51 protein-coding genes, 3 tRNA genes and 1 pseudogene (1 of these 55 running past the window's edge) are annotated in these 57,671 nt (G+C 57.0%); 28 read left to right on the top strand and 27 right to left on the bottom strand.

The features are described 5' to 3' along the window. From A4E33_RS03885 to A4E33_RS03870, 4 genes are all read left to right on the top strand, one after another. Positions 1-1,082 carry the 3' portion of an endonuclease Q family protein gene (locus A4E33_RS03885; protein WP_292346372.1) on the top strand. Its footprint begins 49 nt before the window's first position, so the window shows 1,082 of its 1,131 coding nt (coding positions 50-1,131); the start codon falls outside the window, past its left edge; it ends in the stop codon at positions 1,080-1,082. 121 nt (positions 1,083-1,203) lie between these two features. Further along, positions 1,204-3,216, top strand: a complete 2,013-nt coding sequence (locus tag A4E33_RS03880) for a cation:proton antiporter (protein WP_292346371.1) — start codon at positions 1,204-1,206, stop codon at positions 3,214-3,216. An 82-nt stretch (positions 3,217-3,298) separates the two neighbouring features. After that, positions 3,299-3,475, top strand: coding sequence for a 4Fe-4S binding protein (locus A4E33_RS03875; RefSeq protein WP_292346370.1), 177 nt, complete (start codon positions 3,299-3,301; stop codon positions 3,473-3,475). Further along, positions 3,465-4,661, top strand: a complete 1,197-nt coding sequence (locus A4E33_RS03870; RefSeq protein WP_292346369.1) for an NAD(P)/FAD-dependent oxidoreductase — start codon at positions 3,465-3,467, stop codon at positions 4,659-4,661. The genes A4E33_RS03875 and A4E33_RS03870 overlap by 11 nt, the downstream gene beginning before the upstream one ends. Here A4E33_RS03870 and A4E33_RS03865 read toward each other — a convergent pair. Then, complete coding sequence (locus A4E33_RS03865) at positions 4,650-5,318, bottom strand: TrkA family potassium uptake protein (protein WP_292346368.1); 669 nt, start codon at positions 5,316-5,318, stop codon at positions 4,650-4,652. The genes A4E33_RS03870 and A4E33_RS03865 overlap by 12 nt on opposite strands. A gap of 55 nt (positions 5,319-5,373) precedes the next feature. On the opposite strand from A4E33_RS03865, the gene rnhB reads away from it, so the two are divergent. Together rnhB and A4E33_RS03855 are read left to right on the top strand one after the other, a co-directional pair. Beyond that, the gene (rnhB, locus tag A4E33_RS03860) at positions 5,374-6,012 is read left to right on the top strand and encodes a ribonuclease HII (RefSeq protein ID WP_292346367.1); all 639 of its coding nucleotides are present in this window, start codon (positions 5,374-5,376) and stop codon (positions 6,010-6,012) included. 477 nt (positions 6,013-6,489) lie between these two features. Continuing rightward, a complete protein-coding gene (locus tag A4E33_RS03855) occupies positions 6,490-7,797 on the top strand; it encodes a site-2 protease family protein (RefSeq protein ID WP_292346366.1) in 1,308 nt (435 codons plus the stop codon). 17 nt (positions 7,798-7,814) lie between these two features. On the opposite strand, the gene A4E33_RS03850 is transcribed toward A4E33_RS03855, so the two are convergent. The 8 genes from A4E33_RS03850 to minD all read right to left on the bottom strand — a co-directional run bounded on the left by A4E33_RS03850 (position 7,815) and on the right by minD (position 14,356). Next, entirely contained in the window at positions 7,815-8,780 is a 966-nt protein-coding gene (locus A4E33_RS03850; RefSeq protein WP_292346365.1) for a phosphoribulokinase, read from the bottom strand. 78 nt (positions 8,781-8,858) lie between these two features. Further along, entirely contained in the window at positions 8,859-9,950 is a 1,092-nt protein-coding gene (locus A4E33_RS03845; RefSeq protein ID WP_292346364.1) for an SPFH domain-containing protein, read from the bottom strand. 1 nt (position 9,951) lies between these two features. Then, positions 9,952-10,410 carry an NfeD family protein gene (locus tag A4E33_RS03840; protein ID WP_292346363.1) on the bottom strand — a complete coding sequence of 153 codons (459 nt, stop codon included), beginning with the start codon at positions 10,408-10,410 and terminating at the stop codon, positions 9,952-9,954. A 242-nt stretch (positions 10,411-10,652) separates the two neighbouring features. Next, positions 10,653-11,507, bottom strand: a complete 855-nt coding sequence (locus tag A4E33_RS03835) for a DUF89 domain-containing protein (RefSeq protein WP_292346362.1) — start codon at positions 11,505-11,507, stop codon at positions 10,653-10,655. A gap of 117 nt (positions 11,508-11,624) precedes the next feature. Beyond that, positions 11,625-12,752, bottom strand: coding sequence for an acyltransferase (locus A4E33_RS03830; protein ID WP_292346361.1), 1,128 nt, complete (start codon positions 12,750-12,752; stop codon positions 11,625-11,627). 208 nt (positions 12,753-12,960) lie between these two features. Next, a tRNA-Pro gene (locus tag A4E33_RS03825) sits at positions 12,961-13,034 on the bottom strand. Between the two features lie 316 nt (positions 13,035-13,350). Beyond that, positions 13,351-13,548 carry a hypothetical protein gene (locus A4E33_RS03820; RefSeq protein WP_292346360.1) on the bottom strand — a complete coding sequence of 66 codons (198 nt, stop codon included), beginning with the start codon at positions 13,546-13,548 and terminating at the stop codon, positions 13,351-13,353. A 28-nt stretch (positions 13,549-13,576) separates the two neighbouring features. Then, entirely contained in the window at positions 13,577-14,356 is a 780-nt protein-coding gene (gene minD / locus A4E33_RS03815; RefSeq protein WP_292346359.1) for a cell division ATPase MinD, read from the bottom strand. 329 nt (positions 14,357-14,685) lie between these two features. Here minD and A4E33_RS03810 point away from each other — a divergent pair, with 329 nt between their 5' ends. From A4E33_RS03810 to A4E33_RS03755, 12 genes are all read left to right on the top strand, one after another. Then, positions 14,686-15,045 carry a roadblock/LC7 domain-containing protein gene (locus tag A4E33_RS03810; protein ID WP_292346358.1) on the top strand — a complete coding sequence of 120 codons (360 nt, stop codon included), beginning with the start codon at positions 14,686-14,688 and terminating at the stop codon, positions 15,043-15,045. After that, complete coding sequence (locus tag A4E33_RS03805; RefSeq protein ID WP_292346357.1) at positions 15,045-15,686, top strand: response regulator; 642 nt, start codon at positions 15,045-15,047, stop codon at positions 15,684-15,686. Before A4E33_RS03810 ends, A4E33_RS03805 begins: the two co-directional genes overlap by 1 nt. Before the next feature lie 122 nt (positions 15,687-15,808). Continuing rightward, positions 15,809-16,438, top strand: a complete 630-nt coding sequence (locus A4E33_RS03800) for a response regulator (protein ID WP_292346356.1) — start codon at positions 15,809-15,811, stop codon at positions 16,436-16,438. A 90-nt stretch (positions 16,439-16,528) separates the two neighbouring features. Beyond that, positions 16,529-16,602: transfer RNA gene (locus tag A4E33_RS03795), tRNA-Lys, on the top strand. Between the two features lie 76 nt (positions 16,603-16,678). Continuing rightward, entirely contained in the window at positions 16,679-16,930 is a 252-nt protein-coding gene (locus A4E33_RS03790) for a DNA-directed RNA polymerase subunit H (RefSeq protein WP_292346355.1), read from the top strand. Between the two features lie 17 nt (positions 16,931-16,947). Next, the gene (locus A4E33_RS03785) at positions 16,948-18,504 is read left to right on the top strand and encodes a DNA-directed RNA polymerase subunit B'' (RefSeq protein ID WP_292346382.1); all 1,557 of its coding nucleotides are present in this window, start codon (positions 16,948-16,950) and stop codon (positions 18,502-18,504) included. Continuing rightward, entirely contained in the window at positions 18,501-20,318 is a 1,818-nt protein-coding gene (rpoB, locus tag A4E33_RS03780) for a DNA-directed RNA polymerase subunit B (RefSeq protein WP_292346354.1), read from the top strand. The genes A4E33_RS03785 and rpoB overlap by 4 nt, the downstream gene beginning before the upstream one ends. 1 nt (position 20,319) lies before the next feature. Then, complete coding sequence (locus A4E33_RS03775) at positions 20,320-22,959, top strand: DNA-directed RNA polymerase subunit A' (protein WP_292346353.1); 2,640 nt, start codon at positions 20,320-20,322, stop codon at positions 22,957-22,959. Beyond that, complete coding sequence (gene rpoA2 / locus A4E33_RS03770) at positions 22,916-24,136, top strand: DNA-directed RNA polymerase subunit A'' (protein WP_394334365.1); 1,221 nt, start codon at positions 22,916-22,918, stop codon at positions 24,134-24,136. Before A4E33_RS03775 ends, rpoA2 begins: the two co-directional genes overlap by 44 nt. 29 nt (positions 24,137-24,165) lie before the next feature. Next, entirely contained in the window at positions 24,166-24,456 is a 291-nt protein-coding gene (locus A4E33_RS03765; protein WP_292346351.1) for a 50S ribosomal protein L30e, read from the top strand. 14 nt (positions 24,457-24,470) lie between these two features. Continuing rightward, a complete protein-coding gene (locus A4E33_RS03760) occupies positions 24,471-24,947 on the top strand; it encodes a NusA-like transcription termination signal-binding factor (protein ID WP_292346350.1) in 477 nt (158 codons plus the stop codon). Between the two features lie 47 nt (positions 24,948-24,994). Then, the gene (locus tag A4E33_RS03755) at positions 24,995-25,699 is read left to right on the top strand and encodes a metal-dependent hydrolase (protein ID WP_292346349.1); all 705 of its coding nucleotides are present in this window, start codon (positions 24,995-24,997) and stop codon (positions 25,697-25,699) included. 237 nt (positions 25,700-25,936) lie between these two features. Here the strand turns inward: A4E33_RS03755 and A4E33_RS03750 are convergent. The 4 genes from A4E33_RS03750 to A4E33_RS03735 form a co-directional block, all read right to left on the bottom strand. Beyond that, positions 25,937-26,011: transfer RNA gene (locus A4E33_RS03750), tRNA-Arg, on the bottom strand. 69 nt (positions 26,012-26,080) lie between these two features. Continuing rightward, the gene (locus A4E33_RS03745; RefSeq protein ID WP_292346348.1) at positions 26,081-26,377 is read right to left on the bottom strand and encodes a hypothetical protein; all 297 of its coding nucleotides are present in this window, start codon (positions 26,375-26,377) and stop codon (positions 26,081-26,083) included. Positions 26,378-26,443: 66 nt separating this feature from the next. Further along, positions 26,444-26,581 (bottom strand): hypothetical protein, encoded by a 138-nt coding sequence (locus A4E33_RS03740; protein WP_292346347.1) that lies wholly within the window; start codon positions 26,579-26,581, stop codon positions 26,444-26,446. A 29-nt stretch (positions 26,582-26,610) separates the two neighbouring features. Beyond that, positions 26,611-27,489 (bottom strand): hypothetical protein, encoded by an 879-nt coding sequence (locus A4E33_RS03735; protein ID WP_292346346.1) that lies wholly within the window; start codon positions 27,487-27,489, stop codon positions 26,611-26,613. A 291-nt stretch (positions 27,490-27,780) separates the two neighbouring features. On the opposite strand from A4E33_RS03735, the pseudogene A4E33_RS14700 reads away from it, so the two are divergent. From A4E33_RS14700 to A4E33_RS03720, 4 genes and pseudogenes are all read left to right on the top strand, one after another. Continuing rightward, a pseudogene (locus tag A4E33_RS14700) lies at positions 27,781-28,044 on the top strand (IPT/TIG domain-containing protein); the annotation flags it as partial. A 156-nt stretch (positions 28,045-28,200) separates the two neighbouring features. Beyond that, the gene (locus A4E33_RS03730) at positions 28,201-28,863 is read left to right on the top strand and encodes a PEGA domain-containing protein (protein WP_292346345.1); all 663 of its coding nucleotides are present in this window, start codon (positions 28,201-28,203) and stop codon (positions 28,861-28,863) included. A gap of 147 nt (positions 28,864-29,010) precedes the next feature. Next, positions 29,011-30,711: a PEGA domain-containing protein gene (locus A4E33_RS03725; RefSeq protein WP_292346344.1), complete on the top strand. Its 1,701-nt coding sequence runs from the start codon at positions 29,011-29,013 to the stop codon at positions 30,709-30,711. 297 nt (positions 30,712-31,008) lie between these two features. Further along, positions 31,009-31,884, top strand: a complete 876-nt coding sequence (locus A4E33_RS03720; RefSeq protein WP_292346343.1) for a PEGA domain-containing protein — start codon at positions 31,009-31,011, stop codon at positions 31,882-31,884. Positions 31,885-32,195: 311 nt separating this feature from the next. On the opposite strand, the gene A4E33_RS03715 is transcribed toward A4E33_RS03720, so the two are convergent. Together A4E33_RS03715 and A4E33_RS03710 are read right to left on the bottom strand one after the other, a co-directional pair. After that, positions 32,196-32,597 carry a DUF473 domain-containing protein gene (locus A4E33_RS03715; RefSeq protein WP_292346342.1) on the bottom strand — a complete coding sequence of 134 codons (402 nt, stop codon included), beginning with the start codon at positions 32,595-32,597 and terminating at the stop codon, positions 32,196-32,198. Positions 32,598-32,603: 6 nt separating this feature from the next. Next, on the bottom strand, positions 32,604-33,341 hold the full coding sequence (locus A4E33_RS03710; protein ID WP_292346341.1) for a proteasome assembly chaperone family protein: 738 nt from the start codon (positions 33,339-33,341) through the stop codon (positions 32,604-32,606). 34 nt (positions 33,342-33,375) lie between these two features. On the opposite strand from A4E33_RS03710, the gene A4E33_RS03705 reads away from it, so the two are divergent. The 4 genes from A4E33_RS03705 (at position 33,376) to A4E33_RS03690 (ending at position 36,255) form a co-directional block, all read left to right on the top strand. Further along, complete coding sequence (locus tag A4E33_RS03705) at positions 33,376-33,693, top strand: DUF5611 family protein (protein ID WP_292346340.1); 318 nt, start codon at positions 33,376-33,378, stop codon at positions 33,691-33,693. 9 nt (positions 33,694-33,702) lie between these two features. After that, the gene (locus A4E33_RS03700) at positions 33,703-34,395 is read left to right on the top strand and encodes a zinc ribbon domain-containing protein (RefSeq protein WP_292346339.1); all 693 of its coding nucleotides are present in this window, start codon (positions 33,703-33,705) and stop codon (positions 34,393-34,395) included. Positions 34,396-34,461: 66 nt separating this feature from the next. Then, a complete protein-coding gene (locus A4E33_RS03695) occupies positions 34,462-35,988 on the top strand; it encodes a zinc ribbon domain-containing protein (protein WP_292346338.1) in 1,527 nt (508 codons plus the stop codon). An 81-nt stretch (positions 35,989-36,069) separates the two neighbouring features. Beyond that, on the top strand, positions 36,070-36,255 hold the full coding sequence (locus tag A4E33_RS03690; RefSeq protein WP_292346337.1) for a hypothetical protein: 186 nt from the start codon (positions 36,070-36,072) through the stop codon (positions 36,253-36,255). A 53-nt stretch (positions 36,256-36,308) separates the two neighbouring features. On the opposite strand, the gene A4E33_RS03685 is transcribed toward A4E33_RS03690, so the two are convergent. The 12 genes from A4E33_RS03685 to A4E33_RS03630 form a co-directional block, all read right to left on the bottom strand. Next, on the bottom strand, positions 36,309-37,580 hold the full coding sequence (locus A4E33_RS03685; protein ID WP_292346336.1) for a WD40 repeat domain-containing protein: 1,272 nt from the start codon (positions 37,578-37,580) through the stop codon (positions 36,309-36,311). Positions 37,581-37,678: 98 nt separating this feature from the next. After that, positions 37,679-38,200 (bottom strand): PEGA domain-containing protein, encoded by a 522-nt coding sequence (locus A4E33_RS03680; protein ID WP_292346335.1) that lies wholly within the window; start codon positions 38,198-38,200, stop codon positions 37,679-37,681. An 81-nt stretch (positions 38,201-38,281) separates the two neighbouring features. After that, positions 38,282-39,145: a PEGA domain-containing protein gene (locus A4E33_RS03675; RefSeq protein ID WP_292346334.1), complete on the bottom strand. Its 864-nt coding sequence runs from the start codon at positions 39,143-39,145 to the stop codon at positions 38,282-38,284. Between the two features lie 97 nt (positions 39,146-39,242). Beyond that, on the bottom strand, positions 39,243-40,202 hold the full coding sequence (locus tag A4E33_RS03670) for a PEGA domain-containing protein (RefSeq protein WP_292346333.1): 960 nt from the start codon (positions 40,200-40,202) through the stop codon (positions 39,243-39,245). Between the two features lie 219 nt (positions 40,203-40,421). Then, positions 40,422-43,889, bottom strand: coding sequence for a PGF-pre-PGF domain-containing protein (locus tag A4E33_RS03665; RefSeq protein WP_292346332.1), 3,468 nt, complete (start codon positions 43,887-43,889; stop codon positions 40,422-40,424). A 184-nt stretch (positions 43,890-44,073) separates the two neighbouring features. Continuing rightward, positions 44,074-46,188: a 6-bladed beta-propeller gene (locus A4E33_RS03660; RefSeq protein ID WP_292346331.1), complete on the bottom strand. Its 2,115-nt coding sequence runs from the start codon at positions 46,186-46,188 to the stop codon at positions 44,074-44,076. Between the two features lie 349 nt (positions 46,189-46,537). Further along, complete coding sequence (locus A4E33_RS03655; protein ID WP_292346330.1) at positions 46,538-48,883, bottom strand: PGF-pre-PGF domain-containing protein; 2,346 nt, start codon at positions 48,881-48,883, stop codon at positions 46,538-46,540. A 267-nt stretch (positions 48,884-49,150) separates the two neighbouring features. Continuing rightward, on the bottom strand, positions 49,151-49,339 hold the full coding sequence (locus tag A4E33_RS03650) for a hypothetical protein (RefSeq protein WP_292346329.1): 189 nt from the start codon (positions 49,337-49,339) through the stop codon (positions 49,151-49,153). A 173-nt stretch (positions 49,340-49,512) separates the two neighbouring features. Then, entirely contained in the window at positions 49,513-49,686 is a 174-nt protein-coding gene (locus A4E33_RS03645; RefSeq protein WP_292346328.1) for a hypothetical protein, read from the bottom strand. A 91-nt stretch (positions 49,687-49,777) separates the two neighbouring features. Continuing rightward, positions 49,778-50,689, bottom strand: a complete 912-nt coding sequence (locus A4E33_RS03640) for a Fic family protein (RefSeq protein WP_292346327.1) — start codon at positions 50,687-50,689, stop codon at positions 49,778-49,780. 138 nt (positions 50,690-50,827) lie between these two features. Next, entirely contained in the window at positions 50,828-53,614 is a 2,787-nt protein-coding gene (gene leuS, locus A4E33_RS03635) for a leucine--tRNA ligase (RefSeq protein WP_292346326.1), read from the bottom strand. A 10-nt stretch (positions 53,615-53,624) separates the two neighbouring features. Further along, positions 53,625-55,565, bottom strand: coding sequence for a PINc/VapC family ATPase (locus tag A4E33_RS03630; RefSeq protein WP_292346325.1), 1,941 nt, complete (start codon positions 55,563-55,565; stop codon positions 53,625-53,627). Positions 55,566-56,063: 498 nt separating this feature from the next. Between A4E33_RS03630 and A4E33_RS03625 the strand changes: the two genes are divergently transcribed. Next, positions 56,064-57,125, top strand: a complete 1,062-nt coding sequence (locus tag A4E33_RS03625) for a hypothetical protein (RefSeq protein ID WP_292346324.1) — start codon at positions 56,064-56,066, stop codon at positions 57,123-57,125. 11 nt (positions 57,126-57,136) lie between these two features. Then, the gene (locus A4E33_RS03620; RefSeq protein ID WP_292346323.1) at positions 57,137-57,610 is read left to right on the top strand and encodes a helix-turn-helix domain-containing protein; all 474 of its coding nucleotides are present in this window, start codon (positions 57,137-57,139) and stop codon (positions 57,608-57,610) included. Positions 57,611-57,671: the final 61 nt, after the last annotated feature.

Raw genomic sequence — 57,671 nt, 5'->3', positions numbered from 1 at the left:
TCTCCCGCTTCATGCAGCCGGAGCAGCTTATCAAAGGGTGCGTAACCAAGGGGATCAATGTGCTCGGGACCGGCGATGCCCTCCAGCCGGACTGGCTTGCCGGGTGGACGCCTTTTTTTGAGAATGATACCGGCATCGTCATCGTCCCGCAGGGCGAGATCGAGGACAGGAACCGTGTCCACCATGTCCTCCTCGCAGAGGACCCCGCCCAGTTCGATCAGCTCCGTGACCTTCTCACAGGAACATGCAAGAGCTTCGTCACGGCCGGCAGGCCGCACGTCTACCTCACGGGTGAGCAGATCGCCAATGCAGCCCACGACGTCGGGATGCTCGTCGGCCCGGCGCATGCCTTCACGCCGTGGACCGCGATGTACGCGTACTTCGATTCTGTCCCGGCCTGCTATGGCAGAGCGACAATCGATTTTCTCGAGCTCGGCCTCTCGGCAGACAGCTCCTACGGTGCGGCCATCCCTGACCTGTATGACGTTCCGTTCCTGACCAACTCGGATGCCCACAGCCCGTACCCCGACAAGCTCGGGCGGGAGTTCAACCGTATCCGGATCGCGAATCCTTCGGCAAAGGCGGTCCTTGCCGCGATTAGAGAGAAGGCCATTGAGATGAACGCCGGCTTCTTTCCCGAGGAAGGGAAATACAACCGCACGGCCTGCACCCGCTGCTACACCCAGTATACGCTCGGGGACGCGATCCGGTATGAATGGCGGTGCCCGGCAGATGGCGGCATCATCAAGAAAGGCGTATCCGACCGGGCAAGGGAACTGTCGCACGGCAGCGATCCCCGTCCCCGCCCGCCGTACCTGAGGGTTATCCCGCTTGCCCAGATCATCCGGACCATGGAAGGCGCCTCGTCGCCGAACACAAAGAAGTGCAAAGCCATCTACGCGAAATTCATTGAAACATTCGGCAACGAGATCGCTGTTCTGATCGATGTTTCTGTTCCGGAGATCCAGGCCGTCCACACGGGTGTTGCCGACGCGGTTGAAGCGCTGCGGACAGAAACAGTTGTCCTGCACCCGGGCGGCGGCGGAAAGTACGGCACGTTCTCGCTCCGGCCGGGTGCGTGACTGACCCCCGGCCTGCTGGTGGTATGGAATGTCAGGTATCCTTCATGCCGAAAATGTATCCGCCGTAACACATATACCGTATCAGGCACAGGGAGATCATAGGTAACAGGAAGGAAATATCATGGCGTTCGGACTGCTCACCAACATCCTGATCGTATTTGCGATAGCACTTGCGGTCGGGATGCTCTTCGACCGGATCCGGGTGCCTCCGCTGGTTGCCTTCATCCTGACCGGTGTCATTGTCGGTCCGTACGGACTGTCCCTCATCCAGGAGCAGTCCGATGTTACGAACCTTGCGGAGCTTGGTATCATCCTCCTGCTTTTCACCATCGGCCTTGAGTTCTCGTTCAGGGATCTCTGGAAGATCCGGTCCATCGCCATTGTGGGCGGCGCCCTCCAGGTCGTCCTCTCGTTCGCGTTCTTCTGCGGCTTTGCGATCGTCATGGGGCTGCCGCCAAACCAGGCCATCCTCATGGGATTTCTGTTCTCCCTGTCGAGCACCGCCATCGTTCTCAAGATCCTGCACCAGCGGGGGGAGATCGATTCCCCTCATGGCAGCATAGCCCTTGGCATCCTTATCTTCCAGGACCTTGCCGCCATCCCCATGATCATGGCGATCCCGTTCCTCGCGAGCATCCCGCAGATCAGCGACACGCCGTTCCTCTCGATCGATTCCCTGATCAGTCTTGTCATCACCGATCTCGTCATCGTCCTTGTTCTCATTGCCCTGGCAAAATGGGTCGTCCCCCGGGTCATGCACGAGATTGCAAAGACCCGGAACCAGGAACTCTTCCTCCTTGTCGTCATCCTGACCTGCTTCGGGATCGCATGGATGGTCACTTTCACCGGCGTATCCCTTGCAATCGGTGCGCTGCTCGCAGGGCTGATCATCTCGGGATCGGAATACAGCCACCAGGCAACCAGCATCATCCTCCCGTTCCGCGACATCTTCACGAGTTTCTTCTTCATCTCGGTCGGCATGCTCGTCGACATCCGGTTCTTTGCCGGCCACTTCTGGTTCGTGGCCTTCCTCATCTGCATCGCCATCGTTGCAAAGGCACTGCTCGCGACAGCCGCCCCGCTCGCTCTCGGGTATCCCCTTCGCACGGCAGTCATCACCGGCCTTGCCCTTGCCCAGGTTGGGGAATTTTCATTCATCATAGCCCAGGGCGGGTTCAATACCGGTATTCTCCCGGCCGAGATATACCAGGTCTTCCTGATCGTAGCCCTGATGACGATGGCGGCAACCCCCTTTGTCATTGCGCTCGGCAACCCGGTCACCGGGCGGCTCTGCAGCATGCCTGCCATGTCCCGCATCGCACGAGGGACCTGCAGTATGGACGATGACCGGAAGTCCCCGCCAAAGAAGGATCACCTGGTTATCATCGGATACGGGGTCACCGGCAGGAACCTTGCACGGACCGCGGCGAATTCCGGTATCACGTACTCCATCATCGAGCTCAACCCCGATCTTGTCAGGGCGGCACGGGCGGAAGGCGAGTCTGTCATTTTCGGCGACGCAACGTCGGAAGGAGTACTTGCCCATGCCGGTATCAGCACGGCACGGATTGCCGTTGTCGCGATCGACGACCCGGTCGCCACCCGGAAGATCGTCGGGATCTGCCGGCGGCTCAACCCGGCGCTCTCCATCATCGTGCGGACACGGTACGTGAGCGAGGCACAGGATCTGCAGGCCATCGGGGCCGACGAGGTCATTGCCCAGGAGTTCGAGACCTCTGTCGAGATATTCACGGTGGTACTCAACAAGTACTTCGTTCCCCGCAGCCAGATCGAGTCGTTCATATCCGATATCCGGGCTGACGGGTATCAGATGCTCCGCAGCAGGAGTCCGCAACACGGGACCCTCCCGGATCTCATGCGGCATATCCCTCATGTCACCATTACCTCGATGGCCGTAGAACCGGGCTCGCCGCTCGATGGCGTCACGCTGGGGGAGGTCAGCCTGCGGAAGCAGACGAACCTCCTCGTCCTCGCGATCCGGCGGGGGAACGACATGATCACCGGCCTTTCCGGTGAGACCCGGCTCCTTGCCGGCGACATCGCCATCATCTATGCAACGCCGGAAGATATTGCACGGGGCGCCCGCCTCTTCTCACGAAAGGACGGGGCCTGACCGTATCACCCTGTTCTCCCGTGATTCTGCCCACCGTCCATCGTAACACTTAATGAAGGAAAAACGCCAACATGATCAGCGAATGCTGAACGTACGTCGGGATATCTGTGGATACTGCGGCTGCTGTGTCTCGGTCTGCCCGGAAGGCGCCCTTGAACTGATCGACGCGTACCTGGCCGTTGACGAGAAGTGCACGAGCTGCGGGATCTGTGCAAAAGTCTGCCCGCTGGGAGCCCTGGAGGTCACCCATGAAAAGTAAGTATGACGTCCTTGTTGTCGGTGGCGGGCCGGCCGGGGCGCTGGCCGGCAGGACCGCGGCGGAGAAAGGCCTGTCTGTCTTAATCGTCGAGAAACGCCCGGCCATCGGCGCACCCGTCCGCTGTGCGGAAGGGATCGGCAAGGAAGCCCTCCACGAGTTCATCGACCCGGACCCGCGCTGGATCTCGGCCGACATGACCGGCGCTGCAATCGTTGCTCCCGACGGCTTTGTCATGCGGCTCGATTCCGCCCTGGCAGGGGGCAAGGTCGGGTACGTTCTCGACCGGAAGATCTTCGACCGCGAGCTGGTCTGGAAAGCGTCCGAGGCCGGTGCCGATGTTGCTGTCAAGTCCCGTGCGGCAGCCCCGATCATGGAGAACGGCGCCGTGAAGGGTGCAAGGATCGAGTTTGCCGGTAAGACAACGGACGTCAAAGCTGACGTGGTCATCGCTGCCGATGGTGTGGAGTCCAAGTTCTCGAAATGGTGCGGCATCGATACCACTGTTCCCGTGCGCGAGATCATGAGTTCGGTCCAGTATGTCATGACCGACATCGATATCGACGAACACGCCACCATCTTCTATCTCGGGAACGATGTGGCGCCCGAGGGATACCTCTGGGTGTTCCCGAAGGGGAAGCGGTCGGCCAATGTCGGCATCGGTATCTCCGGCAAGAAGAGCGGCGACGGCCACCGGGCCAAGGATTACCTCGACAGGTTCGTGAAAAAGACCTTCCCTGATGGCAAGACCATCGAATATATCCCCGGCGGGGTCTCGGTCTGCCGCCCGCTTGACTGCACCGTTGCCGACGGCCTCATGATCACCGGCGACGCAGCCCGTGTGGTGGACCCCCTGACCGGCGGTGGCATCTACAACGCGATGTATACCGGCCGGCTTGCAGCGGAAGTGGCGGCGGAATGCATTGAGAAGGGTGACGTGTCGAAGAAAGCGCTCATGAAATACGACCGGGCATGGCGCGAATCAAAAATGGGCAAGAGCATTGAGCGCAACTACCATGTCAAGGAATACCTCATCAAACAGCCCGATGCCAAGCTCAACGACATCATCCACTCGGTCTCGAAGATCGATATGCAGGATTTCTCCACGATAACCCTGATCAAAGAAATTATCAAGGCCAACCCGAAACTGGTGCTCGAGCTTGGTGCGCTCGCGGCATCACTCCGCTGATTTTTTCAGCTGCTTGTTGAGGAGCCGGAGGCAGTCGTCCTCGGCCTCTTTTTTCGTAAAGACCGTGAAGATGTCCCCCGGCTGGATCTTCACGTTCCCGCTCGGGATGATCAGTTCGCCGCTCTTCCTGCGCAGGGCAATGAAGACAAAGTCCTTGACCTTGAGTTCGCGGATCTCGTGGTCCACGATCGGTGCGCCGGTCTCGGCAACGATCTCGAAGATGGTGCCGCCCGGGATCGAAGCCAGCTGCTGGAGCTGGGGGTTCTGCGTCCAGTAATAGAGGCGGGAGGCGACCAGCTCGTCCGGGTTCTCGCTGATCCGGACCCCGACCTCCTTGAAGAAGTCCGAGTGGGCCGGCTGGTTGACGATAGCGACCACGTTCGGGACACGGAACTTCTTCGCAAGCCAGCAGGTCATGAGGTTGACCGCATCGTCGCTCGTTGTCGCGATCAGGGAATCGGCACGGTCGGCTCCCGCCTCCTCGAGCACGCTCTTGTCGGTTGCGTTCCCCGTGACGGCAAGGACATCGTAGTGCTCCAGGAGTTCGCTGCACCGGGATTCTTCCTGGTCGATCACGACCACGGTATGGGTGTGCTCGACTGCCAGTTTTGCCAGGTTCTTCCCGATGCCGCCAAGCCCTACGATGATGATATACATACCTACCGGTTACCATCACCGGCATTGAAATATCTTGCGCATCAACCTCTCTGGAATGATCTGCGGCGTTGACGAGGCGGGAAAGGGTTCGGTGCTCGGCCCGCTGGTCGTGGCCGGTATCGGCATCTCATCGGAGGAACGGCTTGCCGACCTCGGGGTGAAAGACTCCAAGCAGCTCGTGCCAAAAGAACGCGAACGGCTGTACAGGGAGATACGCAAACGCTGTAAAGTCGCGACCGTCACTATCGACGCGCAGAAGATCGATGCCATCCGCGTTGAGATGACCATGAATGCCTGCGTTGCCCGGGCGCATGCACGGGTAATCACCATGCTCGCCCCGTCCTGCGCCTATGTCGATGCCTGCGATGTCAACTGCTTCCGGTATGCCGAGATGGTGAAAGTCCATCTCGAACCGCCCTGCGAGATCGTATCGGAACACCATGCCGACGAGAAGTTCGCGGTCGTCTCGGCGGCAAGCATCGTGGCAAAGGTTGTCCGCGACCGGGAGATAGCGAAGCTCGCGAAGATCTATGGTGAGATAGGGAGCGGGTACCCCTCGGATCCGGTCACCATCCGGTGGCTGAGCGGCTATATCGGGGAACACCCGCGGCCGCCGCCCATCGCCCGCCGGAGCTGGAAGACGGTCAGCGCCCTGCTGGCAAAGAAGAGCCAGAGTTCCCTGTACGATTTCTGAAACGTGCTCTGGAGAAAATCCCCTGTTCTGACACTTCGGGAGGCATCGAACCGTGCAAGTCGAGATGAGACGGAAGAAGAACGCGTGAGCGTTCTTCGATTTCAGTTTCGAAGAATTGCTCTGCAATTATTTTCCTTCTCCTGGTTCTGATGAATCTGAAACCTTCCTCAGAATGTTGAGGATGAACAGAGCCATCAGCTCTACGAACCTGTCGGAACCCGCCGCTAAAGTATCCCCGTCCGGATGGTGCCGCATTACCGTACCATGAAAAATATGACAGGATGATTCCAGGGAATGCTGCGGAATCCAAAGCGCCCCCGCCCTTAACGGGGGCAGGGCTGGCGCAAGGGGGTATCTCATATGGTGAGATTAATCTCAAAAGAGCACGGAAAAGGATCGAGTGCCGGGAAAAAACCGGGTTCCGGCGATGCTGCCCGGGAACATGGTTTTATCATTTCCGGGCTGCTATAATACATAATGGACTGGATACCCCTGATCATCCTCCTGGTGATCGCGTATGCCTTTGTCGCATACTATATCCACAAGAATAAACTCTGGCCGGAATACATCACGTTCTATGGCCCTTTCATGGCCATCAAAACCGAGAAGGTTGCTTTTTTTGATCGCGCAATACCCTACAGCACCTTCCTCCGGGCATATGGCACACTCGGAGTGGTAACGGTCGTCATCGTCTCGGTCCTCATGACCATCATGCTGTTCTACTCCGTCCAGTATATCGTGACCCAGCGCCCGCCCCTCACTGCGGCAAACGAGCTCAGGAACGTGCTCGCCATTCCCGGTGTCAACGATTTCATACCGTTCACCTTTGCGGTCTGGTTCGGCCTCATCGCAACCATGGCCGTCCATGAGTTCGGCCATGCGGTGCTCTGCCGGGTCGAGGGCATCCGGGTAAAGTCTACGGGGATCCTCCTTGCTGTCATCCCCATCGGCGCATTCGTCGAGCCGGACGAAGAGGACCAGGAGAAGACCAAGGGACTTGCCAAGATGCGGATGTTCGGTGCCGGCATCACCAACAATATCCTGCTTGGCATGATCTGTTTTGCCCTTGTTGTCTTCATGCTCGGGTTTGCAGTGCCGGTGCAGACACCGTTCATCAACTCCGTGTACCTGGACGCTCCCGCGCATGCTGCCGGTGTCGAACCCTTCTCTGTGGTAAAAGAGGTGAACGGCGTTCCGGTCTCCACACGGGACGATGTATCTGCACTCCTGAACTCCTCAAAACCCGGTGACCAGATCACCCTCCTCGTGGACCACCGCGGGACAACCTCGCTCCACACGCTGACGCTCACGGCATGGCCAAAAGAGCTCGGTGAGCGCACGAACGGATTTATGGGGGTCACGTATTACGATGCCGTGATCGCAAAGCAGCAGTTCGAACTTTTCAGGGAGCCTGTCGGGCTTATCATCCTGCTTGCCATCCCGATCTACACCATCACGGAGCCGGCATCGTTCAGCCAGTTCAGCCTTCTCATCATCGACAGCGCTGAAGCGGTTACCTGGCAGGTCCCCTTCCCCGAGTACTGGACGGTGGTCCAGGTTCTGTTCTGGTGCGGCTGGTTCAACCTTGTTGTCGGGACCTTCAATGCCCTCCCGCTCGTGCCGCTCGACGGGGGCTATATCCTCAGGGAAGGTGTCGATCGCATCATGGACCGGCAGGGGTTGCTGAAATATGCCGCATACGTCTCCGGTGCGGTCAGTTCCCTGATGCTTGCGGTTCTTGTTGCAGTTGTCGTCCTGCCGCTGGTGCTGAACGCGCCGAAGTAACCCGCCATTGTCCTTTTTTATCCCTGCTGTTCCACGAAGATCCGCCGGTGGATAATGCGCCAGCAGAGAATCAGTTTTGCCAGATCGGCAGCGGTGACATACTGCCGGTGCCGGAAGATCGAGATCGGGCGGACTCCTGTCTGCTCTTCAATGCTCCTCTCCAGCCTGTTCACGACATGCGCACTCAGTTCGCCGTCGATCACCAGTTCGCCCATCCGGTCCCCGCCTTTCCCGCAGGTCTGGAACTCCAGGGCAAAGTTCCGCTCGGAAAGGGAGAGGATCGAGTAGAGATCAAGGGAAAGGTCGATGTTCTCAATCGTATGCTTCATCCGGTGCTGGGAGAGGGTGACCCGGTACACGTCCCGTTCGTTTCCGAGCGCCCTGCCATACTCCGAGTAATCGATCCCGATGACCGCATCGGCAAACTCTTTCTGCGGGGCAATGTATCTCTCGTACTCCGGTTCGCGCTTCACGATCTCCCCGAGCACGGCTTCCTTCGAATATCCCCGTTTTGCCATATCCCTTTTCAGTTTCCAGTCGTACTTCACCCCGCGGACAGGGTCGACAAAGAGCGTGAAGTCAAGGTACCTGCGCAATACAGGAGTGAGGAGGGTGTGCAGCCCCTCGAGGATCAGGATCTTTGTGGGGCGGAAGATGACCGGCGGATCGAATGTCCCGGTAGTGTGGTTGTAGACCGGCTTCTCGATCGGCACTCCGCGCCGGAGCATGACAAGATGCTGTTCGAGAAGTTCGATCCGGTTGGCTGCCGGGTTGAGGGCTGTCAGGCCTTCGCGTGCCCGACCTTCCCGGTCGAGGCGATGGTAATCGTCAAGGGTGATTGTGGAGACAAGATCGCTGCCGAAGATGTCGCGGATGCCCTGCGTGAACGTGGTCTTTCCCGATCCGCTGTCGCCCGCTACGCCGATGGTGAAGATGTAGGGCGAGGCAGCGATGGTGTTCTTGAAGTTCGGGTGCAGGTGCATGCCTGATTCCGTTGTTGAACGGGATCAGGTAAAAACCATCGCGAACGGGAACAGGAGAAAAAAGTTAAGAGAAGTGGATTATTCTGCCTTTGACGTGTCGTCGAGTTTCTCTCCAGTGACTTTACGCTTGCTGGTGTCCTTGAGTTCTTCCTCGGAGACCTGCGGGACCGCGTCCTGGATCTCCTTGAGGATTGCGTCGACCTCCTCGCGCTGCGGGATGTTTCCGAGGATGGAGTCGTCCATGACCGGCCGTCCGGCAATGTCCTTGGCCGTTTCTTCGGTTGCGCCGAGGAACTTCGCACCCTGGCGTATGAGCTGGGAGACCTCGAAGGGGAAGATGATCTTGGTTGCCTGCCCTGCTGCCATGGTCTTGAGGGCGTTGAGCGAGAGGACAGTGATGGCCCGGTTGTCAAGCGGCTGGGCACCAACCGAGAGGATGCGGAGTCCCTGTGCCTCACCCTGCGCCTGCAGGATCTTGGAGAGCCTCTCACCCTCGGCCTTGAGGACCTTGCTCTGCCGCTCTCCCTCCGCCTCGAGGATCATGCTCTGCCGGAGACCCTCTGCCTTGAGGATGGCCGAGCGTTTCTCACCGTCGGCACGGAGGATGGCTGCACGCCGTGCACGTTCCGCGGCGGTCTGCTCGGTCATCGCGTTCTTGACGGCCTCGATCGGGTCCACTTCCTTGATCTCGACCCGCTCGACCTTGACACCCCACTGGTCGGTCTCCCGGTCGAGGATATCGCGGAGCTTGGCATTGATGACATCCCGGTTATAGAGCACCTCGTCCAGCTCCATATCCCCGATGATGCCACGGAGGCTTGTCTGGGCAAGGGCAACTGTTGCAAGCCGGTAATTTGCTACCTCGAAGTATGCCTTTTCAGGGTCGATGACCCGGATATAGATGATGGCATCAACGTTCGTTGGCGAGTTATCTTTTGTGATCACTTCCTGGCTCGGGACGTCCATGACCTGAGTACGGAGGTCGAGCTTCACGACCGTGGTCAGGAACGGAACGATCGGGTTCAGCCCCTGGTTCATCCGCCCGATGTATTGTCCGAGCCGTATCTTGAGGCCCTGTTCATACGGTTCGACGACTACGAGGCTCTTCGATGCAATATACACGATGACGAAGATCAGGATAAGTGCAAGCAATACGGTAAAGAAATCCATGTTATGCTACCTCTTCAACAACGATATGTACTCCTTCGGATGCGACAACCTTCACTTTTTTCCCGGCAGCAATCGTGCTGCCGGTCGAGTGGGCACTCCACTCCGTTGAGCCGATGACCACTTTTCCGGAGATCGTGGAAGCATCGACCGGGACCTTCACCGTCCCTTCCATCCCGACAACCGAGTCGCGGCTGAGGGTGGTCGGAACCATCTTCGGTGTCATCGTGCTGTACACGCGGATGGTAATATAAGATGCAATGATTGCAACCGCTACAGCGAGGACGATCCCCCACGGGTAGATGAAGACATCCATCCCCATGACCAGGAGAATCCCGAAGATGATCAGGATTGTTGCAGGAACTGCAGCGAAAAACCCCGGGCTGTTTACCTCAATCAGGAGCAGAACAGCTCCCACGATGATGAGGATCCAGCCGAAGGTTACTCCGTCCATTAGTACCATGATCACATGTTCTTTGTGTCCCATCTTAAAATTCTATGGGAAAATTCCTGTACCGTTCATGAAAAACCGGTTTTTCAGCGGGAAAGCGCACCGGCAGCGGATTAAAACGGGAATTCCATTGTACGGCCAAAGGATGAATCTTGGCCGGTGCGATGTGGGATAAACTTCCTTCTGTCCCTTCAGCATAGTGATCTTCGCGCTGAGTAAGGTTATCAGATCTGAACCATGAGAAAAGTGCGATGTTACACCCGTAACAATGCGATCTTCGACCCGCGTGCGATCCCCGAGTCCTGTGCGATCATCTCACATTTCACGCACATCAGGTACGCAACCGGCGGCATGTCGCGGTACTCGCTGAGGGACTCGTAGTTGGCCATCCCTTTCGCAATGATAATGGTACAGTTGTCGATAGCACTTGCGAGATCCGACGGCATCTTGGCAAGGTCAAGACCGATCTCGGCACCGCCGCCGGTCGTTGTCAGGAGATCGGCAACCCTGTCGAAACCGAGAGCAAGGGCGTCTTCCATCGTGGCGTCGTTCAGGATCGGGGCATCGCGGACAGCGACCGTGACATGGGATCCTCTGGCTTTCAGGAAATCCACCAGAAGCCGGTCGAAGACAATCTCGCCACAGTTGTCCGTGATGTAGACAACGCGGCTGCAGCGTTCCAGGATCCGGTCCGTGTCATCGATGTCGAGCCCTTTTCTGAATTCGGTGTCGAAGAAGCGGGAGAAATCAGCAGTCACGTCATGGTCTTTGACCGCGTAGTCGAAGGTGTTCCCGATGACGCTCGCAAGGACATAGTCACGGAAACTCTCCAGTTTCGGCCGGACCGTGCGGCAGACCGCCATGGCCTGTTCGTTGCCCGCCGATTTCAGATCCCGGAAAGGGTCGGGATTCCCGATCATCCGGCATGCCTCGCGATGCATGGCGCTGGCTATCTGGGGATGGAGGAGCGGCGAGTCCCGCATGGACATAAGCATCGAGCGGCATGCAGTAACCGTCTCCCGGGTGCAGGCAGGCCCTGCCCCGGCAAGATCGCATTCGAATTCGACGCGGGAAAGGAGGCAGCCGATGCAGGTGTCCGTGAGCTTCATAGAGTACTGACAGATGTTAGCTATAATGGCGGATAAACCATAGGAAATCTACAGAACCGGAGCAGCATGAAATCCATTCAGTAATATCGTGATCGCAACGGTGCAGGATCGTTCGCCTTATCTCGTACCCCCCGTAATCAGGCGACCTCCGGGTATTTTCTGAATTATCGCGATGATAAAAAGACTGGAGGTTAATATCAAGGTGAATGTGATCGGATAAAACAGGTAATTCTCCCAGCCGAATCCGGCACGATTCAAGATCGTGATTATCTCGCTTAACATGAACAGATGTACGAGAAAAATCCCAAATGAGTAATGACCTATTGTGTCCAGCAGCGTGTACATGGTATTTTTCTGAGAAACAAAAGCAGTGGAAATCAGAGAGCATATGCCAAAAATCACTAGGTAGTATAACGGCAGGATAAAAGCAACAATCCAGTTCCAGGCATAGAGGGGGAGGATTCGGGCAATGTCCGGTTTGTTCCCGAGAAAAAGCTGGGAGATGGCGATTATCCCGAGTGTTGTCCCGATGAGCAGTGGGATTGGATAATAACGAATCCCTGTTTTTGTAATAATTCTTGGAAAAAATTCCTCATTTCTGTCCATAGCGGCCATACCAAGAAAAAAATAGAAAAGGAAGGCGGAAAATCTCGTAATAACACTTATTCCGGAAGGATCAGCTGCAATCTGATTAAACACAGAAGGCACGATATACCCATTATAGACCACTCCTCCAAGAAATGTAATGACGAGGAGGTCCGGTATTTTGTTATGAATCCTGCACCAGGAGAATATTTTTTGCAGAAGCGGATAGGCGAGGTATACCTGGATTATGAGAACAATGAACCAGTACGAGGAAATCCAACCCCCGGTAAAAAATTTGAATAGAATCGCAGGGAGATCATAATTGAGACCCCTCTGTTGTTCCAGAATAAGGGAAATTATGGAGAAAAAGAGATACGGAGGGAGTAAGACGACCAGTCGTCTCCGGTAAAAAACCATGAGATCAATATTATCAGGGTACTTGTTGAAAAGGACAAAACCGCTGATACAGATGAAAAGCGGAACAGCAAATGATGAAAAGGCGTTAATTGCCATATAGACAACTGCAAGAAAATTACTAGAATCCATGAAGACAAAGGCCCCACTGACATGGATGCTAATCACAGCCATGATTGCCAGAGCCCGTAATATTGTAATCTCATCGAAGTAATGCGTTTCGCTATCTCTGGAATAGACGGACATCTTCCAGTATTTATCGTCCCGTTAGTATAAGAAAAGGGTTGAGACAATCCGGGAGTATCTGAAGGACAGATCCAGGTAATGGTATCAATAGGGGTACCTGAAAAAACCAGGGACGAAAACTGCAGTCAGATTGTATCATACAGAATACACCGGCACAGGACGTCCTACGGGAGGAACAGAGAAAAGCCTGATGAAAAAGAAAAGTAAATGGGGCCACTGAGATTTGAACTCAGGTCAGAAGACCCCCAGTCTCCTAGGATGGCCAGGCTACCCTATGGCCCCGCTCTCCTACTATTGGATGATATCGTTTATGTATCTTGTTATTCCTGAATCCCGCCGAAGGGGGATGGAGAAAGGGAAGAAACCGTCCGCGTTCTCCGATTTCTGAACCCTGCCGACGCAGGGTGGTGATGAAGAAGATCTGCAGGCTCTTCGACATCGAAACCCCTCCGAAGGCAATGTGAGGGAGGAGAAAAAACCGAAGGCCGGCGCCGCCCGCAATCCCCTCGCCTCAGTCCTCCGATCACCGGGAGATACCGTTTGCAACAAAAGAAAATTTCGCTGAAGTGGATATGCTGAATAAAAAAAGAGCTGAGGCTCAGATCGGGCCACGCTTGAATTCTTCGACCCGCGAGATCAGGTTCTCGAGTTCAGTATCCGTTATCTTGATCTTGCCTTCGATAGCATCGATCTCGTCCAGCAGCTGGCGGATCCGGACATACATGAGATAGATGATAAACTGCTGGACTACGATCACTGCGCCAAACAACACCAGCATGTATCCTTCGTATGCCATGATCACTCCAAAAATATTCAGAATGCTATCACCTGAATACTGCGCGGGCGAGCCGGTCCACGAATCCTTCCTGTTTGGGCTCGCCGGCGTCATCTTCATATTCCACGCCAGACATCTGGGCCGCGATCCGCTTGAATGCCCTGGACGCCCCGGTCCCCGGATACTTCAGCACGCACGGCGTCTTGTAGGCAGCAGCCCGGCGAACGCTTGCATCCTCCGGCACGACATCAATGACCCGGACCCCCAGGACATCCTCGACGCTCTGCGAACGGAGTTCCGTGTGCTCCTGACCTGCACGGTTCAGGATAGCACCGTACACGTTTCCGCCCATCACCTCGCAGAGGATCTTGGTCTTGAGGGCATCCGCCATCGAAGCAAGTTCCGGGTTCACGACAAGGATAACCTGATCGGCGACAGAGAGGGGGACGACCCCCTCCTTCGAGATCCCGCTCGGGGCATCGATCAGGAGGAACTCGCACCGGTCAACGAGCTTGTGCATGACGTCCCGGAGCTTGTCGGGATCGGCCTGCTGGAACCCCTGCAGCGAGATCCCGCTTGGCACGACCTTCACACCGGCCGGGCCTTCGTAGATTGCGTCCTCGATATCTGCTTTCCCCGCAAGCACCTCGTGAAGCGTCACCGGGACCTCATCCATCCCGAGGATCAGGGCCATGTTCGCCATGCCGATATCGGCGTCAAGGATATAGGTTTCCCGGTCGAGAAGCGCAAGTGATATCCCAAGGTTCACCGCGAGGGTTGTTTTTCCCACCCCGCCTTTTCCTGAAGTGATGGTAAATGCCCGGAACATCTCTATTTCCTATTTCCATCTGTTGGGGAGAAAGGTATATATTGATTATTGAAGCGGGCGGCTCTGACAGGATCCTGTGTGGTTTTTGCGCGGTCACTGAATCGGGAGCTGGCAGGCATCATCAGCAGGACACGGCAGCACGGTCATGCCGTTGCGGAGCCTGCCGCGTTCCACAGCCGGCGGATATCCGGAGCAGAATGCGTTTTTGACCTGCAATTGTCCCGGACTATTCAAAGAACCGTTTTTTTGGGTATACAAAAAAACAATACGTTTTTATGCTTCTATCAGGTATTATGAATTACACAGGGTAGTGCAGCTGGAGCGAAAGCATGTTAAAGGACAAGATCTCTGCGTATATCGACACAATCCGTTCCATAAACGGGATTTCAGCATGTGCCCTTGTATCCCGGGACGGGATAATATCAGGAAAATATTTTGACCGCGAGCTCAACGAGCCGTGGTTCGGAGCTCTGTCTGCGACGATCCTTGCGTCGGCGGAATCTGTGGGGAGTATCATCAGGAGCAGGTCCCTGCTCTCGGTCACCATCCGTGCACAGGATACTTCCATTCTGATCATGGGTGCAGGGGAAAATTTTCTTATTGCAGCCATCATAAGCGATACTGCAGATCCGGTTAAAGTACATGCGGAGATGCTTGCGGTGGCAAAGAAGATCGGAGAGGCTATGTGATGTATACCATACTGGTGGTTGACGACAGCCCGTTTATCGTAGACGTATTTGTTACCATGCTCGAACGCGGGGGGTACCGGACGGTTGCTGCGTATGGCGGGGACGAATGCCTTGAGATCCTCAAGACGGTTACTCCCGATCTTATCCTTCTCGATATCATGATGGAACCGATGGACGGCTGGGAAACCCTTGAACGTATCAAGGAAGACCCGGCTACTAAGGAGATCCCGGTTCTGATGCTGACGGCAAAACAGCTCACTCCGGCCGAAGCGCAGGAATATGGGATTTATATCGAGGATTATGTGTTAAAACCGATCACCCACCGCGAACTCTATGATGCGATCGAGCACGTACTCAACCGCCGGCAGTCCATCAAGTCCGATATGGACCTTGCCCGGCAGTCCGGGTTTGATGCCGAGATCATCTCCGAATATGCCCGGCTCAGCAAGAGCATCGACGTCAACCGCCGTCTCATGAAGATCCTTGAGACGACCTATAATTTCAATGACTCCAAAGTCCGCGTGAGCGACGAGATCTCCCGGGCAATAAAAAGTATGGAGATGAATATCAAGTTCCAGGAAAACCGTCTCCAGCAGATCAAGGAAGAGATGTCGGGGAACAAACCCGCCGGGAACCAGTAACGTCCCCGTTCTGCAGCTGTCAGAAATACCATGCAGGCAAACAGTATCCCGGAGTGGGATTGACCCGCCTGCATGCGGCCCTGCCTGAATTGTGCAGAAAATACCCGTGAGGAATATCTATCGTGGAACCAACGATTCTTATTGTGGATGACAGCCCCTACATCGTCGACGGGCTTGTGGCGCTCCTGAAACGCAAGGGATTCAACCCGGTTGCCTGCCACGGGGGGGAGGAAGCGCTCGCCACACTGTCGACCATGCGGCCTGACCTGATTCTTCTGGATATCATGATGGAACCCATGGACGGCTGGGAAACCCTTGGCAGGATCAAGGCCGATCCGTCATTGTCCGACCTGCCCGTCCTCATGTTCTCGGCAAAGAAGATCACTCCGGAAGAAGCCGAGGCGCACCGCATGAATATCGAGGATTTTGTGTCGAAGCCGGTCAACCCCGCCCTGCTGCTGGAATCGATCAACCGGATATTTGCACGCCGTGAGGCAGTAAAAACCGAGGCAATGCAGGCAAAGGACAAGGGTGTCGATCCTTCGCTTGTCAGTGAATATACTGCCCTCAGAAAGAGCATCGAGGTAGATAAAAATCTTCTTGTCGTTCTCAAAAAATCCAGCGGCACGCATCTGCCCGGAAGGGAAGTCCCCGCTGACGATCTTGCTGCCATCAGCAGGCTCGAGGCAAAGATACTTGCCGACGAAAAAAGGCTCAGTGAACTCAGCGGAAAATTCAGCTCAGGAGCCTGACGGCAGTACGGCAATCAGGAGCTGGATCGGTAAGAATCTTTAAATAGTTTTCTGGCATTGTTATAATGCTGTACATCTTTATAAATTCCGGGGTTCGTAGCTCAGTTCGGTAGAGCGCCTGGCTTTTAACCAGGTGGTCGGGGGTTCAAATCCCTCCGGGCCCGTTGCCACGAGGAATCGTGGGTTTTTTGCGGTGATGCATCTGAGAGGAAATCTGTTCATCCGGGAGGGGGGTTTTCATTGAGCACCAAACTGACTGTGCTGGACCACGTAATGGTGCCTGAACACAAAATCATGAGCGAGGAAGATGTTTCAAAACTTCTTGAGCGTTACAATATCACAACCGAGCAATTGCCAAAAATCTACCATGACGATCCTGCAGTAAAGGAGATCGGCGCGAACGCTGACGACGTCATACGAATCATACGGGCGAGTCACACGGCCGGCAGGGCCGAGGCGTACCGTCTCGTTGTCAGGAGACCAAAGAAGTAATTCCGGGGTTGGTCAGTCTGATTGACAGAAGTATTTTATCGAGGGCGTATTTTTCACGGGAGCATGTTGCGCGCCACCAGCTTGACTCCTTCAATTATTTCCTGAAACACAATCTTCAGAAAGTGGTCAACGAGCAGCGGATTATCGAGACCGACATCGAGAACCGCGGCAAGAACAACGATCCCGTCTGGGTCGAACTGGGGTCAATCGAGGTAAAAAAGCCTCTCGTGCGGGAAGCAGACGGATCTCAGGGTGAGCTGTACCCGTCGGAAGCGCGGCTGCGCAACCTGACGTATGCGGCACCGATCCAGCTCAGCCTCACCCTCGTCCACGGCGAGGACCGGCAGGACCCGATCGTCACGACCATCGGACAGCTGCCCATTATGGTCGGCTCGCTGGCCTGCAACCTGTACGGCATGGACGATGCGCAGCGGATTGCCCATGGCGAGGACGCATTCGATGCCGGCGGGTATTTCATCGTCAACGGGACCGAGCGCGTGCTGATGACGCTCGAGGACCTCGCGTCCAACAAGATCATGACGGAGTTCACCGAGCGCTACAACGAGCGGATCTACGTAGCGAAGGTATTCTCCCAGTTCCGCGGGTACCGCGCACTGGTTGTCGTGGAGCGGAACAAGAAGAACCTCCTCGAGGTCTCCTTCCCGTCCGTAGCAGGCCACCTCAAGTTCGTGGACCTGATGCGGGCGCTGGGCATGACCAACGACCAGGAGGTCGTGAACGCGGTATCGACCGACGAGGATATCCTGACCTTCATGATGCAGAACCTCGAGGAGAGCGAATGCGACTCTGTCGATGGCGGCGTCATGTACGTGGGCAAGAAGCTGGCGCCGAACCAGACCAAGGACTACCAGCGCAAGCGTGCGGAGTTCGTCCTTGACAACTACCTCCTGCCACACCTCAACTACGCGATGCCGGCCAACCTCAAGGAAGGCGACGAGGGCTATCAGGAAGCTGTCCTCTCGGTCCGGCTTGCCAAGGCCCACTTCCTCGGCCGCATGGCAGAGGCCTGTTTCGATCTCGTGCTGAACAAGCGCAGGATCGATGATAAAGACCACTACTCAAACAAGCGGCTGAAACTGGCGGGCGACCTGATGGAGGACCTCTTCCGGATCTCGCTCAACCGCCTGACCAGGGACATCAAGTACCAGCTTGAGCGCGCCAGCATGCGCCACCGCGACCTCTCGATCGCAACCGCTGTCCGCGCAGACGTCCTGACCGAGCGCCTCCTCCACCCGCTCGCCACCGGTAACTGGGTGGGCGGGAGGACCGGTGTCTCCCAGCTCCTCGACCGCGTGGACCACATGGCCGTGCTCTCGCACCTGCGCCGTGTTATATCGCCGCTCTCCCGGTCCCAGCCCCACTTCGAGGCCCGTGACCTGCACCCCACCCAGTGGGGCCGTATCTGCCCGAGCGAGACACCTGAAGGCCCGAACTGCGGTCTTGTGAAGAACTTCGCCCAGATGGTCGAGATCAGCAAGGGTGTCGACAACGAGGAGGAGATCCTGCAGATCCTGCACAGTCTTGGTGTCGAGCACATCCGGGGTGAATCATGAGCAAGAAATCACGCGTCTTTGCAGACGGGGCCCTCATCGGCCTTGTCGACGACCCGAAAGCGCTGGTCGCAACCATCCGATCCATGCGCCGGCAGGGAACGATCCCGTCGGAAGTGAACGTTTCCCACAAGGAGTACAACGGTGACGTCGTTATCCTGACCGACCGGGGCCGCGCCCGGCGCCCGCTCATCGTCCTGAAGAACGGCGAACCCCTCATCACGGACGAAGACCTGGCCAAGCTCGAGAAGAAGGAAGCTGATATCAGCTCGTTTGTCCAGCGCGGTCTTATCGAGTTCATCGATGCAGAAGAGGAGGAAGATCTCCTCATCGCGATGAACCCCGCGGACATCACGCCAGAGCACACTCACCTCGAGATTGACCCCTCCCTGATACTCGGTATTGGTGCTGCTCACGTTCCGTTCCCCGAGCACAATGCAAGTCCCCGTGTCACGATGGGCGCAGGGATGGTCAAACAGGCGCTCGGTTTCGGCGCAGCCAATATGAAGCTCCGCCCCGACACCCGCGGACACCTGCTCCACTACTGCCAGAAACCCCTCACCCACACCCAGACGTCGGAACTGATCGGCTCGGATGACCGGCCTGCCGGCCAGAACTTCGTGGTCGCCATCCTCTCGTTTGAAGGCTACAACATCGAAGATGCGCTCATCTTCAACAAGGCTTCCATCGAGCGCGGCCTCGGACGGTCTCACTTCTTCCGGACCTACGAGGGCGAGGAACGCCGCTACCCCGGCGGCCAGATCGACCGGATCGAAGTACCCGAGGAGGACGTTGCCGGCGCCCACGGTGCCGAGTCCTACAAGAACCTGGACGAGGACGGGGTCATCAACCCCGAGACCGTGGTTGCCGAGAAGGACGTTCTGATCGGCAAGACCTCACCGCCCCGGTTCCTCGAGGAGCCGAGCGGCGAGCTGATCGCGGTCGAGAAGCGCCGCGACACGTCCGTTACGATGCGCTCAAACGAGCACGGTATTGTCGACACTGTCATCATCACCGAGGGAGAGAACAGCTCCCGCCTTGTCAAGGTCCGCACCCGCGACCTCCGCGTGCCGGAAGTCGGCGACAAGTTCGCGTCCCGCCACGGGCAGAAGGGAGTTGTCGGGCTCATCGCCCACCAGGAGGATATGCCGTTCACCGAGAGCGGCCTCTCCCCTGACCTCGTCATCAACCCCCACGCCATCCCGAGCCGGATGACCATCGGGCACATGCTCGAGATGATTGGCGGAAAGGTCGGCTCACTCGAAGGCCGGCGGATCAACGGTACCGCCTTTGGCGGCGAGAGCGAGGCGGACATCCGCGCATCCTTAAAGAAACTCGGGTTTGCCCATAATGGCCGCGAAGTCATGTATGACGGCATCACCGGCAAGGTCTTCAAGGCTGACATCTACATTGGTGTCATCTACTACCAGAAGCTCTACCACATGGTGTCGTCCAAGATGCACGCCCGCTCCCGCGGTCCGGTGCAGGTCCTGACACGCCAGCCGACTGAAGGCCGCGCCCGGGAAGGCGGTCTCCGGTTCGGTGAGATGGAGCGCGATGTCATGATCGGCCACGGCGCCGCCATGGCCCTCAAGGAGCGTCTCCTTGACGAGTCCGACAAAGTGCAGGAGTATGTCTGCGCCCACTGCGGCATGGTCGCGATGCTCGACCGCAAGCGCAACATGACCCGCTGCCTTGCCTGCGGCAACGAGACCGATATCTACTCGGTCGAGATGAGTTACGCGTTCAAGCTTCTGCTTGACGAGATGAAGAGCATGGGCATAGCCCCAAGACTGAAATTACAGGACGTGGTGTAACATGCCATCCCCAAAACGTATCGGGCAGATCGAGTTCGGCCTGTTATCCCCCAAGGAGATCCGCGAGATGAGCGTCCGGAAGATCATCTGGGCGGACACCTATGATGACGACGGGTTCCCGTATCCCCAGGGGCTCATGGATCTCAACCTCGGGGTTATCGACCCCGGTCTCCGCTGCAAGACCTGCGACCAGAAGGCAAGCGAATGCCCCGGCCACTTCGGCCACATCGAACTGGCAAAACCCGTAATCCATGTCGGGTATACGCGGCTCATCCGGAAACTCCTGCGTGTCACCTGCCGCGCCTGCGGCCGGGTGCTCCTCTCCCCCGAGGAGATCGAGAAAGTTGTCGGCACGGAAGACGACCAGACCGGTGACATCCTTTCGGAAAAAGATGTCAAGAAGGAGCGCGTCTGCCCCCACTGCGGCGAGCAGCAGCTCAAGATCAACTTCGAGAAGCCGACAACCTTCTCCGAGGTCATGATCGAGGACGGCAAGAAGGTTGAGCACAAGCTCACTCCTGCCGACATCCGGGCCCGGATGGAGAAGATCCCGAACGAGGACTTAATCCCGCTTGGTATCAACCCGGACGTTGCCCGGCCCGAGTGGACCATCCTCACGGTCCTTCCGGTCCCGCCGGTCACGATGCGGCCTTCGATTATCCTCGAGAACGGCCAGCGGTCGGAAGACGACCTTACCCACAAGCTCGTGGATATCATACGTATCAACCAGCGGTTCAAGGAGAACCAGGATGCGGGTGCGCCCCAGCTGATCATCGAGGATCTCTGGGAACTCCTGCAGTACCACGTGACAACCTACCTCGACAACGAGGTTGCCGGCTGTCCTCCTGCCCGCCACCGCAGCGGCCGTCCCCTCAAGACGCTCTCGCAGCGTCTCAAGGGCAAGGACGGGCGGTTCCGTGGTTCACTGTCCGGTAAGCGTGTGAACTTCTCGAGCCGTACCGTCATCTCCCCCGATCCGAACCTCTCGGTTTCGCAGGTCGGCGTGCCGCGTGCCGTGGCAAACGAGATGACCATCCCGGTCCGCGTGACCGCGTACAACATCGAGGAGCTCAAGCAGATCGTCCGGACCGGGCCTCTCCGCCCCAATGTCAACGCCCCGTGCGGCGCAAACTACGTGATCCGGCCCGACAACAGGCGCCTGCGCCTCGGTGCGGACAACCTGGATACGGTTGCCGACATGATCGAGCCCGGCTGGACGGTCGAACGGCAGCTCCGGGACAATGATGTCGTGCTCTTCAACCGGCAGCCCTCACTGCACAGGATGAGCATCATGGCCCACCGCGTCAAGGTGATGGAAGGCAGGACCTTCCGGCTCAATCCCGCGGTCTGCCCTCCCTACAACGCCGACTTCGATGGCGACGAGATGAATATGCACGTGCCCCAGACCGAGGAGGCCCGGGCAGAGGCAAACATCCTCCTCTCCGTCCACGAGAACATCCTGTCGCCCCGGTTCGGCGGTCCCATTATCGGAGGTATCCACGACCATGTCTCGGGTATCTTCATGCTCACGCATGACACCCGCTGGTTCACCAAGGAAGAGGCACTCTATCTCCTGCGGTATACCAATATCGAACACATGCCCCCGCCAGGCAAAAAGGAGGGTGGTGTGGAATACTGGAGCAACAAGCAGGTCTTCTCGCAGATCCTGCCCGAGCACCTCAACATGGTCTTCCGGGCAAGTTCCTGCCAGAACTGCGACACCTGTAAGAAGGAGCTCTGCGACCGTGATGCATATGTCCGGATCATTGACGGCAAGCTGGAATGCGGTACGATCGACAAAAAAGCGATCGGTGCATTCGACGGCCAGATCGTCAACCGTATCATCCGCCAGCAGGGCATGAAACGTGCGTCGGTGTTCATCGACGACCTGACAAAGCTCTCGATTCGTGCCATCATGTTCGACGGGTTCTCGTTCGGTATCGATGACGAAGACCTCTCCAAGACCGAGTACGGCCAGATCGACGAGGTACTGAAGAACGCGGCGCTCGATGTTACCCGACGGATCAAGATCTACGAGGACGGTCAGCTCGAACCGATGCCCGGGCGCACGGTTGAGGAGACGCTCGAGATGCAGATCATGCAGGTGCTCGGCAAGGCCCGTGATCAGACCGGTCAGATTGCCGGGCGGCACCTGGGTCTTGGCAACAGTGCTGTCGTGATGGCGGTCTCCGGTGCCCGCGGGTCCATGCTGAACCTGACCCAGATGGCCGGTTGTATCGGCCAGCAGTCTGTCCGTGGTGAACGCATTGTCCGGGGCTACGACGATCGTACCCTCCCGCACTTCCGGAAGGGCGACCGCGGCTCGGATGCCCACGGGTTCATCCAGCACAGCTACAAGGGCGGGCTGAACCCGACCGAGTTCTTCTTCCACGCGATCGGAGGGCGCGAAGGTCTTGTCGATACGGCAGTCCGTACGTCCCAGAGCGGGTACCTCCAGCGCAGGATGATCAACGCACTGCAGGACCTCAAGGTCGCGTATGATGGAACTGTCAGGACCACGGGCGGACGTATCATCCAGTTCGAGTACGGGGAGGACGGGACCGACCCGACCAAGAGCGCATTCGGCGACCCGGTCGATGTCAAGGGCATTGTCGAGAGTATCCTCAAGGAGGAGGTATAACATGGTACTTGCAGAGAAATACGCAAAGAAGATCGATGCTGCCGACCTCCCGCAGAAGACGAAGGACCAGCTGAAGAAGTTCCTTGACGAGAAGGAGATCTCCGATGCCCAGTTCAAGCATATCCTCGAGCGCGTGCTCGCCGAGTACCAGAGCACCCGGATCGAAGCCTGCGAGGCTGTCGGTATCATCGCTGCCCAGTCGATCGGGGAGCCAGGCACGCAGATGACGATGCGGACGTTCCACTATGCGGGTGTGGCCGAGATCAACGTAACCCTCGGTCTCCCGCGCCTCATCGAGATCATGGATGCACGCAAGGAGCCCTCGACCCCCACGATGACCGTGTATCTCGAGCCGGAGTATGCCAACGACCGCGACAAGGCGCGGGAAGTCAGCTGGCAGATCGAGGCGGCTCCCCTCCACGAGTTCGGGGACATTACCACCGACATGGAGAACATGCACGTTGTCGTCCACCTCAACACCAAGGTCTGCGACAAGCGCAAGATCGCGCCCCAGCAGATCATGGAAACCGCTCCCAAGAAGATCCGCGACCGCCGCCACTACCGCGATTTCGAGCACGATATCGACGAGGCAAAGGCCACGATCATCTTCTCGCCCAAGGACCGTGAGAGTTACCAGAACCTCTTTCAGCTTGCCGAGCACGTCAGGAACGTTATCGTGCAGGGCATTGACGACATCCTCCGGGTCGTCGTGAGAAAGGAGACCGGGGAGTATATACTTTATACTGAAGGATCCAACCTTAAGGATGTCTTTGATGTCGTGGGTGTGGATACCACACGGACCCGCACCAACAACATCAGCGAGATCGCCTCAGTCCTCGGTGTCGAGGCAGCGAGAAACGCAATCATCCACGAAGCGGTATCCACCCTCAACGAACAGGGTATCCTCGTGGATGTCCGTCATCTCATGCTTGTCGCGGACATGATGTGCATGGAAGGCGAGGTCAAGCAGATCGGCCGTCACGGCATTGCCGGTGAGAAGGAGAGCGTCCTCTCCCGCGCCGCATTCGAAGTGACGGTGAACCACCTGCTCGACGCTGCCGTGGCAAACGAGGTCGATGAACTGAGCGGTGTAACCGAGAACGTCATCGTCGGCCAGCCGATCCAGCTCGGTACCGGCGATGTAAAACTGATCGCAGTCAGACAACAGGAAAACTAACCCCCTAAAAAATTTACGAGGAATTGTACATGGATTTTAATGCCTCACTCAGAAGAGCTATCAAGACAGGAAACGTTATTCTTGGCCAGAACAACACGGAAAAATGCGTAAAAGAGGGCAAGGCCCAGATGGTCGTCGTTGCAGGCAACTGCCCGGCGGCATTCAGGTCAAAACTTGCGGGATACGAGAACCTCTTCATCCACACCTTCGAGGGTTCGAGTGTCGCGCTGGGCAAGGCCTGCGGTAAGCCGTTCATGGTAAGCACCCTTGCCATCGTCACTCCCGGCGAATCAGACATACTCTCCCTCAAGAGGGCCTGAAACGGGGGACAGCTATGGTCGAAGTCAAACTGACCGAGGACTGCATGCGCCTCATCTCCCAGTTCGAGAGCCTGACCGGTGCAGGCAGCCGTGACTGCGTGGTCGATGAACGCAACGGCCGGCTCATCTTCGTCATCAACCCCGGAGACATGGGCCTTGCCATTGGCAAGAAGGGCGCCTCCATCAAGAAGGCATCTGAGGTCATGGGCAAGAAGATCGAGGTCGTGGAGTACAACAGCAACGTCGAACAGTTCCTTAAAAACTGCTTCCTTCCCGCTCAGGTCACGTCAATCAGGTTCGATGGCGAAGGTGACCAGACAACTGCAACCGTGGAAGTCCGGGACGAAGACCGCGGAATCGCGATCGGCAAGGACGGCAAGAACATCTTCAAGGCCAAGAAGCTCTCGCTGCGCCAGCACAACATCGCGGATGTCCAGATCCTGCAGAAACCCATTGACGGCGCTGCCTCTGACGGGCAGGGACCCCAGTAATTTTTTCCGGTACCGGGATCACGGCTGAATCCCGGGAAGGCGTCCCGATGTATCTTTTTGCCCACCTCTTCACCGGTCTCCTTGTCGGGCTTGGGTTCTTTTCTCTCTGCAATGACCGGCGCCTGGTCCCGGTGTGTGTTGCCGGTTCCCTCTTTCCCGACCTTCTCGATAAAACGCTTGTCTTCCTGATACCGGGCCTCATCGGATCAACGCGGACAATCGGGCACACCCTGCTTTTTGCCGGTGTCACCGCGCTTGCCGCACTCATTGTCTGGCACCGGTACAGGAGCATTATCGGCATCGCATTTGCCGGCACGGTGCTTGTCCACCAGCTCCTTGACCTGATGTGGACACAGCCGGTGACCTGGTTCTTCCCGCTGCACGGCATGTTCCCGTTCGTACCGGTCACGGGCGGGTTCCTGCAGTTCCTGGTGATGGAACTTACAAATCCTTCGGAATGGGTGTTTGGCCTTGCATCGGCTTTCATTGTTCTCGGAGGGTGCGCGGGTCTCCCCGGCCCGGGGTCATCCTCTCTCTCCGGCCGTTCCACCGCCATCATGCAGTACGGAGTGGCCTGCCTTCTCGGGATTACCGGTGCCTGGCTGATCATGACCGGCATGGATCCGGTCTCCGCGACAGGTACAGTTCTCTATGCCGGGCCTGACAAAACGCTGGTGGCAGGTGTGGTTGCGCTGTCCGGCGCAATAGTCCTGTTCCTGGTACCCTCCCTGAAACGGCAGGTTTTCCTTTGAGGAATTCCGGTTCATGCATCCGCGTGTGTATCCACCGGGATCCCTGTCCTGACCCGGATAAAGGGATCTATCCCGTCTGATTTCCGATGATAAGAATACCCGATTGCCGGAACCATCCATCCCCCCTGCCACAAGGCTGGATACCTAAAGGATTTTAATAAAAAAAATGCCAGTCCCGCCGGGAATTGTGCCTGCAGTGTTTGCAGCCTGAACCGGCAATCCGCCAATGGGAAAAAACGGGCCTGGGGGGATTCGAACCCCCGGCATCCGGGTTAGAAGCCCGGCGCTATGTCCAGGCTAAGCCACAGGCCCATACTGACGCCAATAACATTCGTGTTTCGGGATAATATCTGTTTCCTGACAGGAAACATCAAAAAAGGATTACTGTTTCTCTATCTTGTCGATGATCTTGTCCAGCCGCTTTGTGATGTCCTCGAGTTTCTCTTCCGTTGAAACGATCTCCACGTGGCTCATCGCGAACCATATCGTCGTGCAGCCGACACCGAACATGGCAATGGAGAACATGAACATGGTTGAATCGTGGTTGACGGTCATGTTGTACACGCTGTAGACGATCAGGTATCCCCCGGCCAACAGGATGAGGATAAGGAAAACGACCTGAGCCCACTCCTTGGGCCCGTATGTTTTACACTGTTCGAGGAGACTTGTTTCTGGCATGGTACCCGTATAGTGAGATTCAATCCTGTGGTATATATAGTGTAGGACAAAGGGGGAATTGCTGCTTCAGGCGCGTTTCCGGTTCTTCAGGATCCTGTCAAAAACCCGGTCAGCCTCTTCCTGGTCTTCCTTCGTCGGGACCTGCCGTCCCGTGATGACAATCCCGTCATCGTCAAGGGTAAACCGGTTCCGTTTCCGTGGCATGCCCTCCGGTCCCCTGTCGGTCTTCACTGTTAATTCACATCCTTCACATAGATGAGCCGGACATGGTCAAAAGAGGTTGTCTGTGTTGTCCGGTTATGGAGCAAAAAATCCGCCTTCACGGTGAGGTTTTCAACATTCACGGATTTGATAACATGCCAGCTGGTCTTCCGCGGGAGCAGAAATTCCCGCTCGTCTTCGTTGATGTAGAGGGCATTATCACCGGCCTGCCTCTCCAGCACGATAATGTTCCGGTACCCGTCCGGGCTCCGGGAAGTGAAGTCGTCGAGCGACAGGGTGATGTCGTAGCTTGTGGAGGCAAACGCCGGCTCGCGGTACTCCGCATTGTCGAGCACGGCTGCGGCAAGGCCCGGGCCGATCCCCCGGAACAGGACAACATCGCTTGTCAGGACGGATAGCCCTTCCGCCTCGTCAAGCCTGTCCTGGATGAACTCAAAGAAGATCCGGTGCTCTTCGGGATACGCTGCCTTCTGTTCAGCCGTGCTCCTCTCGTACCGGCGGAACTCCGAAGTATTGTCCATGAACCCGGGGGACATCCACCACGCGATCGCGGCCGTGGCGGCCTGGGAGAAGTTCCGGGCAGTGTACGGTACAAGATCTGCGGCAGGTGGCTGCGTGAGTTCCAGATCGGCGGAAGCAAGATGTTCCGGTATAACGGGTCCGGATACTGCCTGAGCTTCCACGATCGGATTGGGTGCCGGAACAACAGGTGCAACTGCTGGTACTGAGAGCGTCGCGGCCATACAGGGGCACTGCGCGGCAGAGGATACAGGCGCCCCCCCTCCTGCGCTTCCCGCCAGGGAAACTGCAGCGGTTATCACGACGATGGCAAGGCAGAGTGTGGCGACAAAGACCGGAAGTCCGGGAGAGGATCCTGTATCAGCTGTCATCGGGAGATCACCTGATGACGCTTGTTGTTCTCCGGCGCTGAATAACCTTGCGGATTCGTGATAATACAGGTTCAGGATCAGACTTCCGTTTTTTTCGCAGTCATGGCGTGATTTAAAAACAGCCCGGCCCTACCGGGATGTAATGCCTGGTATCGCGGTCCGGGAAATCACTGCCGGAGAAATCTGGTTATCCCGCGGCGAAATCGTCTGCAGGACGGGAACTGCCCGGAAAATGAATAAATTTCATAACATATATCAGGCGTCGGAACCAAATTCAGTTATCCAAAGAAAATGAGATGCATTGGCATGAATGGTTTGAGGATTATCATTTGTTGGATCCTTCTGTTATTTCTGGTGTTACCAGTGACTGCAGTTGGAGGCGATGCGATATCTGGAATCTCCCCCTCCTCGGGTCAAGCAGGTAATAGTTATACTGTTACCATCACCGGTGCCAACTTCACTAACACAAGTGGATCCGTCAGGTTTGAAAAAGGTAGTGACGATTTCAACTGTAATTCTCCGACAACTTGGGATTATATATCTCCAACTAATAAAATCGTCTGTAAAGTAAAAATACCATCGAATGCAGATCTTGGATATTGGAATCTAATAGTCGTCAAGGGTTGGGATAAAACAGAAATTTTAAAAACCAACGCATTTGCCGTATCTGAGGAAATGTCTATCACATCTATCACTCCTACGTCCGGTCGAATGGAAACCGATGTCGATTTTACCATCGCTGGGAAGAATTTTAATAAGGATTATATCGATGATGTTTTCCTTTCAATCGATGATTTTGATACAAATATTTCGGCCGATGATTTTAAAGTTGACTCATCAACCAAGATTACTGGTACTTTCGATCTCGGTGATGTCGACGAAGAAGGTGATTACGATATATGTATCATAGACGATTTCGGTTCAGTTGAGTGCAAGAAAAAGGCATTTGAGGTCATAACCAACGCGGAAGGGACGCTCGAGATTGACTCAAACCCCTCCGGCGCAGCTATCTATATCGACAATGTTGCCAACGGGACCACTCCCCGGGATATCGATATCCTTGTCGGAACCTATAAGGTCATCCTGAAAAAGGCCGGATACCAGGACTGGTCAAAAACCGTAAACGTTCAGGAGGATGAGACAACAACGATCGACGCGACCCTGTATGCTGCCCCGACAGCCACACCGACGCAGACGCAATCGACCCCTTACCCGACAGCTACGCCCACGACCGCGAGGACAACGATCAAGTCGACCATGAAGATCCCGACAACCTATGCGGAAGTTCCCACCACCACAGCAGCTTCGCCAATTGAACCCTGGGTGATCATCGGTGCGGTCTGCCTTGCGCTCATTGCACTCAGGAAACGCTGATTGGCAACCAGCCGGTCATCCTTTTTTTTTACACGGGCAGATGACGCTGCCGTGAAAATGAAATAAAAATCAAAAAATATATCATAGAGCGCGGTGCCATTTTTCTTATCATTTCTGGAAACGGGAAAGGATTATCAGGTGTACTCCATGAAAGAACGAGATTTCACTAACCTTGCAGGATTTTTTATCCTTATTGCTATGCTCGCAGTCCCGGTCTCGGCAGCGAATTCGATCGTGCTGAACGCGGGAAACAGCCAGTCGGCAACGGTGGACACTGCTGTAACCACTCCGCCGAGTGTCATTGTCAGAGATGCGGCAAATGTCCCGATAGAAGGTATCGAGGTCACTTTTACCGTCACCACCGGCGGGGGTTCGGTAACCGGGGGGAGCGATACTACTGATTCGGATGGAGTTGCCACTGTCGGCAGCTGGAAGCTGGGCACAACAGCCGGATCGAACACGCTCACTGCTTCGGCTGCAAACGGAACCACGTCCTTTGTCTTCTCTGCAACCGGCACAGCAGGACCTGTCACGCAGATCGTGAAGAATGCCGGGGACGGGCAGTCGGCTACGATCGGTACGGCGGTCACCACCCCGCCGAGTGTTAAGGTGATGGATGCTTTTAATAACCCGGTGAGCGGCGCGTCGGTCATATTCTCGGCAATGCCGGCCAGCGCCTCGGTATCCGGGGGCTCGCAGACAACCGGCAGCGATGGTATCGCTACAGTCGGGGGCTGGACATTAGGCACGGTGACCGGATCAAATACCCTGACGGCAACATCCGGTTCGCATTCGGTGATCTTTTCGGCAACGGCAACGGAATCAGCAAACCCGCCCACCATCACCAGCATTTCACCAGCGGTGGGTCTGAACACCGGCACAATCTCGGGTGTCGCGATTGCAGGAACCTATTTTTCGTCCGCCGGGGTAACGGTCAACCTCACGAGATCGAACAGGGCCAACATCACGGGTACCTGCACCCGGAACAGCGCGACATCCCTTACCTGTTCCTTCCCCCTTTCCGGAGCAGATGATGGATCGTGGAACGTGATAGTTACCAATGCCGATGGCAAAACCGCCACGAAGAGCAGCGGATTCACGATCATCAAAGAGTCTGACAGCGATGTGACCATCACCTCAATCAGCCCGGCAACCGCCAGGGCCGGCGATGATTTCAGTTTCACAATAACGGGGAAGGATTTCATCACCAGCATGGTGTACGAAATTTACCTCTACAATGGCGAATCGGACAATATCACGGCCGATAATGTCGCAGTCCAGTCGGCGACCAGCATCAAAGGGAAGTTCTATCTCAACAGTGATGCGGATGTGGACACTTATTATGTCTGTATAAAGGATTCTTTCGGAGGTATCGAGTGCAAGAAAAACCTCTTTAAGATCACGACCAACAAAGTCGGCAGCATTGAAATCGACTCAAAACCCACCGGCGCCACAATTTATCTTGATGATGTCGCAAACGGCACGACACCGAAGACCATCGACGACCTGACAATCGGGTCCTACAAGATTGTACTGAAAAAGAGCGGGTACCAGGACTGGTCAAAAACGGTAAAAGTCGAGGAAGATAAGGAGACGGAGGTGGATGCCACCCTGTACGCTGCCCCGGCAACAACGGCAACGCCAGTATCCACGACCATCCGGACATACACGTACGCGACAACGCCACCGGTAAAATCCACGACCGCAGCCCCGGCCTCACAAAAAACGAAGGCCCCGATGCCGACAACGTGGGCCGAGACCCCGGCAGCGACAGAGGAGTCGCCGGTCGAGCCCGCGTTTATCGTCGGTGCAGTCTGCCTTGCCCTCATTACTCTCCGGAAACGCTGATCCAGTCGCGGGAAGAGAAGTACCTTTTTTCCGGCATTCAGAACCTGTCCGGGGGTAATTATCACCTGCCAAATACACGCAGGATGAATGCATATCCGTCCCTCTCGTACCGTGAACGAACCAGAACGGATACAGGAGAATGAACCCTGCTGGTACCTGATGTCCCCGGCCCGCAGGTAGAGGACACCATCATTCTCGTCAGTACGACCCGTTGAATGAGAATAGCCTCATTGAGAAGGTATATGAAACAACGACACCAAATTTCTTCATCCAAATCTCCGGTGAAGATGTTCCAGCATGAAACGATTCTCCCTCTGTATCTGCCTCATGATTGTGTTCCTGTTTGTCCTTGCTGCAATACCCCCGGCTGCCGCTCTCCCGAGGATCACCGGTGTCTCCCCGAGCACTGCGCCGAACGACGGCACGTTCACGCTGACGATCACCGGAACAGAGCTGACCGGTGCTACCATGGTGAGGCTGAATAAATGCAAGCTCAAGACCGGTGGGTCCAGTGAACCCCCGTTCACCGGAACAATAAAATCTGCCGGCCCGACGAAGATTGTCGCCTCATTTAACCTCAACGGCAAAAAAGTCGGCCAGTATGATGTCTCCGCCCTTGTTCCCACTGACATATCATCCGATAACTGGGCTGTCGGAGAAGGAATATTCCAGATATACGATTCCACCAGTTCAAAACCGACCACCACGACCACAGTCACCGGGACAAAGACGGTGACTGAAACAACACCTGAAGACTCAGGCGACGGGGAAAACAGCGTCTTCTTCGAGACGAATCCCACCGGTGCAACGATTTACCTTGATGGCGATGAGATCGGCAAAAGCCCGTTCATATTCAGGACAAACAAGGACGGGACGCACGATGTGCTGGTGAAACTGGAGGGATACGAGGATTACTCCTCGACCGTCACGATTGTGAGGAACCAGCGGGTTTATTTCTCCTCAGGGGCACTCATACCGCTCCCCCCGAATAGTACCTCATCGGCAAACGGATCCGCGATTCCGGGCAAGACTCCGACCAAGACAAGGATTACCCTGAAACTCACGCCGCTGGGGACCGTGGAAACCCCTGTGGAAGAATCCCCCGTGGGTCCTGCCACAATCCTCTGGGCAGTTGCTGCGGCTATGGCGTTTGTCGTGATTCGGCGCCGGTAACACATCCCGCTCTCTCCTCTGGTTCCCGCAGGTATCGCCGGCTTTGTCTGACGGGATGAGAAAAGAAAAAATGGCTCTGGAGAAAACCTGCCGACGTATGGATTTTTGTTGGGATGGAACCACGGGCGCCCGGGGTCTTTCGACCCCCGTCCCGTGAAGCGTTACCGTATCCGGGCATCTCCTCCATGATCGACAACGGGGGTCAGGGGGGCCTGCACCCATGGGCTGCCTCCCTCTTTGGGGGAGAGGGGGTCTCACCCGTTAATTCCCAGTGTGCATTGAAGGAATGGATTTTTACAGAACCGAAAAATTTACCCTGCATGGTAGCAGGAGGACTTGAGCACTTCCACCTCAACGGGACTGGTCAGTCCTTCGTGGTACACGCCCTTGATGACGGAGGATGCACAGTACTTCACCTGCACGCGGGCGGACATCCGCTCGCGCTCCTCATAATACCTGCCACCCTGCGAATATTCCACGAGCCGTTTCATCGTGATGCTTGTCGAGAGCACGTACACGCAGATCCCCGCATCGCCCGGACCCAGGTCGTCGAGATCGATGGAGGTCAGGAAGATGTGGGTATCGGGGCCCGGTTCGACCGAGTTGATGGTGATGATGTTGTGCGTGCTCTGGAGCTCGATCGTGCGGGGCCGTCCCGCCTTGATATCCTTGATCACTTCGGGGGCAATGCCGGTGAGTGCAGCACAGCGCATCAGGAATCACCCGTACATCGGCAGGTCTTTTTTCGGTGTCTGCTCTGCCTGCTGCTGGACTTCTTCAGCGAGTTTTCCCATGCTCTGCTCGATCTCGACCGCCTGCTCGATCAGGGGCTGGGTATCGAGCCCGAGATCGTAAAGCTTGTTGAGGACCTCGATGGTTGCGGCAGATGCCCGGGGATCGGGGGCGTTCACGGTCTCGCCCAGCAGGCCGTAGCCGTTGATCCCCCTGACCTTGCATTCTGTCAGGATACTCGAGGCGATACCGGAGATGCTGCCGATCGGGAGCATGATCGTGTGGTCCTGAATCCGGGCGAGGGCACCGGTCGACGTTGCAACGCCGAAGACCCGTTTCTCCGGTTCGTTCGTGACGATCCCGGCAATCGTGAGGACCTCTTTGGGCTTATACGGTATCAACCAGTCGAGGATGCCGTTGGAGATCTCGTAGCAGATCATCGGGGAGATCGGTATGTCCGCGACGATGGCAGTAATATTGAATTTATCGTTGTTCTTGGAATAGAGGCGGACCGGGTCGTTGATGATGCCACGGTTCATCATGGCGAGCGGGGGGAAGAACTTCGAGGTCATCGATCCGACCTGCTCGAACTCCATCTGGTCCACCATGTACTGGAGTGCGATGGTCCCGACAAGCCCGCTCCCCGGAAAACCCATGAGGACCGCCCCGTTGAGCGGCAGGGGTTTTGAAAAGATCCTGAGATCGGTTGATTGTTCTGCCGTCATTAGATTAACATACACCCACGAGTAAAAAAGTATTATGCAAGAATACCCCATCAAGCGAGGGCTGACAAAAGATCTTGAGGAACGGGCCGTTGCGCAGCTGAAGGTCTGTTTCGGAAAAGAGCCGGAAAAGACCGACAAGGGGTACCGGATCAGGTACGGGGCACTCAAGCGTCTCGATGTGATCATCGGTGCCGGCAGCAAGTCGGTCATCATCGACACGGAGTCCGATACCGGCACTTCCGATGATGTGATCATCGATACCAACAAGCGGTTCCGGACTTACCTTGACGTGGTCACCGGATTCACCACCAAGGAACGGGTCAAGCGTGCAAAGAGCACGGTTGAGGACTAAATTCCCGGCATGATCGTGTGTGAAGCGTGCGGGATGGCAGTGCCGGATACCAGCACGTTCTGTACCTCCTGCGGGGCGATGCTCCCCGCCCCGGCCGGATCCGATCACGCCGGTGCGGCTGAACCAGGCAGCGGCGATCGGGAGTTCCTGATCTGGGAACGGAAGATTCCGCTGATAACCAACCCGTATCTCGTTGCTCAGTGTATCGGTATCCCCCTTCTCCTCGGGATAATTCTCGGGTCAGTCTTCCGTCTCATAACCGGGGCAGACGATATGCTCCTGATGTTTGTTGTAGTGGGCGCTTTCATGGCGCTGGTCTTTCTGTTCGTGACTGCCATCCTCCATATCGTGACCGGCGGAGGACTCCTGACAACATTCTGCATCGGGCCCGATGGAGTCAGCCACAGGGCCGGCAGGATGACCGCAGGCATTGACCGGGCGGCAACGGCCGGTGCGGCACTCATGGGATCCATGGGGGGCACGGGTGCCGGGCTCATCGCCATATCGCAGGAATACAATACCCTTGAATGGAACGATGTCCGTTTTATCTCGGTCTATCCCTCCCTGCGATCCATTGTCTTCCGTTCACCGTGGCTGATCAGCCCGGTCGTCCTCTACTGCACGGAAGAGAACTATCCCCGGGTGCTTGCGTTTGTCCGGCAGTATGCTCCTGCCGCAGCTGCCCGGAACATGCGAATCTGAACATTCCCCCTGACAAAAGCAATCCTCTTAAGAGAGCGGGTACAATGACTCTTACGTGATTATCCTATGCCGTTCTGCCCCGAATGCGGTAAAAGTGTAGGCGCCACGCAGAAATTCTGCCGATCCTGCGGGGCGTCGCTTGCCGAAGAACCGCCCGTTGCTGCATCAGCTCCTGCATCAGCCCCTGCAGCAGCTCCTGCTGCGTCGCCGCCTGTTGCCGGGCCTGTCTGCCGATCCTGTGGCGCATCTCTCGCACCCGATGAGAAGTTCTGCGGGGTCTGCGGAGCAAAGGCAGGGAATGCTGCAGTTTCCGCCCCGGCCGTGGCGCCGTCACCGGTGTACCAGGCTCCCCCGCCACCCCCGCCGGTCTACCAGCCCCCGCCGCCGGCACCGGCGTACCAGCCCCCCGCCCAGCAGTATGCAGCCCCGTTCGCCGCTCCGGCCGGGCTTGTCTGCAAAGCGTGCGGCAACCCGATCAAACCGGGCGACAAGTTCTGCAGCAAGTGCCTTGTGAAAGTCCCGGAGATGCCCGTTCCCGCTCCGGCACCCTACCAGCCTCCGGCACCGGCCTACCAGCCCCCGCCGCCTCCGCAGTACACCCCTCCGGCACCGGTTGCCGCCCCCCCGGCTGCCCCTGCCGGCGGGCTTGTATGCAAGGCGTGCGGCAACCCGATCAAACCGGGCGATAAGTTCTGCAGCAAGTGCCTTGTGAAAGTCCCGGACATGCCCGTTCCCGCTCCGGCACCCTACCAGCCTCCGGCACCGGCCTACCAGGCACCCCCGCCGGCACCTGCAGCAGCCCCGGCACAGGGTGGCTATACCTGCGCCTCCTGCGGCAGCCCCGTCTCCGGCTCCGAGAAGTTCTGCGGGATCTGCGGGTCGCCCGTTGTTGCCGCAAAACCCGCCGCCCCGCCTGCCCCCCCGGCACCTCCGGCAGGTAAATTCTGCGGCAGCTGCGGTGCACCCATCACCGGTACGACAAAATTCTGCGGCAGCTGCGGCGCAGCGGTCGGTTCTGCCCCCTCCGGTGGTGGTGATCCTTCCTTTCGGCCCGGCGTCCCGGTAACACCGGGCGGCGAAGAAGTCATCGGTGTCATCGCCAATACGCGGAAGGTGAAGTTCCTCGGCGCATCGTGGGACACCTGGAACATTGTCATCACCAGCCGGCGCATGATCCTCGTCCAGATGACCTCTGCGATGATCACGGCGGCAGTAGCAGAGGCTCAGGCAAAGGCAAAAGCGGAAGGCAAAGGATTCTTCGGGATCATGAAAGACCAGATGGCCGCCCAGTTCGGGTATGCAACCCGCTACGAAGCGATGCCTCCGGATATGGCACTTGCAGAAACCCCCGGTAATTTTGCGATCGAAAATTCCCGGATCACCGCCATCAACCTCAAGCTGAAGGACACGGGTTCCGGCGACTTCGAATACAATGAATTCAAAATCTCCATCGAGTCGGCCGATGGCAGGCACGAGTACATGATGGCGGAAGACGACCGGTATATCAACCTGCTGAAACAGGTGTATGGTGACCGCGTGCACATGCCGTTCGGGTACTTCCGGGTCGGGGCAGCGCGGATTAAATTCTTCTGATTTTTCCGTTTTTCCCAAAAAAACGGGTGGTTTACCCAGTTTACCCAAAACTATTAAATAAAAGGCAAAAAACTACTACCTATGGAACAAGGACTCCGTTACATGAATACCATCCTGGTATTCCTTACTGTCGGCCTGATGATCTTCAGCGCGTACCCGATGATCGAGAGCGGCGGTATCACTATCGTGATCCTGATCTTTGTGCTTTCGGGCATTGTCGCGCTGGCTACGTTCATCTATACCGGCGAGTTCAAAAGGGAGAACTAATCCCACCCTTTTCCTTTACGGTCAGGGAATTCCGTTCTGACCGACCCTTCTTTTCAGCGCTGCATGCGCATGAGCAGGCAGGCTGCCGCAAGCGCTAGAAGAACGGGCAGGGGATCAGCCGCCGCATACGTTGTCGGCCTGGCCGGAACCGCTGGTGACGGAGTTGCCGGAACGGTTGTCATGGCTGCCGTGGTCACGGTCGTGGTCGGGACCGGTGCCGGATTCGTTGTCGGCACCACGGTGAACGTGTCCTGTACAGAGGTTATCGTGATTTCTGGGACAGCAAAATCCCCGAGCACGGTAAAGCCGTAGATGTTGCGCTGGTCGGCAACCACGATCTTCCTGCCGTCGCTGCTGACAGCAACGGAGCGGGGCTGGATGATGTCGTCGGTCTTCTTCCAGGTAAGGATGCTGCCGCTCCGGTCAAAGACGGTGAGATTCCGGTCGATCCCTCCGGAAGCGATCACCGATCCGTCACGGGAGACGCTGACTGCATTGACCCACTGTCCGGTCCTGAACTTCCAGCGGACAGTGCCCTTTCTGTCGAGAACCACCACCTCTTTGTCCTGCCCTCCGAGAACGATGACGGAGCAGTCGGACGAGCAGTCCATATCGATGATCGGCTCTTTTGTCAATTCAGAACGCCAGGTGAGCATCCCGTCATTCCGGTACGATGCCGCCTCCCTGCTCCCGGCGGTGATGATGGTTGATCCGTCATTGGCAATACAGACGAACCGGTCGCTGCTTTCGGTCCTGTTGTCATACCATTCAACCTCCAGTTTCCGGTTGAAAAAACGCAGTCCGCTGTCTGTCGTGGCAACAATAAGGTCCGAAACGGGGGAATACGTCAGGGAATGTGCCGTTGCATTCATGGTGCGGGCAACATAGTCGCCATACCTGTTCCATGAGATGTAGTTGCCTTTGTCGTCAGCTGCGATGACAGATGATCCGTCCGGCGACACCGCCACGGCCTTCACATACCCATCCATGTTGCGGGTCCAGTTCTCGACGCCGTTTTTGTCATAGACCGCCACCTTGTTTCCCTCGCCCAGTACAACCCGATTACCATCCAGGCTCAGTGCTGCAGCCTGGGCAGGACGGTATCCCCAGTGGATGGTGTAATCCCACGAACGGATGTAGATAGAACTGCCCCCGGCATAGATGAGCGATGCATCCGGGAGGGTGATGATACCGAGATACGGCCCTTCTTCAGGAGCTCGTTCCTTCCAGTCGGTTTTGAGGATTGCAGCCCCCGCCGTCACGGCGAGGCCTCCCGCCAGGACAATGCACAGCAGGAGCAGCCGGACCATGTTCCCTGTCTTCATGCTCGTATCTGCAACCGGTTACCCAATGCGGGTATAATGGGTTTGTGGATGGAAGACCGGACACTCTTTGGAAAAACGGGGACCCGTGAGGAAAAAGATTACCGGAATTTCTTTCTGGCAACGATCGCGGCACCGAGCGCTGTGATCCCGGAAATCATTTCGAATCCCGGCGTCTTCCGCGTGGGGGGTGCCGGGGTCGGGGGCGTTGCCGTTCCTGCGGCCGCGAGTTTCGTCATCACCAGCACCAGCTCCTTTGTCTGCCCCCCGGTCACCGGAGCCGTAACGGACAGGTCCGAATAGCCATCCTTTTTCAGGAGGATCGTGTGTGCCCCGGGCGAAAGGCCGGGAATCACGGCGGGGGAGATCCCCTGCCGGACACCGTCGATATACACGGTCGCGCCGGCGGGGGATGTCTGGATCGAGACGGAGCCGGTGGCTGCCGCTGCCGGGGCCGCGGTTGTCCTGACAGCGGTTGTGGGAATTTCGGTGATCCGGATAGTGCCGCCCGGGGCTCCGCCGCCCAGAACGATCTCACCGCCCATGTAGTTTTCCGCAAGGGTGCCTGCGGGAATCGCGGCTATACAGAGTATTGCAACAAGAAGAATCGTTCCTTGATTCATACTCAGCTGTACTGCCCCAACCATTTTAATATTACAGTTATTCCCGGCGGCATCATGGATTCCGAAGGACTGGAAAAAGGATTACGGGGATTTTCTGCAAAGAACAACGCCCGCGGCGATCAGGCATGCCGCAGCAACGATCCCGGCTCCCGGGGCGCCGCTCCTCTTCGTTGTCGGGACAACCGGTGCCGGTGCTGCTGCTCCGCTGCTCTTCTGCAGTGCGGAGGAGTATGTGTGTGTTCTTCCCGCGGAAACAACGACCGGGATGGACAGGTCATCATAACCGTCGAGCCTCAAAAGGAGCGTGTGGCTGCCGGGAGCGATCCCCGGGATGGTGGCAGGGGTGATCCCCTGCTTGATGCCGTCGATATAGATGACAGCACCGGGCGGATCGGTGGCGATCGCAAGCGATCCGAGGTTTTCAGGGTTCGACTGCGTTCCAAGAGCCGATTTCAGGGCGCCATACTCCGGAGAACCTCCGGATGGTGTCGCGGTAACGGTACTGGTGGCAGTCACCGGTACGGTTGTCGGGACAGGAGAGCGCGTCGTCCCCTGGAAGAGGTGCGCTTCCTGGTCATAGTACGCATAGGTCACCTTGCCGGCACAGACGCTCCGGTAGGCGATATAATAGGTATAGCCCGGCTGGGAGATGACAATGTGATGGGTTCCCGGTGTGGTTACATAGTAGTTTACCGGGTGTTCCTGGTAGGTCCCCGACCCGTCTGCCTGTACCTGTTTTCCGTCAATAGTGACCTCGCTGTGACCGGATAACTCCACGATCGCAAGGAGGCTCTGGCCCTTGAGGCCCGGGATGGCATGGTCGGCGCACGTTGCACCCCCGACTTCCTTGTAATAGATACTGTCGTTTGCCGTAATGTTCTGGAACGCTGCCGCCGTCCCGGCAAGGATGAGCAGGGCAGCAACCAGGATGAGCAGGGATCTCATGCTTGTTATTTTCATATGCTTGCTTTTATGATCTTCTTTTTACACAAGGTTCCGGCCGATCCCGTCCGGAAAAAGGAGGTTTTTCCAGCATGTGCCGCTATTTCCGCAGGAACAACAGGACCCCGAGCGCAGCAAGACCGCAGGCTGCCCCGAATCCCGGGGACTGTGCCCTTGTCGTTGGTGTCCGCTGCGTGGTGGCCGTCGTGAGCGGTGCTGTGGTGATTTCCGCGGCCAGCGGCGTCAGGCCGGTGGAGAAGTCGTTCCGGATTCCTGCAGCAACGGAGACAGGCGTCGAGAGATCCTGGTATCCTTCGCGTTTTAAGAGGACAGTGTGGCTCCCCGCGGCAAGGCCGGGGATCGTTGCCGGCGAAACACCGCGCTGGATACCGTCAATGTAGATGGCAGCACCCGATGGCGTTGTTACCACAGAGAGGGAGCCGGTGCCCGCCGCGGTGGTCCCGGCCGCTGCTGTCGTGCCGGCAGCCGCGGTTGTCGCAGTCACGGCAGCCGTAGTGGCCGTCGTGGCTGTGGTGGTTGCCGCCGCGGTCGTTGCGGTCGTTGTCGGAACCGCCGTTGTTGTCGTTGTCATGGTCGTTGTCGTGGTTGTGGTGAGCGCGACAAGATCCTTGTGGACATACGATACCTTCTGGGAACAGATATTGACCGTCCCGGAGTAGCTCTTGTAACCGTCCCGCGAGAAGGTGATGGAATGAGTACCGGTCTCCACGAAGCCCGTGTATGGCGTGTAGACGGGCGGGTTCAGGCAGATCTGGTCCGGAAAATGGCCGATACAGTGCTTGTACGTCCAAGGGGAACCATCGAGGTACACAGTTGCGCCGTCGGGAATGCTGTCGACATCGAGTTCCCCCATGCCCGCCGGTGTCCCCACCTGCGCGGAGTCATCCGAGCATTCGGTATACCCGGCCAACGTGTAGATACCCGGTGACAGGACGGCACTCCCCGCGGGGGTTATGCCGAGTTCTACGGCATCCGCAGCCTTTGCAGTCACGGTGCCGGTTAGCAGGCAGATACAGAGTACGAGGATAAGGAGTTTCATACCATCCGGTATAATGCGGAGGGTAATATTATTTTTGAGGGGATGAGATCTGCTGAATACCGCATCATAAGCGGACGGGAAAAATGAAAAACCGTGCGGGGAACAGGAACCGAAAATATGCGTTTCTGGAATCCTGTTCGTGAATACAGCCGATAACCCGCAGGACTTCATGCTGCCGGAACCGGAAAACAATTGATTATTATTTTCAGGCTCGGGAACTCATCGATCGATCCACCAGCGCCGGGCCACGAATCCCCCTCCCGCCAGCAGGCCGGCAGCCGCGATGACAAGGATCACGTTCAGGAGCGGAGAGGGCGCGGACGGTTCCGGCACCGTTTCCGGGGGAGCCGTAGTCTGCGTTGTTACCGGCATTTTCTCAGGAATTGCAGGGGCAGGGGTTTGTATGTCCCCGATCGCAGGTGCCAGCCGGTCCACCGCCGGAACAATAATTACGGATTCCGAAGGTGTTCCCATAATCGCGAACTGCGAGAACCCGGCAGACTGCGCCGAGAAAAATGCCGTGTCGTCCTTCGTTGAAAGGTACGTTGTCGGCAGCGGCTTCCAGCAGTCGGGCGTCATGCGGTACAGAACGATTGTTTGTGGATCGACACGGTCCGCATCCAGCCACGATTGCGGGACGGTGAAGTTGATCACCGCGTTTGTGATTGTACCATACCGGGCCGGTTCGAGGCTGAAGTACTGGAAGGTACTTCCTGCCGGCGGGTTACAGCTGGCGGCAGCCCCGTGTTGTTCGGTACCGGTCACGATCAGCTCCGACAACTTCGTCCCGGTCACGGTTGCCCGGTGCGCCTTCGAGTCGCCTCCGATGTTCACGGTCACGGTCATGAGCGGGTACCCGGACGATCCGGTTGTCGCCGCTGATCCACTCCCGCCGCCCGGTGCGCCGGCGCCTCCCCGGGGCCAGCCATCGTCGTTGGGGACCTGCGTGGGCGGCGGGGTCCACGTGCCCTGTGCGGCGTTCAGGGCGATATACAGGGTCTGGCCGTCAACAGTGCCGGAGATGTTGGCCGCACCCGGCTGGAGGGTGATCCATGTTGTCCGGCCGGCCCCGTTTGCCGATCCGTACGTCAGGGGTGCAACAACACCGGGACCCGATACCAGCGCGTAGGTGTTCGGGATGGCGTTGGGCACGAAGATGCCCCCGCCGGAGGTATCGGTGCCGGTGTTCGTGAACGTCAGGTTCGTACGGATCTCCGAAGTCTGGGGTATGGTGAGGGAATACGGTGCAGCCGTGATACCGAGAACGAGCCACGGGGCTGTTGTCACGCTGCCGTAGACCTGCGGGGCCGGGTCGGCGTTGGTACCCCACCAGTTGTTCTCCGCATGGACGGTCCCGCCCATTGTCCGGATTGCCGGGCCGGTGCCCGTTGCGGTGTTCTGCCAGAACCGGCAGAAATGGATTGCCGGGGGGTTGCCGCTCAGGATCGCGCCGCCATCGGGGGCAGAACATCGTTCGAAGTTCGAGGATGTTATGGTGAGCGAGCCCCGGTGGGTGAGGGCGATCGCTCCCCCGCCGCCGGATACGGCCCTGCTGTTCGTCATGGAGATCCGGTCAAGGACCACGTTGCCGCCATTGATAAACAGCGACCCCCCGTAATTTTGCGCTGAACTGCCGGTGAAGGTTGTGGAATTGCCGATGCTGAGGTCCACATCCTCAGTGAAGATCGCGCCCCCGTTGTTGGAGGCATGGCAGCCGGAGAATGTGGAGGAAGAGATTGTTCCTGCCGGTGTCGTCATGTAGGGCGGGAAATAGATTGCGCCCCCGTCATATGCGCTGCAGGTGGTGAAGGCTGATCCGGCAACATTGTTGCCATAAATGACTGCTCCTCCCAGCGCGCCGGTACCCCCGGCAACGGAACAACTGTTGAAGGTGGAGCGGATGATATTTTCACTTCCATAGATTGCACCGCCTTCAGCCTGCTCGCTGCTGGTCGCCGAGCAGCGGGTGAAGGATGAACCGGTGATATTCCTGATATTTGCCGTTGCACCTCCTGGTGCGAACCTGCCTGCGGAAACAGAGCAGTCGGTGAACGAAGTGTCCGAGACGTCATCGAGAAAACCGATTGCGCCGCCGGACGCAATGATACCTCCGGAAGCCGAACAACCGGTGAATGCGGAGCGGGCGACCATTTCTCCATTATAGACAGCACCGCCTTCGGCCTGATTGCTGCTGGTCGCCGAGCAGCGGGTGAAGGATGAACCGGTAATATTCTCAAAAGCGCACGCTGCACCGGCTGCCGCGATCGAACTTCCGGAAGCAAAACAGTCGGTGAATACAGAATCCGCAATGGTGTCTCCATAATAGACCGCACCGCCAAAAGCCTCGTCGGTGCCGGTTACCGAACAGCGTGTGAAGGTGGATCCGGTGATCATGGTGAAACCGGCAACCGCCCCGCCACCGGCATCCCCTCCTGAGGTTACCGAGCAGTCCGTGAAGACTGAACGATCAATTTCCGGTATCAGTCCAGAGATCCACCCGGTGGTAATTGCCCCGCCCATGCCAAGATCATCGCCCGCGGTTACCGAGCAGTTGGAAAAAGAAGAGCCGCTCACGCGTTCGGACCCCCAGACAGCCCCGCCGCCGACATTGGAAGAGCCGCTTGCGGAACAATTGATGAACCTGGAATCTGTGATAACCACCCCGAGGGCTGCCGCACCCCCGCCGCTTATCCCGGTTTCCGACGCAACAGAGCAGTCGATGAAGTTGCTTCCGGTGATATTCATTGCAAGTGCAACTGCGCCGCCCAGTGCATTTGTCCCGGATGCCGAACAGCGTTCAAACGTGGTCGACGTGATGGAATATATACCGATGACGGCACCGCCTATCCCTGTGTTTCCGGATACGGAGCAGTTGGTGAAGGTGGAGGAAGCGATAACCGTATTACTATCTCCCGCATAGATCGCCCCCCCCGCGTTGTTCCCCCCCTCGCCGGATGCCGAACAGCCGGCAAACGAGGACCCGGTGATACTGAGAGGGCCATATGCGGAGATCGCGCCGCCCAGTCCTTCTACAGAATCTGCGAGCGTGGTCACCTGGCAGTCGGAAAAAGCGGAATTCGTGATGATGAGCGTACCTGCCGGGTCCCCGGCAAGGATTGCTCCGCCTTCAGCAGGTACAAAGATATCCGCTGAACTGACCGATCCGTTCCGCAGGGCGAGGTTGTCGATGGCAAACGTGAAAGGGCCCATGACATTGAAAACCCGGCCGGCATGTTCTGCATCGATGATGGTGTTGCCGCGGTTGCCTCCGAGTGACGTGTTGGCCCGGATGGTGATGTTCCTGTCGATGACGATGTCGTGCTCCCGGTAAATCCCCGGGTCGAGCCAGATGGTGTCGCCGTCAGCCGCGGCAGAGACTGCTGCCTGGATCGAGTCGGCGGGTCCGATGCTGATGGATTCGGCTGATTCAGGTATGGCGGGAATGGCATGATCCCTGTTTTTGCCGCTGGCACTGTCTGCGCCATGGAGCGCGGTGGTGAAAAGACCCGGGTGACCGGCCAGGATTTCCTGAAGGACGGTATCGTCCGCTGGCGGGGAAAAAAACTCAACCGGCGCAATGTCCGCACGTTGAAAGGTATAATTCGCAGCCGATGACGGAGCTGCGAAAAGCCCGCACGCAGATATCGATACAACCAGGAAAATCAGGCAAAACTGTCGTAAATCCATCCCCCACCAGCCACAGCAACGTCTGCAAGAGGCCGGGACAACCTTCCCCGATAGTCCCGCACTCCGGCAGTATCCCGGAGAATTTTTTTCAATGGGAGATTAATATTCCGAAATGAATCCGGCATCTGTGAATACAGGACTGGCAGAAAAAGAGGGGATTGTCCGGTGACGACACCGGACGATCTCAGATGCCATCGTAGAGGCTGATAATGTCGGCAAAGTCGATACGGCCATTGCCGTTGAAATCGAACGCCATGATCGGTTCGTTTGCCGCAATCCAGTCCATGGTGTCATAATACAGGACAACATCGGCAAAGTCGGCACGGCCGTTGCCGTTCGCATCCTCGTAAAGCCCGTCGCCATCGGGATCGGTGGGAAAATGTGCGGATCCGGGGATGGGGATGACGGGGGTGACTACGGGTTCGGAAGAGAACTTCTCGAACCGGTCATCTGCGATATCAACGACATACACGCTCCCGTCACCATCGACCGAGACGCCGTAGATGTTCTCAAACTGCCCGTTGCCCATGCCCGGCGACCCGAACTGCGTGATATACTCCCCGCCGGACGTGAAGATCTGGACGCGGGAGTTCCAGGAGTCGCCAACATAGATACGGTTCTGGCTGTCAACAGCAATACCTTCCGGGTACCACAGCTGGCCGTCACCGGACCCCATTGTCCCCCATTCGTCCAGGAAATTCCCGCCGGCATCGAACTTCTGGACACGGTTGTTGGAGGTATCAGTCACATACACGTTCCCTGCAGAATCGAGAGCAATACCGTACGGTTCATAGAACATGCCGGCACCGGATGTGCCGTACGAGCCCCACGCGGTGATGAAGGTACCGCTGGGATCGAAGGCCTGGACCCGGTTGTTGTAGGTATCGACAACATAGACGGTCCCGTTCGGGGCACACACGATACCTTCGGGGGAGTTGAAGTTCCCGTTCTCGATGCCATACTGTCCCCACTGGAACTGGTAATTTTTGTCCGGGCTCCAGACCTGGATCCGGTTGTTGTACGAGTCGCTGATATAGAAATACCCCGAGCTGTTGATCGCCATGCCATAGGCCTCCCGGAACTGGCCGGCGCCGAACTGCCCCATATAGGTACCGTCCGGAGTGAACTCCTGGACACGGCCGTTGCCGTAATCCAGAATGTAGATGTGATTATCCGGCCCGATGGCGCTCGCGGTCGGCCAGATGAACTGGCCGTCACCGTTGCCACCGGTACCCCAGGTCCCCCGCGGAGTGCCCGAAGGATCGGTGATCACGATGCGGTAACTGTTGTAGTCGGCGACATACACGTTCCCGCTGGGATCGGTAGCAATACCGTACGGGAACCAGAACTGTCCCTGACCTGCTCCGCCGGATCCGAACTGGTTCCGGAAGGTGCCGGCGGAATCGAAGACCTGGACCTTGTACATGCTGTCATCAGTTACAAAGATGTATCCGCTGCTGTTGACCGTGATCCCGATCGGTTCAGAGAAGGAGCCGCTGCCATACCCGTACGAACCCCACCTGGTGAGGAACGAGCCGTTGGTGTCAAAGACCTGGACGCGGTAGTTGTCCCTGTCCGTGACATAGAGACGATCGGAAGCATCTGCAGCAATATCGACAGGGAAACTGAACTGGCCGTCACCGCTGCCGGAAGATCCCCATGCCGTGATAAAATTCCCGCCCGGGCCGAATTTCTGGATCCGGTTGTTGTCCGTGTCCACAACGTAGACGCTGCCCGCGCTGTCGAGAGCGATCCCGCGGGGCTTGTTGAAGTTCCCGTTGCCCGTCCCCTGCGATCCCCACTTCGAAACGTACGCGCCGGAAGGCGAGAAGACCTGGATGCGGTTGTTGCCCTGGTCCACGACGTAGATGTAACCGCTGGCGTTCACGGCAACATCGCCGGGACGGCCGAGCTGCCCGTTGCCGGTCCCGGATTCGCCGATGATGCCGAGCAGGGTCCCGTCCGGAGCATATTTCGAGATCGAGTTGTTCCAGAAATCGATTGCGTACACGGTGCCCGATGCATCGGTCGTGAGGTACTGCGGGTGGATGACCGTAGCGGAAGGCACCGCCCATTCAAACGTGAACGACGGGCCGCCGGAAGCGTCCATGGACTGTGCATCCATGGCCCGGAATCCCGGTGCCTGCAGGTGATACGCGGGGATGGTTGCATTTTCCCGGGCAATATGGATATTCACGGGTGCCGTAACAGTATCGGCTGCTGCTGACACCATTCCTGTACATAATCCGCTGACGATCAGCAGGATGAAGAAACGGAGTATGCTATGGTATCGGTCCATAAAATCATATCCTGTATGAATATGCGGGGAAAAAATCCCGGTACAGGGAAAAGTGCAGGCGGGAGATGATATTTTTACGCACTCCGTACGGTTACTGCACCACTCCTTTCGATTCTATGGTCTTACCGTGATGATGGTTCAATGAACCTTGGGGATATGGAAAAAAAGAGAAAAGGAAAAATGATTATTCGATCATAATCGCCGGCTTGAACGGCAGCGCCGTCGCAGCCTTGGTGTGCCCGGCTCCTTCCGCTTCCACAATGTGGACCGGCACGCCGGACACCTGCCTGTTCAGTCGTATTCCTCGAAGTCCGACTGGCCATCAGGCCAGGAGGGTGAGAGGAAGGCATCAGCATTCTTCGAATAGCGCCGGGTTCTGCCTGCGGATCCACCACCGCCGGACCATGAACCCGCCACCCGCCAGTATACCAATCGCCGCGATAACGAGGATGGCAGTCATGACCGGTGATGATAGTGCCGGCTGCGGTGTCGCGGCGGGCGGTGCGGTGGTCTGCGTTGTGACCGGTTTCTGCGGTACAGCTTTCCCCGCTTCCGGAAGTTCCTGTACCGGAATGACCGCGGTCGCCTGCGTTGCCATAACTGCCGGAGCTGTGGTGCCCGGTGTCCCGGCAATCGCAAAGAGCGAGAATCCGGGGGATTCCGCAGAGAAGAACCCGGTCCCGTCCTTTGTATTCAGGAACGTGGTGGGCAGCGCCTTCCACCCCCCGTCCGCGGTCATGTGGTAAAGCACGATGCTGCCCGGGGCGATACGGTTCTCATCGAGCCAGGATTGCGGGACGGTGAAGTTTACCCGGGCTTGTGTAATCGTGCCGTACCGTGCCGGTTCAAGCCGGAGGTACTGGAACACGATCCCGGGCAGGGCGGTCATGTTGAAGCCCGCGCTGTTCTGCACGGTGCCGGTCACGATCAGCTCCGAGAGTTTCGTTCCCGTGACAACCGCCTGCCACGCCTTCGAGTCGCCTCCGATGTTCACGGTTACGGTCATGAGCGGGAACGGTCCGGCTTCCGTTGCTGCCGGCGTAACGGACGGGAAGCCGTCGTCATTGTCGCGGTTATCAATCGTCGTCTCGGGAACTGTGCCCGGAGAAACGACCGTGATATACCCGACCCGGGTCTGCGTGGTTGTGCCGAAGGCACCGGAGGCGGTCAGGCTGACTGTGTACGTGCCGGTACTGGTGTATGTATGCAGCGGGCTGGCTGCAGTGGTATCGGTGGTATTGAACCATGTGCCGTCGCCAAACGACCAGTTCCACATCGTTGGCGAGCCGACCGATGCGTCAGTGAACTGCACCGAAAGCGGGACAGTGCCGGATATCGGCGAGCCGGTGAAGGCTGCACCATTGACGGTGATCGGTACGCCGACAGATTCACCGTCGACCGTGACATTGACCATCGCCATCGTGCCGGCCGGGGACATAAACGTCGTCGCGTTCGTGCCGGATACCATCCCTCCCGCGTCCGGCACCAGGCTGCCGGTACCCCTCGTCAGCGTGAACACGGTCAGGATATCGTCCGGGACATGGCCGTCCGCCACGGGATCGTGGTAATATCCCAGGTTGTCGTACGTCAGGTTCGCCGTGACGGAGGCAGTCTGTGCTGGTGTGACAGACGACGGGTTCGCGACGGCACCGAGCACCAGCCACGGGGAATACGTTGCGGGCCCGTAGATATGCGGGGAGGGATCATCGTTTGTGCCCCACCAGTTGTTCCGTACATCCCATGTTCCGGCATAGCGGTATATCGCCGCCCCCTCGCTGTCGCAATCCGAGAAGCGGGAGAAATGAATAGTTGCCCCGCCGTCGTATCCTCCCCACACGGCTCCGCCTTCCGGGCACGAGCAGCGGGTGAAGGACGAGGAGGTGATGGCAAGCGTGGATTCATCGAACGCGATCGCTCCGCCACGATACGATGCATGGCAGTCCGTAAATGTCGAGGAGATGATAATTGCGGGCCCGCGGAAGACCGCGACTGCCCCGCCCAGCCGTCCGGTGCATCGGGAAAAGGTCGAGTTCTCGATACGGACGGTAGTTAATATCGCATCGATTGCACCTGTGGATTTTTCCGACCGGCAGTCCGAGAAGGTCGAGTTCTCGATACGGACTGTGGTGGATAACGCAAAAATCGCACCCGGGAAATTGTCCGACCGGCAGTCCGAGAAGGTCGTGGAGGTGACCGTCAGAGGTGAGCTGACCACATAGATTGCATTGCCATCTGTCGAACTGCCGCTGGAGATGATGGACGAGGAGATGGCCAGAGTGCCTCCGGACTGTCTGATTGCACCGCCGCTTTCAGTATGCGTGCCGTTCTTCAGGCTCAGGTTGTCGATCGCAAGGTTATATCCCCCGCGATTGTCGAAGATCCTGCCGGATGCCATCGTGTCGATGATCGTGTTGGCCGCCGTGCCGCCGCAGGATGTGTTGGCCCGGATGATGATGTCTTTTGAAACGATGATGTCAATCTCCCGGTACGTTCCCGGGTTCAGGATGAGGGTATCACCCGCAGCTGCATCCGTGATGTTCTGCCCGATCGGGTCCCCGGGGTTCAGCGTGTGATCGGCAGCGGCTACCGGCCCGGCAAGGGCCAGCAGGATAATGAACGGCAGGCAGACCAGCTGGCAGAACGATTGCTGTTGTCTCTCGCTGGCCGGTTCCGGACGTAACGGAACGAAATGCATCAGGCAACCACCTTCGGCGATGAATGAAAAGTGTTATTCATGGAATGATATAGTCATGTCGAAATGCAAGTCCTGGCATAGGGTATCGGATCTGACAACGGTGGATACCGTCCCGGGCCGGGAAAAACAAAAAAAGCACTTGATCGCGATCGCAAGCCCGGGCGGCGGGGCTGTCGCGGCTTTTTTCACTATGAACGCATCAGCAGCGGAGTTGTGGTCCGGCACACCGGAGTTTTCCAACGAAAAACTGTAAAAAAATGATCCGGATCAGTCAAAATCGCCAAACAGTGCGGGGTTCTGCCTGCAGATCCACCACCGCCGGACCATGAACCCGCCACCCGCCGGTATACCGATTGCCGCGGTGACAGGGACGATGTTCAGCAGCGGCGATGAGGCAGCCGGCTGCGGTGTCGCTGCTGGCGGTGTGGTGGTCTGCGTCGTGACCGGATACACCATCCCAGTCTCTCCCCAGAACCGGGGCGGCGCATCCGTTATCAGGACAATTCGCTGCGGAAGATTCAGGCAGTGTTCGCTTGTCCCGGTTGTACCCTAACTTTCCCGGGATGGATGAGGGGTGTTGCGAAATATTTCCCGGGAATCTGGCCGGATGGCCGGGGAAAAAGAAGGGATTATTCAATCATGATCGCCGGCTTGAACGGCAGCGCCGTCGCAGCCTTGGTGTGCCCGGCTCCTTCCGCTTCCACGATGTGGACCGGCACGCCGAACTCCTGCGCAAGGAATTCCTTCGCAGCATCGAACATATCCTGCACGCTGATCGGGTCCTTCAGGAGCGGCTCGACCATGTAGGGCGGGAGGCGGTGGATGAGCGTCGTGATCTGCCTGGTTGCATCGGTCGCGGCCCTGCCCCGCCAGCATATGACCGGTCAGGAATTGTCATTTCCTGCCATGCTTCCGGATATACTCTTCAAGCGCCTGTCCCGATGCATGCCACGTATCATCGATCTTGGTTGCATCGAGAAGCCCTTTCCTCGCTGCAAGGCTCAGGTACTCCTGCGAGTAGGGAGATCGTTTCGCCAGCTCGCCAAGCGGGACGAGTTCCGATTGTTCCCCGGCAACCGCGAGCCATGAGGAGAGCGAGTCGCTGACAGCCCGGGCAATGAAACGGGTGAACGGGATAAGATCCCCGGAATCTGCATCGCGGAGCGCCCGGTAGTACTTCTGCCGGTCTTTTGTATCGAGAACGATCGGCGGGTAGCCCTGATGGAGCAGGAACAGGTTCGTCAGGAGCCGGGCCACCCGGCCATTGCCGTCAGTGAAGGGGTGGATTGCCACGAACCGGTGATGGAGAAACGCGGCCATGGCAACGACATCCTTGTCCGGGCTGGTGACTGCACCGATCAGGGTGTCCAGTTCGCGGACAATACGGGACCAGTCCGCCGGGGACTTGTGAGCGCCGGTTATCCGGACATTGCGGGTCCGGTACCGCCCGGCATCTTCGAGAATTCCCCGGGTGACGATCTCGTGGACCTGCTGGATTGTGACATGGCTGATCGGCGCTTTTTTTTGTGCCAGCCTGACGATCATATCGTATCCTCTGGCATTATTGGTCGCTTCCAGGTGTTCGCGAAGGGTTTTACCGCCGATGGTGATTCCTTCTTCGAGAACGAGTTTTGTTTCCGATAAGGTAAGCGTATTTCCTTCAATGGCATTTGAGTTGTACGTGTGCCGTACCCGGATCTCCTCGTGGAGCTTCGCATCCAGATCAGGACTCATCGGGCGCAGCGCATCCAGCCGCGCCTTCTTCTGCCGGATCCATTCCATGAGATCATGAGTGCGATCTTTCATATCGGTATCGGCTGATTTTTCGCTGATCCGATATTAGCATCGCAGGTTCATGAATGTTGTTCCGGCGGCTCCCTTTACACGTACCGGGAATTCCTCTGCCGGTTGTGCGATCCCGCAGGAATGCCGTGGAAAAAAAAGTTACTCAATCATAATCGCCGGCTTGAACGGCAGCGCCGTCGCGGCCTTCGTGTGCCCGGCCCCTTCCGCTTCCACGATGTGGACCGGCACGCCGAACTCCTGCGAAAGGAATTCCTTCGCAGCATCGAACACGTCCTGTTCGCTGATCGGGTCCTTCAGGAGGGGTTCGACAACATACGGCGGGAGGCGGTGGATGAGCGTCGTGATCTGTTTTGTCGCGTCGGTCGCGGCTTTGCCCCGCTTGCGCATGGCCGGGTCCTTCATGATCTCCTTGACGACCGTGCCCTTGTCGCTCGCTGCGGCGATCGTGCGGAAGATCTCATGCTTCCACTCCGGGGCGAGGGCGATGGTTATCGCCTTGGGCTGGAGCTGGATCAGCTTCAGGATCGACTCGATGTCCTCGACCGTGCGGGCAAGGAGCTCTTCTGCAAGCTCCGCCTTCGGGTTCACCAGTTTCGGGTCAGCAACCGGCCACGGGGCGAACGAGACGAGCCCTTCGCCCGCGAGCTCCTTCCAGAGGTGCTCGGCGGTGAACGGGATGAACGGCGCCAGCAGGCGCACCCAGACCGAGCAGAGATCGTGGAGTTCGCGGCTGCCGTCGCAGTCCTTCGGGAGCCGGCGGCGGTACCATTTCAGGTCCTGCTCGATGCCGAAGTAGGACTCCTGCAGGGCCTGCCGGGTCTGGAAGTTCTCGAGGGCTTCGGTGGCCCGGGCAATGTGGGCCTGGAGCCGGCTCGCGAGCCAGCGGTCGATGTCGTGCGGCTCGCCCGTGGCGTCCTTGATCTCCACGACGGTGTTGTGGAACCGCTCGATCTGTTTCCTCGTGGAGAGCACGAGCTCGTTCCGCCAGTCAAAGTCCTGCCATGGCTCGGCCGAACCCATCAGGAACATCCGGACGGTGTCGGCACCGAACTCCTTCACGGCGTCCTCCAGCAGGAAGACGTTGCCCTTGGAGGACGACATCTTGGCGCCGTTCAGGAGGCCCATGCCGAAGACGACCATGCCCTTCGGGAGGAGCTCCTTGTGGCCGGCAAAGACGGTGGTGTGGTGGAAGACCTGGAACGTGAGGTGGTTGGAGATCAGGTCCTTGGCGCTGAACCGGAAGTCGTACGGGTACCAGTACAGGAATTCTTTCCGCATCGCGTCGAGCTTCTTCTTCTCCGGCAGGTCGTCGGACTTCTTCCCGAGGAAGATGTAGTCGAAGACTTCGGGCGTCAGGAGTTTCGGTTCGATCTCCCGGATCTTATGGGCGATGGTGTAGTACGCCATGTAGACCGTGGAGTCCGAGAGCGGCTCGATGAGCTGGTTGGTGTCCCACGGGAAGCGGGTGCCAAGGCCGACGCGCCGGGTGCAGGCCCAGTCCTTGAGCCACCAGATCGTCCGGTCGAACTCGACCCGGACCTCGGTAGGCACGAGCGCCATGTCGTTGATGTGGTCCTGGACCTCCTGCTTCCACGCGGGGTCGCCGTATTTCAGGAACCACTGGTCGTGGAGGATCTTGACCTTGACGCGGTTGCCGCACCGGCAGACGACCGGCCGGAGGTCGAACTCGTACATCGGCACGGAGTCGTACTTGGCGATCATCTCCGCGGCCACGTCGTCGCGGGCAACCCGCACCGGCTTGCCGCCATATTTGTCGAAGAGTTTCCCCTTCGCAAACTCGGCGGAGTAGATCTCCTGCGTGAGCGAGTCCATCCGCGGGTCCATCTGGTCTTTTATCCCGGCCTTCTCGACCGCGTCCATTGCGGGAATTTCACCGTAGCCTTCGACTTTGATGAGCGGGATAGGTTTGATCGTCGTGTACTTCCCCTTCTGCTGGAGGTCGCGGAGCGCGATGTAGTCAAACGGGGCGTGGGCGGGCACGCTCATGACCATGCCGCTTGCCATGTCCGGGTCCACGAACTCGGCAGGGAGGATCGGGACCTCGCCGCAGAGCGGGTGGCTGACTTTTTTGTCAATGAGGCTCGTCCCCGGGACATCCTCTTTGATCTCGACCGTGTGGTCCTGCAGGGCGAGCTTCTCGGCCGCCTCTTTGCTGACGATCCACGCTTTGCCGTCCACGATTGCCTTCACGTACGTGACCTTCGGGTTTGCCCAGAGGTTGGTGACGCCGTAGATGGTCTCGGGCCGGAGGGTTGCGCACGGGATGAAGGCGTCGCCGTACCGGAACATCATCAGCGTGAACTTGATGACTTCGGCCTTGTCGCCTTCCAGTAAATCATGGTCGCCGACCGGGTTCTCGTCCACGGTACAGTACCGTACCGGGTGGGCGCCCTTCATCACGTGGCCCGCTTCATAGAGATGCTTCCACTGCCACTCGATGAACTTCGAATAGGTCGGGTCGACCGTGATGAACCGCCGGCGCCAGTCGATGGAGAGGCCGCAGGCAGTCATGACCCGCTGGTACTCGTCCGCGAAATGCTTCACGATCACGAGCGGGTCGGTGAAGTTGTCGAGCACGTTCTGCGGCACGCGGTACAGGTCGCGGTAGAGCCGGATGGTCTTCTCGTCCTTCCTCGCAATGCGCTTTGAGATGCCGACCACCGGCGCGCCGGTGACGTGGAAGCCCATCGGGAAGAGGACCTGTTTCCCCTTCATCCGCTGGAAGCGTGCCACGATATCCGGCACGATGTAGGTCCGGCCATGCCCCACGTGCATGGCGCCGCTTGGGTACGGGAAGGCGACGTTCAGGTAGTACTTGGGGAGGTCCGAGGGATCGGAGTGGAACGCGTGCGCCCACTTCTCGTGCGCCTCCTCCTCGAATTGTGCGGGATTGAATTCACTCACGGGTTTCACCTTATACCGGCCGCAGCCTGATATTCTCGTTGTTCTGGTAGCGCCGGATCATCTCCTGCGCAATGCTTGAGTTCTTGGCAAGGACGATCTCCCCGGTCTCGTTCACGGTGGCCGTAAAGAGGTATTCCTTGCCGGCGAAGACGTCCACGATCCGCCCGCTCTCGCCCGGGGCGATGATGGTGAGCTGCTTCTTGTCGGTCTGGATCTTGATGCCGCCGCCGAGGTTGATCTCCTCGTCTCCCCTGGGCTGGGCAGCCTGCCGGTCGAACTCGGAGCGGGGCTTGATATCGATCCCGATGCCGATCTTGTTCACGATGGCCGAGACGTTCTTGCCGCCCTTGCCGATCGCGGCCGGCACGTCCTTGTCGTCGATGTAGACAACGGCTTTGGTGTCGCTCGTCATCTGGACATCCACGATGCCGTCCGTATACCGGCCGATCTCGCGCTGGATCTCCTTCTCCATCAGCTTCCAGCCGGGCCGCTCGTCGCTCTCTTTCTTTGGCTCAGCCTGCCGTGCGGGTTTCTCGGGCACGAGCGGCTGGCCGACAAAGTGGACCGGGCCGGGCCCTGTCTTTGCTGCCGGCGCAGCGGCCGGTGCCGTGACCGGGATCACGATGGTTTCGCCGTCATACCGGAATACGTCGAGGACGAGTTCGCCGGTTTCGTGGTCGGTGACCGTGGTGACCGGCCGGATGTTGAGCTCGCCCGCCATGCCGCCGGGAACCTTGACGGCAAAGCCGATGTCGTAGACTTTCGTGATGACGCCCTGCTTCACGAAGATGACCGTGTTGATGATCTGCGGGAGGACCGAGAAGTCCACGCGGTCGCTGAAGCGCTGGATTGCGTCCTGCACACCGCTTGCGTGGATGACGCCGACCATGCCGATGCCGGCCAGGCGCATGTCGGCAAAGATGCTGAAGTCCTCGTTCTTGCGGAGCTCGTCGAAGATGACGAAGTCCGGCCGGACGAGGAGGAGCACGTCCGCGGTGTTGGTCATGCTGCCGTCCAGCGCAGTGTACTGGGTGATGTTGTCCGGCACCTGCAGCTCGCGGGGGGCCTCCATGGTCTTCACCACGAAGCCGCTGTCCGAGAGGAACGTTGCCACGTTCTGGGCGAGCGTGGTCTTGCCGGAGCCGGGGGCGCCGACAATGATCATGCCCCGCTTCTCGCTCGTGATGCGTTTCGTGATGATGTCGGACTTCTGGTAGTCCTTTAAGGTCACATCCACGATCGGGCGGACGGCCGTGATCTCCATGCCGTCCGAGAACGGCCTCCTCGCGATCGCGATCCGCATGGACCCGATCTGGACGACCGTGACGCCCCGCTTCTCGACTTCAATGAAGCCGTCGGGGTCGCGCTTGGCCCGCTCGAGGATCTCCTGCGCCAGCGCCCGGAGCTCGTACTCGCTCGTGGGCGCGTCGCGGATCTTCACAAGTTTCATGTCCGCAATGGTCCCTTTCTTTGCCATCGGGGGCACGCGTTCCTTGAGGTACACCGCGATGGTGTGCTCGTCAAAGAACTGGTCGATCCCAAGCGGGACAAAATCGGTTACCTGTGGCTTTAAGTAGATGACATCGAGCCCCTTTGCCCGTGCCACCTCGGCCTGCACGTTGTCGCTTGTTATGAACCGTGCAGCATTCTCAATGGCGATATTCCGGATCATCGCGTCGATCTCGCCACCACTGGCGAGTTTCACCTGTTCGAGCGACGGCCGGATCCCGGAGAACTTGAGTTCAATGGTTTTTTCCTCGGCCATTTTGCACAGCGACTGGAGCTCCGCGAGCCCCGAGAACCCGATCTCGCGCCCGTTGTTAGCCTGGGCCTCGAGTTCCGCAATCACCGCTTCCGGCACGATTATTGTTGCACCCTTGTATTCACCGGCTTGTATCATCGAGGTTATGCGCCCGTCGATAAGGACGCTGGTATCTGGTACTAAAATCATATGATATCTCCATATGGTCTTTGCTATGGTATGCTATGCTATCCATATTCTGTGTACACTATTCCCGGCCGCCGGATCCTCCATGCACTTTATTGATCCTTTGGCCAGTGATCAACGCCTTGCAATGCGTTGATGTGTACGATATTTGAGAAGGATGTTTATATACATACGGGATACGCGAAGCGGAGCCCGTATGGGAGAAGAACGCCCGCGGGCGTTCTTCGACTCATTGTGAGGGGGGGCCCGAGCCCGAGAAGACCCGAAGGGGCTTCGAGTCATACGAGGTACGCGCAAGTGTGGCTCGTATGGGAGAAGAATGCAAGGCGTTCTTCGACTTGTGAGGGGTGCACCACGAGATGGGCCGGAAAGGAGAGATATTTGGGGAGGATCCGACTTGGTGTGGGAGAAAAATGTGAATTGTAATGTTTTTTGATTCATTGTTTTAAACCCATATAAGATACCAAGCATTTTTATTTTTGTATTTAATACGTAATACTCGTGGTAGATGAATTAAGTTCAGAGATTTCTGAATTAGAAAGAATTAAAATCGCGATTAATGAGGCATCTGATCACACAAAAAAACAAATCGATTTCATAGACTCAAATTTATATATTGGAGCTCTGTTGTCAATAATCGTGGCAATTGGATTGACTTCATTTACAAACAATTTTCCATATTGGATTTATGCATCTTTTGTGCTTTTTATTTTATATGGTTTATTTTTTTTAATATCTCAAATTTTTAGACGGAAAAATCAGATTAAAAATCAATCCGACTTGCGAAAAGAAATGGATGTGATATTTAATTCAAATATCGAAAAAATTGCGATTGGATTTGACTTTATAATTAAAAATGTCGCGCCTCTGATAAAAGCAATTTCGATAAATTTTCTCGTTTCATTCCTTTTAATCATTTACCTCGAACCATCGTGGTTCAAGGTTGACAATTTATTATCGTATTCACCGATTATTGCGTGTCTATTATGGGTTTTCACTCCGTTCCTGCTTGTTGATATAACGAAAAAGGTTAAGAAACTTGTTGAGAATTTAAAAACTGAAGAAGGAATAAAAATATTTTCAGAATCTAGCTTTCCCATTATAATTTTTTCATTAATCAAAGGGGTATTACTCCTTGTTGTTCTTGTGTCAATGGTAATTCTTCCTTTTGTATCACTTTGGGTAGTTTTTCCTTCTGGTGAAAATATTTCTAATGTATTACCGCGGGTTATTCTTGTAATGATTTTTCAGATGGTTGTGATATTACTACTAACAAGTTATTTTAGTGCATTAGCCGCTAAAAAGGAATTGTCAAATTCAATAACGAATTATTCCGATTTAAATTCACTAATAAACTTCTTTATTATCAGGAAAAAAACATCCGAAGAAAATGTCAAACAAATCAAAAAGGCATTTTTCACCGCGAAATTATATGATGTGGCTGTCGATGATTCGTTATTATTCATTTACGTATACATGTTAATTCCAAATCGGACAAATGTTCGAGAAGTATTTGGTGATAATTTTAACGTTGAAAGCAATGCAAAAAAACAATCTGAGTAAAAAGGGTAATTATGGGGTATATTGAAGAATACTTCCACAAAAAATCAGAAGATATCGTTGAAATGGATATTTCTTCATTTATCGAACAAAAAGTGCAGGAATGCCTTACATTAGATTATAAGGATTTTCAAAAATTTGACGACCCTGATGGATTATCAGAGCACATCTCTGCTTTTGCAAATTCAACGGGAGGTTTATTAATTCTAGGGATTCGAGAAGTTGAAAATTATCCAACAGAAATAACATGGGGTGATCTTCGACGTAAAACAAGAGAAAGTCTTGAAAATCGTCTTCTGTCGAGAATTTATCCAAAAATTGATGGAATGAGAATTATTCCGATCTATAAAACCGGATCAACCAACGAGGGAATTTTTTTAATTGATATCCCCCAAGGATTTAATCCACCTTACATGGCTGGCGATAAAAAATACTACAAACGATTGAATTTTCAAAAACAGCCGATGGAAGGTTCAGTACTTCACTAATTTTTAGCTCGGGCTGAGAGAACAGTAAGATCTAAATAGTCGGCGGGCGCCGAATATGCTC

The sequence above is a fragment of the Methanoregula sp. PtaB.Bin085 genome, from assembly GCF_002067035.1.
In the GTDB taxonomy this organism is placed as follows: Archaea; Halobacteriota; Methanomicrobia; order Methanomicrobiales; family Methanospirillaceae; genus Methanoregula.
Note: the sequence above shows the minus strand (reverse complement) of the source record. Positions and strands in the feature narration are given on the sequence as shown.

What these genes read in the sequence shown, in the direction of transcription:
- A4E33_RS03880 (WP_292346371.1), top strand. Translation starts at nt 1,204, where the DNA reads ATGGCGTTCGGACTGCTCACCAACATCCTGATCGTATTTGCGATAGCA.
- A4E33_RS03875 (WP_292346370.1), top strand. Translation starts at nt 3,299, where the DNA reads ATGCTGAACGTACGTCGGGATATCTGTGGATACTGCGGCTGCTGTGTC.
- A4E33_RS03870 (WP_292346369.1), top strand. Translation starts at nt 3,465, where the DNA reads ATGAAAAGTAAGTATGACGTCCTTGTTGTCGGTGGCGGGCCGGCCGGG.
- A4E33_RS03865 (WP_292346368.1), bottom strand. Translation starts at nt 5,318, where the DNA reads ATGTATATCATCATCGTAGGGCTTGGCGGCATCGGGAAGAACCTGGCA.
- rnhB (WP_292346367.1), top strand. Translation starts at nt 5,374, where the DNA reads ATGATCTGCGGCGTTGACGAGGCGGGAAAGGGTTCGGTGCTCGGCCCG.
- A4E33_RS03855 (WP_292346366.1), top strand. Translation starts at nt 6,490, where the DNA reads ATGGACTGGATACCCCTGATCATCCTCCTGGTGATCGCGTATGCCTTT.
- A4E33_RS03850 (WP_292346365.1), bottom strand. Translation starts at nt 8,780, where the DNA reads ATGCACCTGCACCCGAACTTCAAGAACACCATCGCTGCCTCGCCCTAC.
- A4E33_RS03845 (WP_292346364.1), bottom strand. Translation starts at nt 9,950, where the DNA reads ATGGATTTCTTTACCGTATTGCTTGCACTTATCCTGATCTTCGTCATC.
- A4E33_RS03840 (WP_292346363.1), bottom strand. Translation starts at nt 10,410, where the DNA reads ATGGTACTAATGGACGGAGTAACCTTCGGCTGGATCCTCATCATCGTG.
- A4E33_RS03835 (WP_292346362.1), bottom strand. Translation starts at nt 11,507, where the DNA reads ATGAAGCTCACGGACACCTGCATCGGCTGCCTCCTTTCCCGCGTCGAA.
- A4E33_RS03830 (WP_292346361.1), bottom strand. Translation starts at nt 12,752, where the DNA reads ATGTCCGTCTATTCCAGAGATAGCGAAACGCATTACTTCGATGAGATT.
- A4E33_RS03820 (WP_292346360.1), bottom strand. Translation starts at nt 13,548, where the DNA reads ATGGCATACGAAGGATACATGCTGGTGTTGTTTGGCGCAGTGATCGTA.
- minD (WP_292346359.1), bottom strand. Translation starts at nt 14,356, where the DNA reads ATGTTCCGGGCATTTACCATCACTTCAGGAAAAGGCGGGGTGGGAAAA.
- A4E33_RS03810 (WP_292346358.1), top strand. Translation starts at nt 14,686, where the DNA reads ATGTTAAAGGACAAGATCTCTGCGTATATCGACACAATCCGTTCCATA.
- A4E33_RS03805 (WP_292346357.1), top strand. Translation starts at nt 15,045, where the DNA reads ATGTATACCATACTGGTGGTTGACGACAGCCCGTTTATCGTAGACGTA.
- rpoB (WP_292346354.1), top strand. Translation starts at nt 18,501, where the DNA reads ATGAGCAAGAAATCACGCGTCTTTGCAGACGGGGCCCTCATCGGCCTT.
- A4E33_RS03775 (WP_292346353.1), top strand. Translation starts at nt 20,320, where the DNA reads ATGCCATCCCCAAAACGTATCGGGCAGATCGAGTTCGGCCTGTTATCC.
- rpoA2 (WP_394334365.1), top strand. Translation starts at nt 22,916, where the DNA reads ATGTCAAGGGCATTGTCGAGAGTATCCTCAAGGAGGAGGTATAACATG.
- A4E33_RS03765 (WP_292346351.1), top strand. Translation starts at nt 24,166, where the DNA reads ATGGATTTTAATGCCTCACTCAGAAGAGCTATCAAGACAGGAAACGTT.
- A4E33_RS03760 (WP_292346350.1), top strand. Translation starts at nt 24,471, where the DNA reads ATGGTCGAAGTCAAACTGACCGAGGACTGCATGCGCCTCATCTCCCAG.
- A4E33_RS03755 (WP_292346349.1), top strand. Translation starts at nt 24,995, where the DNA reads ATGTATCTTTTTGCCCACCTCTTCACCGGTCTCCTTGTCGGGCTTGGG.
- A4E33_RS03745 (WP_292346348.1), bottom strand. Translation starts at nt 26,377, where the DNA reads ATGCCAGAAACAAGTCTCCTCGAACAGTGTAAAACATACGGGCCCAAG.
- A4E33_RS03740 (WP_292346347.1), bottom strand. Translation starts at nt 26,581, where the DNA reads ATGCCACGGAAACGGAACCGGTTTACCCTTGACGATGACGGGATTGTC.
- A4E33_RS03735 (WP_292346346.1), bottom strand. Translation starts at nt 27,489, where the DNA reads ATGACAGCTGATACAGGATCCTCTCCCGGACTTCCGGTCTTTGTCGCC.
- A4E33_RS03730 (WP_292346345.1), top strand. Translation starts at nt 28,201, where the DNA reads ATGGAAACCGATGTCGATTTTACCATCGCTGGGAAGAATTTTAATAAG.
- A4E33_RS03725 (WP_292346344.1), top strand. Translation starts at nt 29,011, where the DNA reads ATGAAAGAACGAGATTTCACTAACCTTGCAGGATTTTTTATCCTTATT.
- A4E33_RS03720 (WP_292346343.1), top strand. Translation starts at nt 31,009, where the DNA reads ATGAAACGATTCTCCCTCTGTATCTGCCTCATGATTGTGTTCCTGTTT.
- A4E33_RS03715 (WP_292346342.1), bottom strand. Translation starts at nt 32,597, where the DNA reads ATGCGCTGTGCTGCACTCACCGGCATTGCCCCCGAAGTGATCAAGGAT.
- A4E33_RS03710 (WP_292346341.1), bottom strand. Translation starts at nt 33,341, where the DNA reads ATGACGGCAGAACAATCAACCGATCTCAGGATCTTTTCAAAACCCCTG.
- A4E33_RS03705 (WP_292346340.1), top strand. Translation starts at nt 33,376, where the DNA reads ATGCAAGAATACCCCATCAAGCGAGGGCTGACAAAAGATCTTGAGGAA.
- A4E33_RS03700 (WP_292346339.1), top strand. Translation starts at nt 33,703, where the DNA reads ATGATCGTGTGTGAAGCGTGCGGGATGGCAGTGCCGGATACCAGCACG.
- A4E33_RS03695 (WP_292346338.1), top strand. Translation starts at nt 34,462, where the DNA reads ATGCCGTTCTGCCCCGAATGCGGTAAAAGTGTAGGCGCCACGCAGAAA.
- A4E33_RS03690 (WP_292346337.1), top strand. Translation starts at nt 36,070, where the DNA reads ATGGAACAAGGACTCCGTTACATGAATACCATCCTGGTATTCCTTACT.
- A4E33_RS03685 (WP_292346336.1), bottom strand. Translation starts at nt 37,580, where the DNA reads ATGAAGACAGGGAACATGGTCCGGCTGCTCCTGCTGTGCATTGTCCTG.
- A4E33_RS03680 (WP_292346335.1), bottom strand. Translation starts at nt 38,200, where the DNA reads ATGAATCAAGGAACGATTCTTCTTGTTGCAATACTCTGTATAGCCGCG.
- A4E33_RS03675 (WP_292346334.1), bottom strand. Translation starts at nt 39,145, where the DNA reads ATGAGATCCCTGCTCATCCTGGTTGCTGCCCTGCTCATCCTTGCCGGG.
- A4E33_RS03670 (WP_292346333.1), bottom strand. Translation starts at nt 40,202, where the DNA reads ATGAAACTCCTTATCCTCGTACTCTGTATCTGCCTGCTAACCGGCACC.
- A4E33_RS03665 (WP_292346332.1), bottom strand. Translation starts at nt 43,889, where the DNA reads ATGGATTTACGACAGTTTTGCCTGATTTTCCTGGTTGTATCGATATCT.
- A4E33_RS03660 (WP_292346331.1), bottom strand. Translation starts at nt 46,188, where the DNA reads ATGGACCGATACCATAGCATACTCCGTTTCTTCATCCTGCTGATCGTC.
- A4E33_RS03655 (WP_292346330.1), bottom strand. Translation starts at nt 48,883, where the DNA reads ATGCATTTCGTTCCGTTACGTCCGGAACCGGCCAGCGAGAGACAACAG.
- A4E33_RS03650 (WP_292346329.1), bottom strand. Translation starts at nt 49,339, where the DNA reads ATGGTGTATCCGGTCACGACGCAGACCACCACACCGCCAGCAGCGACA.
- A4E33_RS03645 (WP_292346328.1), bottom strand. Translation starts at nt 49,686, where the DNA reads ATGGTCGAGCCGCTCCTGAAGGACCCGATCAGCGTGCAGGATATGTTC.
- A4E33_RS03640 (WP_292346327.1), bottom strand. Translation starts at nt 50,689, where the DNA reads ATGAAAGATCGCACTCATGATCTCATGGAATGGATCCGGCAGAAGAAG.
- A4E33_RS03630 (WP_292346325.1), bottom strand. Translation starts at nt 55,565, where the DNA reads ATGATTTTAGTACCAGATACCAGCGTCCTTATCGACGGGCGCATAACC.
- A4E33_RS03620 (WP_292346323.1), top strand. Translation starts at nt 57,137, where the DNA reads ATGGGGTATATTGAAGAATACTTCCACAAAAAATCAGAAGATATCGTT.